Raw genomic sequence first — 54348 nt, 5'->3', positions numbered from 1 at the left:
ACATCCGTTCCGGCGACCCGTCTTGCTTGGGTCCTCCACTCCTGCCGATCCACTCCGTCGACCGGTCATCCGGGCGGCGGCAGGATTCGGCGTCCGCCCGGATCGCCCCGCCGCGGTGGCGGGGGCTTGTCGTCAGACACGGATCTTGGCTCACGACTGTCCGAAAATCCCAACGGAATCGGGGATTTGTGGCGTTACTCACCACTCACCCGTTCGGGTGGACACTGCTCTGTTCGAGCGTCCGTCAGAACCCGGACGTAGCCCCCGACCTGGGGCGAAGCGGCTCCCGGCGGCCACCGCGGTGGCGCCTGGCGCAACTCGGGAGGCCCGGAAAAGGATCTGGAAGTACACCGGTCGGCGGTACGTCGTTCGGGCCGTTTCAAGTCCCGTCCGAACGACGCGTGTCGACGCGCCGGGCCGGCCGGACCGGCGGGGCGTCCGCGTCAGCCGACGCCGTCCGGCGGGAGCGCGACGCGAGCGGCCCGGCGCTCACCGTCCAGCACCCGCAACGCCCGTGCCAGCGTGTCCCCGTGCAGCTCCGTCTCGCCCCGCTGGTGCATCAGCGCGAGCGCGTCCCGCAGCTCTGCCGCCTTGCGCACCAGCGCCTGGGCCGCACGCAGCCCGCGGTAGGTGTCCCCGGGCCGGGCCGGGTTGATGCGGCCCAGCAGGTCGACCGCCTCCAGGTAACGGTCGATCAAGTCGCCCTCGGCGCGGGTCAGTGCGGGCAGGGGCGGCAGGTCCGGCTGCATGGGCGGCTCACCTCGCGTCCGGTGCGCCGGGCGTGTCCCGGCGGCTCGGCACGATGCCGTCCACCAGGCCGTAGGCGACCGCCCCGGCGGCGTCCAGGATCAGGTCGCGCTCCAGGTCCTCGTGGACCTGCCCGGCCGTGCGCCCCGTGTGCCGCGCGAGCATCTCCGCGAGCGTCGCCCGGATCCGGGTCAGCTCCTCCGCCTGGATGAGCAGGTCGCTGGGCTGTCCGCGCACCGGCTCGGGCAGCGCGGGCTGCTCCAGCACCATGCGGGCGCCGGGCAGCGTGAACCTCTTGCCCGGGGTGCCGGCCGCGAGCAGCACCGCGGCCGAGGCGGAGGCCTGGCCCAGGCAGTAGGTCGCCACGTCGCAGCCGACGTAGCGCATCACGTCGTAGATCGCCGTCATGGCGTCGAACGAGCCGCCCGGGGAGTTGACGTACAGCGTGATGTCCCGGTCCGGCGCCGCGTGCTCCAGGTACATCAGCTGCGCGGTCACGTCGTTGGCCGCCGCGGTGTCGACCTGCGTGCCGAGGAAGACGATCCGGTCCTCGAAGAGCTTCGCGTACGGATCGAGGGTGCGCACGGCGCTCCCGGTGCGTTCGGTGAACTCGGGCAGGACATGGCGGGCGGACGGTCGGGACATGGACGTACCCCTCCTCGTGACGAGGCCTCGATGGGCTCGACTTCTGTAAAAAATGTACAGGACGTACGTGACGTTATGATGGGGGTATGGCCTACGAGATTCCGGTGACGCAAGCCAGGGCTGAACTCGCCGACCTGATCAACCGCGTGGTGTACGGCGGTGAGCGCGTCGTCGTGACCCGGCACGGCAAGCCGCTGGTCGCGCTGGTCTCGGCCGCCGACCTGGAACGGCTGGACGCCCTGGACGAGCCGGCCGAGGAGCAGATCATCAGCTCCGTCTCCGGGGTCCACGAGGCCGGTTCCGCCCCCCGCGAACAGCGGCGCTTCGGGATCGCGGCGGAGCACCGCCGGCCGGGCGCTCCCTGAGCCCCGCGTCCCCGCGGGAGCCCATCGGCCGGTCATGGGCCGGCCAAGGTCTGGTTAACGTCGTTGAAACTCCGGCGTTCTACCCTGCCCATCCACGCCACCAGGGGTTTTTCTGCCCCGGATTGACGAAACTCCGGCAATTTGTCTGTGTGTTACATCTGTCCCCGTCGTGGTGGCCGCGGCGACCGGACCCCGCACGGTCCGGAGCAAGGACTGTGAGGTGGGACGTGCAACTGACCCCGCACGAGCAAGAGAGGCTGCTGATCCATGTGGCGGCCGACGTGGCCGAGAAGCGCCGGGCCCGGGGGCTCAGGCTCAACCACCCGGAAGCGGTCGCCCTCATCACGTCGCACGTCCTGGAGGGCGCGCGGGACGGCCGCACCGTCGCCGAGCTGATGTCCTCCGGCCGCAAGATCCTGACCAGGGACGACGTGATGGACGGGGTCGCCGAGATGATCCACGACGTCCAGGTGGAGGCCACCTTCCCGGACGGCACCAAGCTCGTCACCGTCCACGAGCCGATCGTCTGAGGAGCCGCGATGATTCCCGGAGAGATCCTGTTCGCGGACGACCCCGTCGTGTGCAACGCGGGCCGCGAGGTCACCCGGCTGACCGTCCTCAACGCCGCCGACCGGCCGGTCCAGGTCGGCTCCCACTACCACTTCGCCGAGGCCAACCCCGGTCTGGAGTTCGACCGCGCCGCCGCCCGCGGCAAGCGGCTCAACGTCGCCGCCGGAACCGCCGTCCGCTTCGAGCCCGGCATCCCCGTGGCGGTCGAGCTCGTGCCCCTGGCCGGCGCCCGGATCGTGCCGGGGCTGCGCGGGGAGACCGGAGGCGCCCTCGATGCCTGAGATCTCCCGCGCCGCCTACGCCGACCTGTTCGGCCCCACGACCGGCGACCGCATCCGGCTCGCCGACACCGACCTGCTCATCGAGATCGAGGAGGACCGCTGCGGCGGCCCCGGCGGCTCCGGGGACGAGGCGGTCTTCGGCGGCGGCAAGGTCATCCGCGAGTCCATGGGCCAGTCCCGCGCCACCCGCGCCGAGGGCACCCCCGACACCGTGATCACCGGCGCCGTCGTCGTCGACCACTGGGGCGTCGTCAAGGCCGACGTCGGCATCCGCGACGGCCGGATCACCGCCCTCGGCAAGGCCGGCAACCCGGACACCATGGACGGCGTCCACCCGGACCTCGTCATCGGCCCCGAGACCGAGATCATCGCCGGCAACGGGCGCATCCTGACCGCCGGCGCCATCGACGCGCACGTCCACTTCATCTGCCCGCAGGTGGCCGACGAGGCGCTGGCCTCCGGCGTCACCACCCTGGTCGGCGGCGGCACCGGACCCGCCGAGGGCTCCAAGGCCACCACGGTCACCCCCGGCCCCTGGCACCTGGCCCGGATGCTGGAGGCGATGGAGGCCTACCCCGTCAACGTCGGCTTCCTCGGCAAGGGCAACACCGTCAGCCACGAGGCGATGCTCTCCCAGATCCGCGGCGGCGCCGTCGGTCTCAAGCTGCACGAGGACTGGGGCTCCACGCCCGCCGTCATCGACGCGGCGCTCACGGTGGCCGACCGCACCGGCATCCAGGTCGCCATTCACACCGACACGCTGAACGAGGCCGGGTTCGTCGGCGACACCCTCGCCGCCATCGGGGGCCGGGGCATCCACTCGTACCACACCGAGGGCGCCGGCGGCGGCCACGCCCCGGACATCATGACGGTCGTCTCGCAGCCGAACGTCCTGCCCAGTTCCACCAACCCGACCCGGCCCTTCACCGTCAACACGACCGAGGAACACCTCGACATGCTGATGGTGTGCCACCACCTGAACCCGGCCGTCCCCGAGGACCTGGCGTTCGCCGAGTCCCGGATCCGGCCCTCCACCATCGGCGCGGAGGACATCCTCCACGACCTCGGCGCGATCTCGATCATCTCCTCCGACTCCCAGGCGATGGGGCGCGTGGGCGAGGTGATCCTGCGCACCTGGCAGACGGCCCACGTCATGAAGCGCCGGCGCGGCGCCCTGCCGGGCGACGGCCGCGCCGACAACCACCGGGTCCGGCGCTATGTGGCCAAGTACACGATCAACCCCGCGCTCGCCCAGGGCCTCGCCGCCGAGACCGGCTCCGTCGAGACCGGCAAACTCGCCGACCTGGTGCTGTGGGAACCCGCCTTCTTCGGGGTCAAGCCGCTCCTCGTCATCAAGGGCGGGCAGATCGCGTACGCGCAGATGGGCGACGCCAACGCCTCCATCCCCACCCCGCAGCCGATCCTGCCCCGCCCGATGTACGGCGCCATCGGCCGGGCGCCCGCCGCCAACTCCGTCAACTTCGTGTCGGACCTGGCGATCGAGGACGGGCTGCCGGAACGGCTGGGGCTCGGCAAGCGGTTCGCGGCGATCCGGTCCACGCGCGCGGTCACCAAGGCCGACATGCGGGAGAACGACGCCCGGCCGGACGTCCGGATCGACCCCGACAGCTTCGCCGTGCACATCGACGGCGAACTCGTCGAGGCCGCCCCGGCCGCCGAACTGCCCATGGCCCAGCGCTACTTCCTCTTCTGATGTCCAGGGCAGCACTGCTCGTCCTGGCCGACGGCCGCTTCCCCGCCGGAGGGCACGCGCACTCCGGCGGGGCGGAGGCCGCCGTCAGGGCGGGCCGCGTCACCGACGCGCCGAGCCTGGAGGAGTTCTGCCGGGGCCGGCTGCACACCGCCGGGCTGGTCGCGGCGGCACTGGCGGCGGCGGCCGTCCTCGGCACCGACCCGGGCGAGCTGGACGCGGCGGCCGACGCGCGTACGCCGTCCCCGGCCCTGCGGGCCGCCGCGCGACGCCTCGGCCGGCAGCTGCTGCGGGCCGCCAGGGCGACCTGGCCGTCCGCCGAACTGGACGCCGTGGCCCGCCGGTTCCCCAAGGGCGCCCACCAGCCCGTCGTACTCGGCCTCGCCGCCCGGGCGGCCGGGCTCGCTCCCGGGGACGCGGCCCACTGCGCGGTGTACGAGAGCGTGAGCGGACCGGCGACGGCCACCGTGCGGCTGCTCAGCCTCGACCCGTTCGACGCGACCGGCGTCCTCGCCCGGCTGGCCCCCGAGCTGGACCGCGTTGCGGACTGTGCCGTGGAGGCGGCGCGGAGGGCGGCCGACGAGGGGGCCGACACGCTGCCCGCGGCCTCCGCACCCCTGCTGGAGGTGGACGCGCAGTGGCACGCGGGCTGGCCCGTGCGGCTGTTCGCGTCATGAGTCCGCCCACCCGCACGCGCGACGCGCCCGGCCGAGAACCCACCGATCACAGGAGCCGTACATGCACCTCGACCACGCCCACCCCGCCCCCGCCGCCCTCAGCGCGGACGCGCGCCGCCCCGACGGGACCCGCCGCGCCCTGCGGATCGGCCTCGGCGGCCCGGTCGGCTCGGGCAAGACCGCCACCGTCGCCGCCCTCTGCCGGGCGCTGCGCGACGAATTGTCGCTCGCCGTCGTCACCAACGACATCTACACCCGCGAGGACGCCGAGTTCCTGCTCCGGGAGGCCGTGCTGCCGCCCGAGCGGATCACCGCCGTCGAGACGGGCGCCTGCCCGCACACCGCGATCCGCGACGACATCTCCGCCAACCTCGAAGCGGTGGAGGACCTGGAGGACGCGGTCGGCCCCCTGGACCTGATCCTCGTCGAGTCCGGCGGCGACAACCTCACCGCCACGTTCTCCAAGGGGCTCGTGGACGCCCAGGTCTTCGTGATCGACGTGGCCGGCGGCGACGACATCCCGCGCAAGGGCGGACCCGGCGTCACCACCGCCGACCTCCTCGTCGTCAACAAGACCGACCTCGCCCCGCACGTCGGCTCCGACCTCGCCCGGATGGCCGCCGACGCCAAGGCACAGCGGGGCGAACTCCCCGTCGTCTTCCAGTCGTTGCGCGGCGAGACGGGTGTCGCCGACGTGGCCGCCTGGGTCCGTGAGCGGCTCGCCGCGTGGGCGGCGTGACCGTCACCGGGGTCCGGGGACGCGTCCGGATCGTCGCCCGTGCCGACGGCCGCGGCGGGACGGCCCTGCCCGTCCTGGACGGCGAGGGCCCCCTGGCGCCGCGCCGCACCCGGTCGGCCGGAGCCGAGGCGAGGGTCATGGTCGTCGGCGCCATGAGCGGGCCGCTCGGCGGTGACCGCTTCACCCTGGACGCACGGGTGGAGGAGGGCGCCCGGCTGTACGTCGGGTCGTCCGCCGCCACCCTCGCCCTGCCGGGCCAGGCCAAGGACGAGGCCCGCTACGACGTCCGGCTGGAGGTGGCCGCCGGTGCCGAACTGCACTGGCTGCCCGAGCAGTTGATCTCCGCGGGCGGCAGCGACCTGCGCGTCACCACCCGGGCCGACCTCGCCGCCGGCGCCCGGTTCGTGCTGCGCGAGGAGCAGGTGCTGGGGCGGGCCGGGGAGGCGCCCGGACGCCTCACCAGCCGGCTCACCGTACGGGTCGCGGAGCGGACCGTACTGGACCAGGAACTGGCCTGCGGACCCGGCGCACCGGGCGGCTGGGACGGGCCGGCCGTGCTGTCGGGGCGCCGTGCCGTGGGGCAGCTCGTCGTCGTCCGACCCGAGTTCGCCGAAGCCCCGGTGGCCGCGCGGATGCTGGGGGAGCACGCCTCGCTGGTACCCCTGGCCGGGCCCGCCGCCCTTGTCACCGCCGTCGCGCCGGACGCGCTGCGACTGCGCGGGCTCCTGGACGAGGCACTGGCCGAGCTCGGCTGAGGCATCCGGGCCGTCCGGTGAAGCCGTCGGGCCGCCCGAGGGACCGAACATGATCGTCCGGTTATCGGATTGGTAAAGATAGGTGACGACCCCTGTTCTCAGCCGACTCACAGCCGAGAGGATCCCCGCCTGACAACTCGCAGCGAGGTACGGGGAGGGGCCCCACTTGAGGGAGAACAGACCGAAGAGCCGCCTGCTGGCACTCGGTTCCGCTGGAGCACTCGTCACCGCCACCCTGATCGCCGGCGTGGTCTCGGCTCCCACGGCCGGCGCCACCGGCAGGCCCGCGCAGGACCGGGAGGCCAAGGGCGCCGAGATCGCCGCCGCCCGGGCCGCCAAGACGGGCATCGACTGGCAGGACTGTCCGGCCGACTGGGGGCTGGAGAAGCCCATCCAGTGCGGCTGGGTCAGCGTGCCGCTCGACTACGCCCACCCCTACGGCAAGCAGATCAAGCTCGCCGTGGACCGCATCGGCAACACCGGCACCAAGAAGGAGCGCCAGGGCGCGCTGGTCTACAACCCGGGCGGCCCCGGCGGCTCCGGTCTGCGCTTCCCGCGCCGGGTCACCACCAAGGCCCCGGTGTGGGCGAACGTGGCCAAGGCCTACGACTTCGTCGGGTTCGACCCGCGCGGCGTCGGCCACTCCGCGCCCATCTCCTGTATCGACCCGCAGGAGTCCGTCAAGGCACCCAAGATGGACCCGGTGCCCGACACCGAGGCCGACAAGACCGCGCAGCGCAAGCTGGCCCGCGAGTACGCGGAGGGCTGCGCAGAGCGCAGCGGCGCGATGCTGCCGCACATGACCACGCCGAACACCGCCCGCGACCTCGACGTCATCCGGGCCGCGCTGGGCGAGAAGAAGCTCAACTACCTCGGCGTCTCCTACGGCACCTACCTGGGCGCCGTCTACGGCACGCTCTTCCCGGGCCACGTCCGCCGCATGATCGTCGACAGCGTGGTCAACCCCTCCCGCGAGAAGATCTGGTACGAGGCCAACCTCGACCAGGACGTCGCCTTCGAGGGCCGCTGGAAGGACTGGCAGGACTGGGTCGCCGCCAACGACGCCGCCTTCCACCTCGGCACCACCCGCGCCGCCGTCCAGGACAAGTGGCTCCAGCTGCGCGCCACCGCCAAGAAGAGCCCGATCGGCGGGGTCGTCGGCCCGGCCGAGCTGATCTCCTTCTTCCAGGGCGCGCCGTACTACGACTCCTCCTGGGTGCCGGTCGCCACCGTGTTCAGCAAGTACTTCGCCGGTGACACCCAGGCGCTGGTCGACGCCGCCGCCCCCGACCTGTCGGACACGGCCGGCAACATCAGCGCGGAGAACGGCAACGCCGTCTACACCGCCGTCGAGTGCGCCGACGCCAAGTGGCCCACCAGCTGGCAGAAGTGGAACCGGGACAACACCCGGCTCAACAAGGACTACCCGTTCCTGACCTGGGCCAACGCCTGGATGAACCTGCCCTGTGCCACATGGCCGGCCAAGCAGCACACCCCGGTCGAGGTCAGGACGCACCAGGGACTGCCGAAGGTCCTGATCGTGCAGTCCACGCGGGACGCCGCCACTCCGTACGCGGGCGCCGTCGAACTGCACAAGCGCTTCAAGGGCTCCCGCCTGATCACCGAGAAGAACGCGGGCTCCCACGGCGTGACCAGCCTGGTCAACCCGTGCATCAACCAGCGCGTCGACGCCTACCTGCTCGACGGCACGCTGGACGGCAAGGACGTGACCTGCGCGCCGCACGCCACGCCCAAGCCGTGACCGCACCGGCACGGTGACGAGGGGCGGCCGGACCTTCCCGGCCGCCCCTCTCCCACGCGGCCCTCCCGCCCGGCCGCCCTCCCGTACGGTGGCTAAGCCGTGCGCCAGGCGTCCTCCGCCGCGTAGTCGAACAGGTCCGGGTACGCCTGGGCGAGCACCGGGAAGGCCTCCCGCCAGTCCCGGCCGCGCAGCGCCCCGGTCAGCCACTCCACCGTCTCCGGCAGGCTCTCGGCGTACGACACCACCGGCTTGTAGCCCACCTCCCGCTCGGCGGCGGACATGTCGAACACCAGCGGTCCCGGCACCGACCACGGGGTCGCGCCCACCGAGCCCTCGGGCGGCCCGTCGAGGTAGGTGGTCCGGGTCTCCACCCCCATCACGGCGTCGATCGCGGCACCGATCCCGGCGACCGTCGGCGCCTGGCCGTCACAGGCGTTGAGCACCCGGGAGCCCGGCCGGGCCGCCGCCAGCCGCACCAGTTCGGCGATGTTCCGGACACTCGCCGGATGGAACCGGCTCTCGCCCCGGTACGCCAGCACCCGCTCGCGCCGCCCGTCCAGGTTCCGCCGCACGAAGTACAACTCGCGCGGCAGCGCGCTGTACGGCCCGTGCACCGCGCCCGCCCGCAGCACGGTGACCGGCAGCCCGGCGCCGGGAGCGAGGAGTTCCCGTTCCAGCGCGGCCTTGCGGGTGCTGTAGGTGGCCTCGCCCGGAGCGACCGTCGGCTGGGTCTCGGGAACCGGCACCGGGTAGCCGGGGAAGCCGTCCGGCTCGCCCATCGTGTCGAAGCCCCGTCCCGCGCCGTCCTCGTACACGGACACGCTGGAGATCACCACCGCCGATCCGATCCGGCCCGCGAGCCCCGTCACCTGCCGTGCGTGCCCGGCGCCGTAGGCGACCACGTCGACCAGCAGGTCGCAGCCGTCGCCCACCACCGCGGCCAGGGCCGTGCCGTCGGCGCGGTCCAGCCGTACCGTCCGCACCCCCTCGTCCCACGCCGCGTCCCGGCCGCCGCCGCGTGAGGCGGCCGTCACCGCCCAGCCGTCCCGCGCCAGCGCCTCCACCACCGGACGCCCGATCTGCCCGCTCGCCCCGATCACTACAGCTGTCTTCATACGCCGAGCCTAGGCATCCGGACCCGGCCCGCCACCGTCCTTCTGCCGACAGCAGAGGTCAACTGAGCGGCGCCCGCGGGAACCTGCGCCGCGCGCTCTGCTCCGCCGCCTGCCGCTCCTTGACGACGGCCGCGTACTCGTCGACGTACTCCTGCCCGGACAGCGCCAGGATGGCGTAGACGATCTCGTCGGTGACCGCCCGCAGCACGGTCTTCTGGTGCTCCATGCCGGCGTAGCGCGAGAAGTCCAGGGGCTCGCCGAAGCGGATGGTCACCGGGTGGAGCCTGGGGACGACCTTCCCGGGCGGCTGTGCCTCGAACGTGCCGATCATCGCGCACGGCACCACCGGGACGCCTGCCGTGAGGGCCATCACGGCGACCCCGACCTTGCCCTTGTAGAGCCTGCCGTCGTGCGACCGGGTGCCCTCCGGGTAGATGCCGAGCAGTTCCCCCCTGCGCAGCACCCCGAGCCCCTCACGGATCGCGGCCTGCCCCGCCTCCTTGCCGGAGCGGTCCACCGGGATCTGCCCGGCGCTGCGGAAGAAGAACGCGGTGAGCCGGCCCTTCACGCCGGGACCCGTGAAGTACTCCGCCTTGGCGAGGAAGGTGATGCGGCGCTTCAGTATCGCCGGCATCAGGAAGTGGTCGGAGAACGACAGGTGGTTCCCGGCGATGATCGCCGGACCCGAGGCGGGCACGTGCTCCAGACCCTCGATCCGGGGCCGGAAGACCACCCGGAGCAGCGGGCCGAGGACCACGTACTTGAGCAGGTAGTAGAACACGGCTCGCTCCTCACTCTGCCGGTTCCCCTTCGAACCGGCGTTTCCCCAGGTCGACCCGGGATCGGCGGGCATGGGCCGACGTGCGCCTGCCGTCATCTGTAGCCATGTTCAGGGGGTCTTATGCTGGCCCGTTGCCGAATCGGCTGATGGCCGGTCAGAACCGGGGACTCCATGGACCGGCGGCCCCGGACGGCGGCTGCCGTCGACGGGAGGCAGGGTGGTCCCGAGGCCGCGGCGGCCGACGCCGGATCGTCCGTTCCGGGCGGCCCTGCAAAGGTGCGTGTGCGCGCCGGGTCAGCCGATGCTCACGCTGGCCGGGGAGGAGGAGCTGACGGCACGGGCGCACCCGCGCGACGCGGCCCTTCCGAAGGCTGACCTGACGGCCCGGCGCGCCCGCTGCCTCTCGGGCGGCCGCCCGCACCGCTCGCCCGAGCCGCCCCGCACCACGGGAACCCGGCGTGCCCCCGCACGCCGGCCGCATCCGGCCCTCGTACGATGTCCCCGATGACCGGCACCCGAGCACACGCCCCGCGACCGCCCCAGCGGCGGCACCGCGGGCTGCTCGTGCTCGCCCTGCTGGCAGGGCTGTTCGGGATGCACGCGCTGGCGCCCGGCGGGGGCATGGCTCACGCCGGACACCCCGGGCACGCCCGGGCCGGGTACGGCGCGGTCGCCGTGAGCGCGCCGGACGACTGCCCGGACGCCGCCGGGCACTGCGGCGGCGAGCGGCTGCACCACGCCGACCCGAGCTGTGCCTCGGGCGCCCTCGACGGCGGGCCCCGGCTGCCCGTGCCGGCCGCCGGCCCGGTGGCCGTCGTCGCACCGGCCGCCTGTCCGCGCCCCGGTCCGGCCACCGCGCCGGACGGCGCCCGTGCCCCGCCCGATCTGGCGGAACTCCAACTCCTGCGGATCTAGAGCCGCCCCGGCCGCCGCCTGCCCCGGCGCAGGCGCCGCGGTCGTGTCCACGCGTGCCCGACATCCCTTCAGAAACAGCAGGAGTTACCCGCATGACCATCCCTACCCTGACGCGCCGCGCCGCCCTGGCCGCGGTCGCCGTGACCGGCGTCCTCGTCCTGGCCGCCTGCGGCGGCGACAATGACGGCGCGGGTGGCGGCCACACCGGCCACGGCCCCTCCGCCACCGCGAGCGCGCCGGCCGCTCCCGGCGCGTCGGCCACCGCGCACAACGCCCAGGACGTCTCCTTCGCGCAGGGCATGATCCCGCACCACCGGCAGGCCCTGGAGATGGCGAAGCTCGCCGGCGGCCGGGCCTCCTCGGCGCGGGTGAAGGACCTGGCCTCGCGCATCGAGAAGGCGCAGGACCCGGAGATCCGCACCATGACCGGCTGGCTGACGTCCTGGGGCGAGCAGGTCCCCATGGCCGGCATGGACCACCCCGGCCACTCCGGGATGTCCGGCATGTCCGGCATGATGAGCGAGGCCGACATGACGGCCCTGGAGAAGGCCACCGGCAAGGACTTCGACACCAAGTTCCTGTCGATGATGGTCGACCACCACACGGGCGCCGTCGAGATGGCCACCGCCGAGAAGGAGAAGGGCCGGTACGGCCCCGCCAAGACCATGGCGGACGCCATCGTCACCGCGCAGAGCGCCGAGATCAAGGAGATGAGGCAGCTCCTCGGCACGGAGTGACGGCACGGCGGGCGGGGAGCGGTTCCGGCACCGGTCCCCGCCCGCCGCTCAGGCCAGCACCTTCTCCAGGGCCGCCAGCGCCGACCGCAGCTCCTCCGCGGTGATCGTCAGCGGCGGCGCCAGCCGGATCGTGGACCCGTGGGTGTCCTTGACCAGGACCCCCTCGCGCATCAGGCGCTCGCTGATCTCCCGGCCGGTGCCGAGGGAGGGGTCGACGTCCACGCCGGCCCACAGCCCGCGCGAGCGGAAACCGGTCACGCCCTTGCCGGTCAGCTCGGTCAGCCCGTCCCGCAGGACCACACCCAGCTCGGCCGCCCGGCGCTGGAACTCACCGGTCTCCAGCAGCTCGACCACGGCCGTGCCGACCGCCGCGGCGAGCGGATTGCCGCCGAACGTCGAACCGTGCTCGCCCGGGTGCAGCACCCCCAGCACCTCGCGCCGGGCCACCACCGCCGACACCGGCACGATGCCGCCGCCGAGCGCCTTGCCGAGCAGCAGCACGTCCGGCACGACGTCCTCGTGCTCGACGGCGAGGGTGCGGCCCGTCCGGCCGAGGCCCGACTGGATCTCGTCCGCGATGAACAGACAGCCCGCGCGGCGGGTCAGCTCCCGCACCCCGGCGAGGTAGCCGTCGTCCGGGACGATCACCCCGGCCTCGCCCTGGATCGGCTCGATCAGCACCGCGGCCGTCGTGTCGTCGACGGCCGCCTCCAGCGCGGCCAGGTCGTTGTACGGCACGATCCGGAAACCGGGCGTGAACGGTCCGAAACCGGCCCGGGCCGTCTCGTCCGTGGAGAAGCTGACGATGGTCGTCGTACGGCCGTGGAAGTTCTCCGCCGCGACCACGATCGTCGCCTGTCCGGCCGGGACGCCCTTCACGTCGTACGCCCACTTGCGGGCCACCTTGATCCCGCTCTCCACCGCCTCCGCGCCGGTGTTCATCGGCAGCACCATGTCCAGGCCGGTCAGCCCCGCGAGCCGCTCGGCGAAGGAGGCCAGCCGGTCGTTGTGGAAGGCGCGGGAGGTGAGGGTCAGCCGGTCGAGCTGGCGGTGCGCCGCCTCGATCAGGGCCGGGTGGCGGTGGCCGAAATTGAGGGCCGAGTAGCCGGCCAGCATGTCGAGGTAGCGGTTGCCCTCGACGTCCTCCACCCAGGTGCCCTCGGCACGGGCCACCACCACGGGCAGCGGATGGTAGTTGTGCGCGAGAACCGGCTCCTCCGCGCGGATCAGGTCGTCGGACGTGCGGGTGCGCGCGGGTGCGGTCATCAGCGGATCTCCTGGGTGCAGCACTTGATGCCGCCGCCGGCCTTGTGGAACTCGGACAGGTCGACGGGGACGGGGACGTAGCCGTGGCCGGCCAGACGCTCGGCGAGCGCCTCGGCCCGGGGTGCGATGAAGACGTTACGGCCGTCGGAGACGGAATTCAGGCCGAAGGCCATCGCGTCCTCGCGGGTGGCGAGCACCGCGTTCGGGTACAGGCGCTTGAGGACCTCCCGGCTGCCCGGCGAGAAGGCCTCCGGGTAGTAGCAGACGTTGTCGTCGTCGAGGACGAACAGCGCCGTGTCCAGGTGGTAGAAGTACGGGTCGACCAGGGTCAGGCCGATCACCGGGTGGCCGAGGAACTCCTGCGCCTCCCGGTGCGCCTCGCGCGTCGTGCGGAACCCGGTGCCGGCGAGCACGTACCGGCCCGTCCACACCAGGTCGCCCTCGCCCTCGGTCACCGACTCGGGCCGGTGGACGTCGTAGCCGGCCGCCTTGAACCAGGTGTCGTAGTGCACCGACTCGGGGCGGCGCTCCGGGGCGTGGAACAGGGAGCCGAAGACCCGGCCGCCGACGACGAAGGCCGCGTTGGCGGCGAACACCATGTCCGGCAGGCCGGGGACCGGCTCGACGGAGTCCACGGTGTGGCCGTGGTCGCGGTAGGCGCGGATCAGGTGCTGCCACTGCTCCTGGGCCAGGTCGACGTCGACGGGCTTGTCGGGATGCATCCAGGGGTTGATCGCGTACTGGACGGCGAAGTGCCTGGGTTCACAGACCAGGAACCGCCGGGAACGCGGCACACGAGTTGCGGTCACAGAGGGTTTCCTCCGCTTTCCTGTGTGTCACTGAGGGGTGACACCACGGTAGGAAGAGAGGAAGACGGACGACAAGCGCGAAAAGCTGCGCGGACAGGCAGGATCGCTGCGTTGTTGCCGGGGCGCACGCACGACTCATGCGCGCCGGTCCGGTCACTCGGGCGCCGCGTAGGTGGCGCCCGCTTCCGGGCTTTCCGGGAGCAGGTGGGACAGCACCATCACGCTGATCGTCTTCCGGATGAACGGCTCGGCGCGGATCCGCTCCAGCACCTCCTCGAAGTGCTCCACGTCCCGGGCGCGCACGTGCAGCAGCGCGTCGGCGCCACCGGTCACCGTCATGGCCGCCGCGATCTCCGGGTGGTTGCGGACGACCTCCGCCAGCCGCCGGGGCGGGGCCGCGCCCTCGCAGTACACCTCGACGTACGCCTCCGTCCGCCAGCCCAGCGCGGACGGCTTGACCGTCGCCGTGAAGCCGGTGATCACCCCGGTCTCCCGCAGCCGGTCCACCCGCCGCTTGACCGCGGTGGCGGACAGCCCGATCGCGGCTCCGATCTCGGCGAAGCTGGTGCGCGCGTTCGTCATGAGCGCGATGATGATCCGGCGGTCCAGCTCGTCGAACGAGGGCGTCCTGCTGTTCATGCGGGCACTGTAGCCAGCCCCGCCCGCCCCGCGCGGCTCACGGCTGGGTGACCACCAGGGCGAGCGTCAGCAGCCCCAGCACCACCCATCCGAACCACAGCCAGCCGTTGCTGCCGAGCGCGACCGTGTAGGCGGTCACGACGACCAGCCCGCCGACCGTGAGCGCCCCCATCGTCCTGGTGGAACCGTTCGTGGAACCGGGCATCGCGACACCCTCCTCATGGTCCGTCCACGACCATGGTGCCCCGGTTCGGGCCGGGAGGGGATAGGTGCGGCCGGCTCCGGCGAGCGGTGCGGCCCTCCCTCGTGCGCGGTGTGGCTAGCTTTCGCGCGCGTTCAGGGAGGCCAGATAGGCGTTGTACGCCGCCAGCTCCTTGTCGCCGTCCCGGTCGGCGGCCCGGTCCTCGCGCTTGGCCTGCCGCTGCTCGGAGCGGTACCACTGGAACAGCAGCGCGATCAGCACCAGCACCGACGGGATCTCGCTGAACGCCCAGGCGATGCCGCCCGCCGCGCTCTGGTCGGACAGCGCGTCGATGCCCAGCGACGCGGGCGGGTGCTGGAAGGTCTCCACCATCGGCGTCGACGCCATCATCAGCGCGATGCCGAAGAACGCGTGGAACGGCATGCCCGCGAACAGCTCCAGCATCCGCATCAGGTGGCCCGGCCGGTGCGGGCCCGGGTCGACACCGATGATCGGCCAGAAGAACACGACACCGACCGCGAGGAAGTGCACCATCATCGCGACGTGCCCGGTCTTGGAGCCCATCAGGAAGTCGAACAGCGGGCTGAAGTAGAGGGCGTACAGGCTCGCGATGAACAGCGGGATGGTGAACGCCGGGTGGGTGATGACCCGCATGTACCGGCTGTGCAGCAGCATCAGCAGCAGCTCACGAGGGCCCTTGCGGCCCCTGCCTGCGGTCGGCAGCGCGCGCAGCGCCAGGGTGACCGGGGCGCCGAGCAGGATGAGGATCGGCGACAGCATGCTGATCACCATGTGCTGCACCATGTGCACGCTGAACATGACCATGCCGTAGTCGTTCAGCCTGGTGCACATCACCAGCGCGATGGTGAGCACGCCGACGACGTACGAGACGGTACGGCTCACCGGCCAGGCGTCCCCGCGCCGCCGCAGCCGCACGACACCCCAGCCGTAGAGAGCCAGACCGGCGAGGCAGGCGATGAGGAAGAAGGGGTCCGCCGACCATCCGAGCCCGCGCCCCAGCGTGAACGGCGGCAGATCCATGGTCATGCCGTGTCCGCTGTGATCCATCCGGCGGCTCCTGGTTCGTGGGGGTTGAGCGGTGTCTGTCCACAGCTGTCTGTGTCCGCACCAAGAGTAGGACCGGCCCCGGTCACCGCTGTGACCGGGGCCGGTTTGTCCTCACCCGGGCCACTGGATCAGAGAACGCACTCCGCCTCGTCGTACCGCTCCGCCGGCACGGTCTTCAGCGTCTCCACCGCCTCCGCCAGCGACACCATGACGATGTCGGTCCCGCGCAGCGCCGTCATCCTGCCGAACTCACCCCGGTGCACGGCCTCGACCGCGTGCCAGCCGAAGCGGGTCGCCAGCACCCGGTCGTACGGCGTCGGCGTGCCGCCCCGCTGCACGTGCCCGAGGATCACCGGCCGGGCCTCCTTGCCGAGCCGCTGCTCCAGCTCGACCGACAGCTGCCGCGCGATGCCCGCGAAGCGCTCGTGGCCGTAGACGTCCTTGCCGCCCTCGTCGAACTCCATGGAGCCGGGGCGCGGCTTGGCCCCCTCAGCGGCGACCACTATGGCGAAGCGCTTGCCCGCCTCGAACCGCTCGCCGACCTTCCGCGTCAACTCGTCGATGTCGAAGGGCCGCTCCGGCACGACCACGGCGTGGGCGCCGGCCGCCATGCCGGAGTGCAGCGCGATCCAGCCGGTGTGCCGGCCCATGACCTCCACGATCAGCACGCGCTGATGGGACTCGGCGGTGGTCTTCAGCCGGTCCAGGGCCTCGGTCGCCACGGTCACCGCCGTGTCGAAACCGAAGGTGACGTCGGTGACCGCGATGTCGTTGTCGATGGTCTTGGGCACGCCCACGATCGGCAGCCCGGCGTCCGACAGCAGCCGGGCCGCCTTCAGCGTGCCCTCGCCGCCGATCGGGATGATCGCGTCAAGGCCGAGTTCCGCGACATGGCCCTTGGCGCGCTCCACGCCGTCCCGCAGGTGCTCCGGGCGGACCCGGGAGGAGCCGAGGATGGTGCCGCCGCGCGCGAGGATGCCGCCCACGGCGTCCAGGTCGAGCTTCAGGTAGTCGCACTCCAGGAGGCCCTTCCAGCCGTCGCGGAAACCGATGACCTCGTCGCCGTGGTCGGCGACGGCGCGGTGCACGACGGACCGGATGACGGCGTTCAGGCCGGGGCAGTCGCCGCCGGACGTGAGGACACCAATGCGCATAGCCCGAAATACCTTCTCAACGTGGGCCGGGTAACCGGACCACGTTGTCCGGCGGATTCCCGGTCACCCTACCGGCGTGAGGGGGTGGCTCCGTAGCGGGCGTCCGCCTGCTGGACGCGCCCGCACATGTGAGCGGACGGACCGTCAGGCGGGCCCGCCACGAGCCTGCCGGACCGCACTGGCATCCGGCTGCAGAACGGGTTACGCAGGCTGCTGCGCAACTGTGCCTACGCAGGCTGCCTGCGCAACTGTGCCTACGCAGGCTGCTGCGCAGCCGCGATGCGCTCGTTGCGGAGCGCCTCGTACCAGCGGTCGTCGATCGGCGGCAGCGCGTTGACGTCGAGCGCCAGCTTCAGCAGCAGGTCGGCGATCTGCGGGTTGCGGGCGAGGACCGGCCCGTGCATGTACGTACCGAACACGGTCCCGTTGTACGCGCCCTCCGTGCCGTCCCCGGTGCCGTTGCCCTTGCCGATCTGCACCCGGGCGAAGGGGCGGGCCGTGGCGCCCAGGTGGGTGACGCCCTGGTGGTTCTCGAAGCCGGTCAGCGGGGGCAGGCCCAGCTGCGGGTCGATGTCGGCCAGCACGTCACCGACGCACCGCTCGCCCTCGCCGCGCACGGACACCACGTCGAGCAGGCCGAGGCCCGGCTCGCGCTGACCGAGATCGTTGATGAACTCGTGGCCGAGGATCTGGTAGCCCGCGCAGACCGAGAAGACGATCGCGCCGTTCTCCACCGCCCGGTGCAGGTGCCCGTCCCGGCGCAGCCGCTCGGCCGCGAGCCGCTGCGGACGGTCCTCGCCGCCGCCGATGAGGTAGATGTCGCCGGAGGTCGGGATCGGCTGGTCGCTGCGCACGTCGAGGCGGGCCACGTCCAGGCCGCGCTGCCGGGCCCGGCGCTCCACGACGAGCGCGTTGCCCTGGTCGCCGTAGGTGCTCAGCAGGTCCGGGTAGATCCACACCAGCCGCAGTTGGTTGTCGCTCATGAGGTGATCGCCCTTCGAGGATCAGAAGATCAGTTGCCGACGCGGCGGCGCAGGTCCTGGAACGCGGTGTAGTTCGCGATGACCTCGATCCGGCCCGGCGGGCACATCTGCACGGCCTGGTCGAGGTTGTCGCAGACCTGGAAGTGCTGGTTGGCGACCTCCAGGCGGACGGCGAGGTCCAGCTTCCGGTCACCGATCACGAAGATCGGGTGTCCGGTCAGCCGGGTGTAGTCGACGTCCCACAGCCAGGAGGTGTCGGTGCCGTCGGCACCGCGCGCGTTCACGGACAGGATCACCGGGGCGGGCGGCGGGTCGATCAGGGAGAACGTCTCCAGCCAGCCGGCCGGGTTCTTGGCCAGCAGCAGCCTGAGGTCGCGGTTCTGGAACTGGACGACGTCGTACCGGCCGGCCACCGCCTGCACCTGGTACATCCGCTCCAGGGCGACCTGCGGCGGCACCCCGAAGACGGCGGCGACGGCCGCGGAGGAGGCCGCGTTCGCCTTGTTGGCACGGCCCGGCAGCTGGAGGTGGATCGGCCAGGCGGACCCGTGCGGGTCCAGCACGTGGTCCCCGGACAGCGCCCAGGTCGGCGTAGGCCGCCGGAACCCGCACTCACCGCAGAACCAGTCGTCGCCCGGGCGCTGCATCACGCCACCGCACGACGGGCAGGACCAGGCGTCGTCCTTCCACATCTGGCCGGCCGCGACCCAGATCACGTTCGGGGACGAGGACGCGGCCCACACCACCAGCGGGTCGTCGCAGTTGGCGACGATGACGGCCTTGGAGCCGGCCAGGCCCTCCCGCCAGTTCTCGGCGAGCATCCGGGTCTCGGCGGCGCGGTCGAGCTGGTCACGGGAGAGGTTGAGCAGGGCGATGCACTTCGGGCTGGTGTCCCGGGCCACACCGGCCAGGTACTTCTCGTCGACCTCGATGACACCGAACTTGGCGTCCGAACCGCCCGCCAGCGCGGAGGTGATGCCGGCCGGCATGTTGGCGCCCAGCGCGTTCGACACGACCGGACCCGCGGCACGCAGCGCCTCGGCGATGAGCCGGGTGGTCGTGGTCTTGCCGTTGGTCGCCGACACCAGGACGACGTCCAGGTTCTGGGCGAGCCGGGCGAGCAGGTCGGGGTCGAGCCTCAGTGCGACCCGGCCGCCGATCACCGATCCGCTGCCGCGCCCCGCGGCGCGGGACGCCGCAGCTACCGCCTTGCCCGCGGTCACGGCCAGCTTGGCCCGCGGCGTGAGCGGGTCCGAGTTGCCTGCCATCAGTTCTCGATCCTCCTTGCGTACGCGCCGCGCCTGGGGCCATCCGGCAACGTGGTGTGAACCTCAGCCTATCGAGATCCATTCCCACACCCGAATCCCGGCCCGGACCTCGGGCGGCGGGCATGAGCGATACGAACCGTACCCTTGCCGCCATGCGACACGGTTCCATTCCGGGCGTCCACGGGCGCGTCCGGCCCCTCACCCTGCTCGGCGACGCCGTCCTGCGCGAGCCCTGCCGGGACGTCACCGACTTCGGTCCCGGCCTCGCCGCCCTCGTGGAGGACCTGTTCGCCACGATGTACGCGGCGCAGGGAGTGGGCCTGGCCGCGAATCAGATCGGGGCCGGCTTGCGGGTGTTCGTCTATGACTGTCCGGATGACGAGGACGTGCGTCACCTGGGGCACGTGGTGAACCCCCGGCTGGTGGAGGCCGACGGTGTGGTGGTCCGGGGTCCCGAGGGCTGCCTGTCCCTGCCGGGTCTGGAGGCGGGAACCGAGCGCTACGACCACGCGGTGGTCGAGGGCTTCACGCTGACCGGCGATCCGGTCACCGTCCACGGCACCGGCTTCTTTGCCAGATGCTTGCAACACGAGTGCGACCACCTGGAGGGCCGTGTGTACGCGGACCACGTCACGGGGTGGCGCAAGCGGAGGCTGCTGAGGCAGGTCTCCAGAGCCTCCTGGAACCGGGCGGGCGCACGGGCCTGAGGGGTGCGGGGGCCGTTCAGAACCCCGGGCCCCCCACCCTGTCGCCGGCCGCCGCCAGGCGTCCCCACAGCAGGTCGGCGAGTGACCGCACCAACTCGGCGCGGGAGCAGGGCCGTTCCCCCAGCCACCAGTCGCCGGCGGCGTGCATCATCCCGACGATCCCGTGCCCCCACACCCGCGCCAGCCGCTGGCTCTCCGGTCCGAGGTCCACCCGCTCCTCGATGACCTGGGCCAGTTCCTCGCCCATCCGCCGCAGCAGCGGAGCCGAGTGCTTGCCGACGTCGAAGCCCTGGTCGCCGCCGGTGCTGCCCTCCGCCGGGTGCATGAGGAACCGGTACACCTGGGGCCGCGCCTCGATCGCGGCGAGATAGGTGTCCAGGGTGGACTCGACCCGCTCGCGCCGGTCGACCGGCGCGTCCAGCGCCGCCCGCAGCGATGCCAGCAACGCGTCGGTGTGCCGCTTGGCCAAGGCCGCGTAAAGACCGCCCTTGTCGCCGAAGTGCCGGTAAAGGATCGGCTTCGTGATACCCGCTTCCGCCGCGATCGCGTTCATCGACGCCTGCGGGCCGTCGCGCAGCACCACCCGGTCGGCGGCCTCCAGCAGCTCGCGCCGTCGGCGGTCGGCGGTCCGCTGCTGATCGGTCCGCTGCGTGGTGTCCATGTGCTCTCCCCACCCGTGCTGAATTCGGTGACGCCTGCGCAAACTAACACTGACCGGGTCCCCGGCATTGAACGGGCAGCCGAGGCGTCATCGGCGGTTGACTTTTCCTACCGATCAGTAACACACTCGTGTTACCGTAAGTAACATCGCACCGCCGCTGGAGGGGACATGGCCGAGTTCACCATGGAGCTGAACGAGGAGCAGAAGGAAGTACGCGACTGGCTCCATGGCTTCGCCGCGGACGTGATCCGTCCCGCGGCGGCGGAGTGGGACGAGCGCGAGGAGACTCCCTGGCCGGTCATCCAGGAGGCCGCGAAGGTCGGCATCTACTCCCTCGACTTCTACGCGCAGCAGTACTTCGACTCCACCGGTCTCGGCATCCCGATGGCCATGGAGGAGCTGTTCTGGGGCGACGCGGGCATCGCCCTGTCCATTGTGGGCACCGGCCTGGCCGCCGTGGGCGTACTCGCCAACGGGACCGAGGAGCAGATCGGCACCTGGATACCCCAGATGTACGGCGACCAGAACGACGTCAAACTCGCGGCGTTCTGCTCCTCCGAGCCCGACGCCGGCTCCGACGTCGCCTCCATGCGCACGCGCGCCGTGTACGACGAGACCAAGGACGAGTGGGTGATCAACGGCACGAAGACCTGGGCGACCAACGGCGGCATCGCCAACGTCCACGTCGTCGTCGCCGTCGTCGACCCGGAGCTGGGCTCCAAGGGCCACGCCTCCTTCATCGTCCCGCCGGGCACGCCCGGACTCTCCCAGGGGCAGAAGTTCAAGAAGCACGGCATCCGCGCCTCCCACACCGCCGAGGTCATCCTCGACAACGTCCGGGTGCCCGGGTCCTGCCTGCTCGGCGGCAAGGAGAAGCTGGACGAGCGCCTCGCCCGCGCCCGGGAGAAGGCGAAGAAGGGGGGCGAGCGCTTGAAAAACGCCGCCATGGCCACGTTCGAGGCGTCCCGCCCGGCGGTCGGCGCCATGGCGGTGGGCACCGCCCGGGCCGCCTACGAGGTCGCCCTCGACTACGCCACGACCCGTGAGCAGTTCGGCCGCCCGATCATCGACAACCAGGGCGTGGCCTTCCAGCTGGCGGACATGCGCACCCAGATCGACGCCGCCCGCCTGCTGGTGTGGCGCGCCTCCTGGATGGCGGTCAACGGCAAGCCGTTCACCGCCGCCGAGGGCTCCATGTCGAAACTGTTCGCCAGCGAGACCGCCAAGAAGGTGACGGCCCAGGCGATCCAGATCCTCGGCGGCAACGGCTACACCCGCGAGTACCCGGTCGAGCGGATGCACCGGGACGCGGCCATCTACACCATCTTCGAGGGCACGAGCGAGATCCAGCGGCTGGTCATCGCGCGAACCCTGTCGGGGATGCCCATCCGCTAGCGTTCACCGGCGCCTCACCGGTGCCTGAGTGGTGTGAGCTGCTCGATGTCGTACTTGGCACGCAACGCCTCGATGGCCTCCTGGTCCGGAGGACCGCCGTTGCCGAGGATGTCCAGCAGCTCCTCGAAATAGCGCTCGTGGTCCGGCGGGGGAGCGGCCTGGAAGAACATCTTCGCCGGCGTCTCCGTCGGATTCGCGAACGCATGCGGGCAGCCGGGCGGTACGACGATGACCGTGCCCGGTGTCGCCCGGACCACCCGGCTGCCCGAGGACGACTCCCACTTCCGCCAGTTGTCGGGGGTGCGCACGCGCGGCTCGAAGGCGAGCACGTCCAGTTCCCCTTCGAGGATGTAGAACAACTCCTCGCTGCGCGTGTGCACATGGGCGCCCACGTCGAAGCCGGGCGGGACCTCCACCTCGAAGGTGGAGGCCATGCGCGAGTGCAGGCCGGTGACCTTGAAGGTCACCCGCTGGGCCGGTGTCTCGACGACCCGGCCGTGGCCCGGTGGCACGTACAGTCCCTCGGTCTCTGTCATGGCGACCTCACCAGGTCACCGGCAGGCACTCGGGCCCCCGGATCAGGGCCCCCTTCAGGAAGGGGACCTGATTCGGCGCCACGGCCAGTCTGAGGCCCGGTACCCGGTCCAGCAGGGCGTTCATCAGCAGTTCCTCCTCCAGCCGGGCGAGCATGCCGCCCGGGCAGTAGTGCGGGCCGAAACCGAACGCCACATGCGGGTTCGGACGGCGGGAGAAGTCGACGGTGTCCGGCGCGGGAAAGACGTCCGGGTCCCGGTTGGCGGCCAGGTAGGAGACGTACACCGGATCGCCCGCGCGGATGCGGACGCCCGCGATCTCCACGTCCTCCAGGGCGATCCGGGACAGGCCGACCGCGTTGCGGTGCGGGATGTAGCGCAGGAGTTCGTCGATCGCCCGGGGGCGGATCGCCGGGTCCGCGCGCAGTCGCGCCGCCAGACCGGGGCGGGTCAGCAGCAGGTGGAACATCTGCCCGCTGTTGGCGGTGACCGCCTCGCCGCCGATCTGGAGGAGCACGGCGAGGCCCACGGCCTGGTCCAGGGTGATCTCGCGGCGGCCCACGGCGGCACCGAGCAGCGAGGCGACGTCCTCGCCCGCGCTGTTCTCGCGCAGCCCGATCAGGTCGGCGAAGTAGTCGCTCATCTCCCGCTTGGCCCGCTCGCTGACCTCCTTGCCGTGCGCGGCGGACAGGATCAGCTGCGTCCAGGTGTGCATGTCGTGCCGGTCGCCGGCCGGCACGCCCATCAGCTCGCAGATCACCGCGATCGGGAACGGGCCGAGGACCGCCGCCGTGAGGTCCGCGGGCGGGCCGGCCGCGAGCAGGTCGTCGACCAGCTCGTCCAGCATGCCGCGCGCCCGCTCGCGGACCCGCTCCACGCCCCTGGCCGTGAAGGCGGCGGCGACCGAGCGGCGCAGCCGGGTGTGGTCCGGCGGGTCGAGGAAGCCGACCGCGCCCGGTTCGGGGATGAAGTGCGGGGCGAGCCGGGTGACCGGCTTGTCGACGACGGCCTCCCGGCTGAAGCGGGGGTCGTTGGCCACCATCCGTACGTCGTCGTACCGGGTGACCAGCCAGGCCCAGCCCTCGCCGTTGGGCAGCTGGACGCGGGTGACCGGGCCCTCCGCCATCAGCTCGGCCAGCACCGGGTCGAAGTCCGTGCCCGTGAGGTCGAGCGCCGGCCAGTGCCGGACCGGGGGCATGGCCTCGACGCCGGTGCGCGTCGCCTCCTCGATCATCACGCGTCGCCGTCCCCGGTGACCCAGCGGCCCACGGACATCTCGGCGGTGATACCGGGACCGAAGCCGGCGAGCAGGCCGCGTGCCCGGTCCTGGGCGCCGCCCTCGTCGAAGAGCCTGCGCAGCGCGTCCAGGACGACGGCGCTGGCGATGTTGCCGTACTCGGTGAGCGTGGACCGGCTGAACCGGAAGGCGTGCGGCTCGACCTCCAGGAACTTGCTCAGGTCGTCGAGTATTCGGGGACCGCCCGCGTGGATGATGTAGAAGTCCAGGTCGGACGCGTTCCAGCCGTGGTCGCCTGCCAGGTCCTTGAGCGCCGGGGCGAGCGGCTCCATGGTCGCCGGCACCCGCTTGTCCAGCAGGAAGTGGAAGCCGGTGGCCCGGACGTCGTAGGCGATCCAGTCCTCGGTCTTCGGGATCAGGTAGGAGCCGTTGCGCTCCAGACGGACGCCCGTGCCGCCCTGCCCACGCACCACGGCGGCGGCGATGCCGTCGCCGAACAGCCCGTTGGAGAGCAGCGAGCCGACGCCGAGGTCGGTGGGCTGGTAGCACAGCGAGCAGAACTCGCAGGCCACGATGAGCGCGTTGGCGTTCGGATAGGCCGAGCAGAAGTCGTGCGCCCGGTTGATGGCCGCTCCGCCGGCCGCGCAGCCCAGCTGGGCGATGGGGAGCTGACGGGTGGTGCTGTCGAAGTCCATCTCGTTGATCAGCCAGGCCGTGAGCGAGGGCATCATGAAGCCCGTGCACGACACGTAGATGATCACGTCGATGTCGCTGGTGAGCACCTCCGCGTCGTCCAGCGCCTGCTGGATCACGGCGGGGACGCGGGCCTTGGCCTCGGCCTCGTAGAGCTTGTTGCGCTCCTCGAAGCCCGGGTGCTTCAGGGTCTCCTCGATGGGCTGCACGATGTGCCGTGTCTTGACGCCGGTGTTCTCGATCAGCCTCAGGGCCAGTGGCAGTTGGGGGTGGTCCGCGTGGCGCGAACGCGCCAGCTCGAGCGTCTCCTCCATCGTGATCACGTGCTCCGGGACCGACACCGAGGGCTTGCACAAAGTCGCCATGAACCGTCCCTGCTTTCCGCTCTCCGGGGGCCTTCGCCCACCGGCCAGAAGGTGGGTTCACCTCTGTGGGTGCTTCACCCACCGTCACCCGGGAGGACGACGATCTCGCGCTGGGTTACTCCGAATCGGGGACCCGGGGTCAGGCGCGCAGGGCCATTCATGCCGCCGGACGAGGGAAAACGCCGTTACGGCCGTTACGGCCGGAGGGCGGCTCCGGACGGCCGCCGGGGCTGCCGGCGCCCCGGTGCCCGGGGCACGGCCGCGGGAGTGCGCTCGGCCGGGACGACGGGCGCGGCCGAGGTCACCGGCGTGGCTGTGGCGACCGGTGCGGCCGCGGCGGTGACGACGGCGCGTGCGGGTGCGTACGAGCGTGTGTACGGCTGTCAGGGCGCCCCGCTGCTGTGGGCGATGCACGCCACGTCGATGCGGTCCGCCAGCTTGGCCAGCTCGATGGTCAGCGCGGCGACCGTGTCCTCGTCCAGCCCCTGCTCCCCGGCCTCGACAAGATGCAGCCACCGCGCGCCGACGGTCCGCAACAACTTACTCACGTCCACCGCGGCCACCTGCAAGGTCCCGCGGTCGTCGACGATCAGAGGCAGGGTCACTTCGCGGTTCACAATCGGGATGGTAGCCGCGCGGCGCTCACGCACCCTGCCAAACCGTGGTGATGTTGCAGAACTCCCGGATTCCGTGCCCGGACAGCTCACGCCCGTACCCCGACCGCTTCACTCCGCCGAACGGGAACGCCGGGTGCGAGGCGGTCATCCCGTTGACGTACACGGAGCCGGCCTCCAGGTCGCGCGCGAACCGCTCCACCTCCGTCTCGTCCCGCGTCCACACGTTCGAACTCAGGCCGAACGCCGAGTCGTTGGCGATCAGCACCGCCTCGTCCAGGTCGTCCGCCCGGTACAGCGTGGCCACCGGCCCGAACGCCTCCTCGCGGTGGATGCGCATCTCCCGGGTGATGCCGGTGAGGACGGTCGGCGGGTAGTACCAGCCGGGCCCGTCCGGCCGCTGCCCGCCGCACAGCACCTCGGCCCCGCTGCGCCTCGCGTCGTCGACGAGCTCCTCCAGGTCGTTCCTGCCCTGCTCGCTGGCGAGCGGCCCGATCTCGGTGTCCTCCGCCAGCGGGTCGCCGATCGTGAGGGCCTCCATGCCCGCGACGAACTTCTCGGCGAACGCGTCGTAGACGTCGCTGTGCACGATGAACCGCTTGGCGGCGATGCAGGACTGCCCGTTGTTCTGCACGCGCGCGGTCACCGCGACCGCGGCCGCGCGGTCCAGGTCGGCGGAGGGCATCACGATGTAGGGATCGCTGCCGCCGAGCTCCAGCACCGTCTTCTTGATCATCTCCCCGGCGGTGGAGGCGACCGCCCGGCCGGCGGGTTCGCTGCCGGTCAGGGTGGCCGCCTTCACGCGCTCGTCGCGCAGGATGTCGTCCACCGCCGCCGAGCCGATCAGCAGCGTCTGGAAGCAGCCCGCGGGGAAGCCCGCCCGGTGGAACAGGTCCTCCAGGTACAGCGCCGTCTGCGGGACGTTGGAGGCGTGCTTGAGCAGGCCCACGTTGCCCGCCATGAGGGCGGGCGCCGCGAACCGGACGACCTGCCACAGGGGGAAGTTCCAGGGCATCACCGCGAGGACCGGGCCGAGCGGCCGGTAGCGGACCCGGACCCGGGAGGCGCCGGAGTCCGTCACGTCCGACTCGGCCGGTTCCTCGTCCGCCAGCAGCCCCTCGGCGCGCTCCGCGTACCAGCGCATCGCCTTGGCGCACTTCGCGGCCTCCGCGCGGGCCTGCTTGACCGGCTTGCCCATCTCGGTGGTCATGATCCGGCCGATCTCCCGCTGGTCCTCCTCCAGCAGGTCGGCGGCCTTGTTCAGCAGTCGGGCGCGATCGGCGAAGGAGGTCGTCCGGTACGTGCGGAAGGTGGCCTCGGCGAGTTCGAGCCGGCGCTCCAGCTCGTCCTCGTCCATGGGCTCGTACGTCTTGAGCGTCTCGCCGTTCGCCGGGTTCACCGTCGCGATGGGCATGGCTGACCTCCCTGGGAGCGGGCTTGTCTCGACCTTCGCGCGCGGCCCCGCAAGCCGCAACGCGACAGGCCCCCCGGGCGCTCTTCCCCGTCGCCGCGAGGGGTTCCCGCTAGCCCGAGTGCTCCGCCAGCCGGTCGAGAAACGCGGCCTGCGCCGTGACGATCACCTCACGCGCCCGGTCCACACGGAACCACGCCACCCGGTCCAGCTCCGGGAACTCCTGCCTCCGCCCCGACCGCGGCGGCCACTCCATCGTGAAGGTCCCCGGGGTGACCGTCTCCGGGTCCAGGTCCGCCGCCACCGCCCAGGCCGTGACGATCTTGCCGTTGCGCTGCACCACCTCGCCCAGCGGTACGGCCTCCCCGTCGGGCGGCGCCACCCCCAGCTCCTCCCGGAACTCGCGCCGGGCCGCCTCCCAGGCCGGCTCCGCCGGGTCGTACTCGCCCTTCGGCACGGTCCAGGCGCCCGCGTCCTTCTTCGCCCAGAGCGGTCCGCCCATATGGCCGAGCAATACCTCCAGCCCCTGGTCTGTGTGCCGGAACAACAGCAGTCCCGCGCTGCGCTTCGTCGTCCGTACCGTCACGGCGAGACCTCCGGGTGGGCTGCCAGCAGGGCCTCCACGGTATCGGCCTCCTCGGGGCGCTTGTCCTCGCGGTAGCGGATCACGCGGGCGAAGCGCAGGGTGACGCCGGCCGGGTAGCGGGTGGAGCGCTGGAGGCCGTCGTAGGCGATCTCCACGACGAGTTCGGGGCGGACCCGGACCACCCAGCCGTCGTCCTCGACCGCCAGTTCCCGCAGCCGCTCGGTCTGCCAGGCGAGCATGGCGTCGGTCATGCCCTTGAAGGTCTTGCCGAGCATGGCGAAGCCGCCGTCCGGGGTGCGGGCGCCGAGGTGGAGGTTGGAGAGCTTGCCGGTGCGCCGGCCGTGACCCCACTCGGCGGCCAGCACCACCAGGTCGAGGGTGTGCACGGGCTTGACCTTCAGCCAGGCGGCGCCGCGCCGGCCCGCGCTGTAGGGCGCGTCGAGCGCCTTGACCACCACGCCCTCGTGGCCGCGGGCCAGGGTGTCGGCGAGGAACCGTTCCGCCTCCGGGATGTCCCGGGGGCCCGACGCCACCGTGCGCCGGACCCGCATCGGCTCCGGCACCAGCCGGGCCAGCTCCGCGTGCCGCTCGGTGAAGGGCAGGTCGAGCAGGTCCCGGCCGTCGACCGAGAGGGCGTCGAAGAAGACGGGGGAGACCGGGGTCTCCTCGGCCGCCGTCGCCACGTCCGTGCGCGAGCCGACCCGGCCCGCCGTCTCCTGGAAGGACCGCGGCCGCCCCGCCGCGTCGAAGGAGATCACCTCGCCGTCCAGGATGAACCGCTCGCCCGGCAACTCCATCGCGGCGGCCGTCACTTCGGGCAGCCGGCCGGTGATGTCGTCCAGGGTGCGGGTGTGGATCCGGACCGTGTCGCCCTCCCGGTGGACCTGGACCCGGATGCCGTCCAGTTTCTCCTCCACCGCGCACGCGCCCAGCTTCTCCACCGCCTCCGCGACCGAGGACGCGCTGTGCGCCAGCATCGGCAGCACGGGCCGGCCGACCGTGAGCCGGAAGCGGTCGAGCGATCCGGGTCCCTCGCCGAGCAGGGCCTGCGCCACCGTCTGCAACGACCCCGCCAGCATCACGGCCCGCCGCACGTCCGCCGGGTCCGCGCCGGTCGCCCGGGCCAGCCCCTCCACCGCGACCGCGTCCAGCGCGCCCTGGCGCACCTCGCCGGTGAGCAGACCGCGCAGGAAGCGCTGCTCCTCCTCGGTGGCCGCCCCCATCAGCTCCCCGACGATCCGCGTCCGCTCGGCCTGGGAGCCGGGCCCGGACACCTTGCCCAGTGCGGTGAGCCGGGCGTCGACCTCCCGGACGGTGAGGGAGGGCTCGGCGGCGGGCGGGACGGGGCGGCCCAGCACCTTCCAGCCGACCCCGAGGCGCCCCTGCGGCAGGCGTCCCGCGAGGTACGGGATGACGACCGGCACGTCGTCCGCCTCCGCGTCCCGGAACAGCTCCGCGAGCAGCGCGATCTTCCGGGACCGCGCCGCTGTCGCGGCGACCTCCCGGGACACCTGGGCCAACCGGGTCAGCAGCATGCAGTCATCGTGCCTCAGCGCATCGCCGGGTGCGCGGTCGCGTTCCGTGCGGGCGCGTGCGGGACCGACCGGCCCCGCACGGCGGTGGCCGCACGCCCGGCCCCGGCGCCCCTTCAGACGGCTGCGTCCAGGCCGGCCGTCAGGAGCTCCCCGTTGATCGCCGCCCCCGCCCGGTAACCCCTGCTCGCCGCGTTGATCACCTGCTCCGCGAAGCCGCTCGCGTTGCCCGCCGCCCACAGGCCGGGCACGGTCGTCAGGCCCCGCTCGTCGGTCACCGGATAGCTGCCGAACGGGGTCTCGCGCAGCTCGGCGCCCAGCCTGATCAGCAGGTCGTTGTGGGGCACGGCGCGCGGGGCTGCGTACAGGACCTCCCGGTCGTGGACCGTCCCGTCCACCAGGCGGACGCCGGTGAGGCGGTCCCCGGTGACCACCACTTCGGCCACCTCGCCGGGTACGACCGTGACCCCGGCGGTGGCCAGCCGGCGCAGGTCCTGGTCCGTCAGCTCCGCCTCGTCCACCTCGTGCAGGAAGAGCCGTACGTCCTTGGACCACTGGGTGACCATGAGCGCCTGGTGCACGCTGAGCGGTGAGGTGGCGAGGACGCCGGTCGGCAGGTCGCGCACCTCCCAGCCGTGGCAGTACGGGCAGTGGACCACGTCCCGGCCGAACCGCTCGGCGAGCCCCGGGACCGGCGGCAGCTCGTCCGTCAGGCCGGTCGCGATCACCAGGTGCCGGGCCCGCACGGTCCGGCCGCCGGCGAGGACGGCGGCGAAGTCCCCCTCCCGGGTCACGTCCACCACCCGGTCCCGCACCAGCTCCACCCCGTACCGGGCGATCTCCTCGCGCCCGACGGCCAGGAACTCCGCCGGGGACATGCCGTCCCGGGACAGATACCCCTGCATGTGCGCGGACGGCGCGTTGCGCGGCTCGCCCGCGTCGACGACCAGCGTGCGGCGCCGGGACCGGCCCAGCACCAGCGCGGCGGACAGGCCGGCGGCCCCGCCGCCGACGATGACGACTTCGTACGCGTTGTTCTCGGTCATGGGGCGACGGTCGCCCGACGGCCGCGGGATTGACAAACAGGTTTGCCGTTTCTGCAATAGGGGTCATGAGTACAGACGACGTACTGGCGGGAGTGGGTCCCCGGCTGCGCCGCATCCGCAAGGAGCGCGAGGTGACCCTGGCCGCGCTGTCCGAGGCCACCGGCATCTGCGTGAGCACCCTCTCCCGGCTGGAGTCGGGCCTGCGCAAGCCCAGCCTCGAACTGCTGCTGCCGATCGCCCAGGCCCACCAGGTGCCGCTGGACGAACTGGTCGGGGCGCCGCCGGTGGGGGACCCGCGGGTGCGGTCCAAGCCGATCGTCCGGGGCGGGCGCACGCACTGGCCGCTGACCCGCCAGCCCGGCGGCCTCCAGGCGTTCAAGGTCCTCGAACCCCGCCGCCGCCAGGAGCCCGACCCGCGGACCCACGAGGGCTACGAGTGGCTCTACGTCCTGTCGGGCCGGCTCCGCCTGGTCCTCGGCGAGCACGACGTCGTGCTGTCCGCGGGCGAAGCGGCCGAGTTCGACACACGGGTGCCGCACTGGTTCGGGTCGACGGGGGAGGGGCCCGTGGAGTTCCTGAGTCTGTTCGGGCCGCAGGGGGAGCGGATGCACGTACGGGCGCGGCCCGCCCGCACGTGACCCACGCGACTGTTCCCTGATCGGCAAGCGACCGCTTAGTATGCCGTCGGACCCGGTCAGACGAAGCAGTCCCGTGGAGGCCCCGCATGCAGGCATGGCAAGTGCACGAGAACGGCGAGCCGAGCGAGGTGATGCACCTCCACGACGTCGAGCGGCCCACGCCCGGCGACGGCCAGGTGCTGCTGCGGGTGCGCGCCGCCAACGTCAACTTCCCGGACGCGCTGCTGTGCCGCGGCCAGTACCAGGTGCGTCCGCCGCTGCCCTTCACGCCCGGTGTGGAGATCTGCGGCGAGACCGAGGACGGCCGCCGGGTGATCGCCAACCCCGCGCTGCCCCACGGCGGCTTCGCCGAGTACGCCCTCGCCGACGCCCGCGCCCTGCTCCCCGCGCCCGGGTCGCTCGACGACGCCGAGGCGGCCGCCCTGCACATCGGCTACCAGACCGGCTGGTTCGGCCTGCACCGCCGCGCCCGCCTGGAAGCCGGGGAGACCCTGCTGGTGCACGCCGCCGCCGGGGGCGTGGGCAGCGCCGCCGTCCAGCTGGGCAAGGCGGCCGGCGCCACGGTGATCGGTGTCGTGGGCGGCGCGGACAAGGCCGCCGTCGCCCGGCGGCTCGGCTGCGACGTGGTGGTCGACCGGCGTTCCGAGGACGTCGTCGCCGCCGTGAAGGAGGCCACCGGCGGCCGGGGCGCCGACGTGGTCTACGACCCCGTCGGCGGCGAGGCCTACACCCAGTCCGCCAAGCTGGTCGCCTTCGAGGGCCGGATCGTCGTCGTCGGCTTCGCGAGCGGCACCATCCCGAGCCCCGCCCTCAACCACGCCCTGGTGAAGAACTACTCGATCGTCGGCCTGCACTGGGGCCTGTACAACACCAAGGACCCGAAGCTGGTCCGGCGCTGCCACGAGGAACTGACCGAGCTGGCCGCCCGGGGTGCGATCAAGCCGCTGGTCAGCGAGCGCGTGCCGCTCGCCGAGGCGGCCGGTGCCGTGCAGCGCGTCGCCGACGGGGTGACCACGGGCCGGATCGCCGTCGTGCTGGAGAACGGAGCCGTCGCATGACCGACGCCGATGAACTGCGCCGCCGTACCCGGGAACTGCTCGCGCAGCACCCGCCCGCGACCACCGGCCGCCTGGACTTCCTCCGGGCCCGCTTCGACGCCGGCCTCGCCTGGGTGCACTACCCCCAGGGCCTCGGCGGACTGGGCGCCCCGCGCACCCTCCAGGGCGTCGTGGACGCCGAACTCGCGGCGGCCGGCGCCCCCGACAACGACCCGCGGCGCATCGGCATCGGCCTCGGCATGGCCGCGCCGACGATCCTGAAGTACGGCACGGAGGAGCAGAAGCGGCGCTACCTGCGCCCCCTGTGGACCGGCGAGGAGGTCTGGTGCCAGCTGTTCAGCGAGCCCGGCGCCGGCTCGGACCTCGCCGCGCTCGGCACCCGGGCGGTCCGTGAGGACGATGGCTGGGTGGTCAACGGGCAGAAGGTGTGGACGTCCAGCGCGCACCTCGCCCGCTGGGCCATCCTCATCGCCCGCACCGACCCGGACGTGCCCAAGCACCAGGGCATCACCTACTTCGTCTGCGACATGACCGACCCGGGCGTCGAGGTCCGGCCGCTGCGCCAGATCACCGGCGAGGCCGAGTTCAACGAGGTCTTCCTCACCGGCGTCCGCATCCCCGACGACCGCCGCCTGGGCGAGGCCGGCGACGGCTGGCGGGTCGCCCAGACCACGCTGAACAACGAACGCGTCGCCATCGGCGGCATGGCGCTGCCCCGCGAGGGCGGCATGATCGGCCCGGTCGCGAAGACCTGGCGCGAACGCCCCGAACTGCGCACCCACGACCTGCACCAGCGCCTGCTGAGGCTGTGGGTCGAGGCCGAGGTGGCCCGGTTCACCGGCGAACGCCTGCGCCAGCAGCTCGTCGCCGGCCAGCCCGGCCCCGAGGGCGCCGGCATGAAGCTCGCCTTCGCCCGCCTCAACCAGGAGATCAGCGGCCTGGAGGTCGAACTGCGCGGCGAGGAGGGCCTGCTGTACGACGACTGGACCATGCGCCGCCCCGAGCTGGTCGACTTCACCGGCCGGGACGCCGGCTACCGCTACCTGCGCTCCAAGGGCAACAGCATCGAGGGCGGGACCAGCGAGGTCCTGCTGAACATCGTCGCCGAGCGCGTCCTGGGCCTGCCCGCCGAGCCGCGCACCGACAAGGACGTCGCCTGGAAGGACCTCGCCCGATGACCGACCTGCTGTACTCCGAGGAGGAAGAGGCGCTGCGGGCCGCCGTCCGCGACCTGCTCACGGACCACTGCGCACCGGCCGACGTGATCAGCCGCACCGAGTCGGACGCCCCGCACGACCGCGCCCTGTGGAAGCTGCTCGCCGACGGCATGGGCCTGGCCGGCCTCCTGGTGCCCGAGGAGCGGGGCGGCCAGGGCGCCTCCGCGCGCGAGGCCGCCGTCGTGCTGGAGGAGCTGGGGCGGGCGGTGGCCCCCGTGCCGTACCTCACCAGCGCGGTCGTGGCCACCGAGACCCTGCTCGCCTGCGACGACGCCGAGCTGCTGGGACAGCTGGCCTCGGGGCGCACCATCGGCGCCCTCGCGGTCGGCCTGCACACGGCCCCGGGCGCCGGCGTCACCGCCGTACGCGCGCAGGACGGCATCCTGCACGGCGAGCTGACGGGGATCGCGGACGCGGCCGTCGCCGACGTCCTGCTCGTCCCGGCCGACGACGGCGGCCTGTACGCGGTCGCCGCCGACGCCGTCACCATCACCCCGCAGGTCTCCCTGGACCTGACCCGCCCCCTCGCGAGCGTACGGCTGGAGGGTGCTCCCGGCCGCCGGATCGGCGCCGCCGAGCCCGCCGTACGCCGTGCCCTGCGGGCCGCCGCCGGACTGCTCGCCTCCGAGCAACTCGGAGTCACCGACTGGGCGTTGACACAGACCGTCCGGTACCTGAAGGAGCGCAAGCAGTTCAACCGGCCGGTCGGCGGGTTCCAGGCGCTCAAGCACCGGCTCGCCCAGCTGTGGCTCGAGGTCGTGCACCTGCGGGCCGCCGCCCGCGCCGCCGCCGACGCGCTCGCCACCGGCGAGGACGTGGAGGTCAGGGCCGCCGTCGCGCAGGCGTACGCGGCGACCGCCGCCGTCCGCGTCACCGAGGAGGCGTTGCAGCTCCACGGCGGGATCGGGATGACCTGGGAGCACCCGGTCCACCTGTATCTCAAGCGGGCCAAGGCGGACTCGATCGCCTACGGCACGGCGGGCGCCCACCGGGAGGCGCTGGCCGCGCTGGTCGACCTCCAGGCGCCCTGACGCACCCCTGGTGAAGCCCGCCCCACCCGGGGCGGGCTTTTCCGCGCACGCCCACCGGCGAAGTGAACAGAGCGCCAACTCCCCGTGCGAGGGGGCCCCTTCGGCGACAGGCGCACGCATACTCTCCCCGGTCCCCATCACCCCCAGGGAGGCAGTGCATGGCCCTCACCACCCGTCGCAGAGCCCTCACCACCCTCGGCGCCGCCCTCGCGGGCACCCTCGCCCTGCCCGCCGGCCACGCGCTGGCCGGTGACCGCAGGCGCCACCCGCGCCCGCTGTGGCACGCCCACGCCCACAACGACTACGAGCACCCCCGGCCCCTGTCCGACGCCCTCGACCACCGCTTCGGCAGCGTCGAAGCCGACATCTTCCTCGTCGGCGACCAGCTCCTCGTCGGCCACGAGGCATCCGACCTCGACCCGTCCCGCACCCTCGAATCCCTCTACCTGGAACCGCTCGCCGCCCGGGTCGAGGCCAACCACGGCCACGTCTACCGGGGTGCGCGCCGGCCGCTCCAGCTCCTCGTCGACATCAAGACCGAGGGCTCCGCCACCTACCTCGAACTCGACCGCCACCTGCGCCGCTACCCGCACCTGTTCACCCGCTACGCGCACGGCCGCGTCCACCCCGGCCCGGTCACCGCGGTCGTCTCCGGCGACCGGGCGGCCCGTACCCCGATGGAGGCGCAGACCGAGCGCCGCGCCTTCTACGACGGCCGCCTCGCCGACCTCGGCGGCCCCGCCCCGGCCTCCTTCGTCTCCCTGGTCAGCGACAACTGGACGCAGAACTTCACCTGGACGGGCGCCGGGACGTTCCCGGACGCCGAGCGGCACAAGCTGCGGAGCATCACCGGCGCCGCCCACGCGCGCGGGCAGCGGGTCCGGTTCTGGGCCACCCCGGACACCGCGGGCCCCGCCCGGGACGCGCTGTGGACGGAACTGCTCGCGGCCGGGGTCGACTACCTCAACACCGACGACCTCGCCGGCCTGGAGACCTTCCTCGACGCCCACCCCTCCGCGTAAGACCACACGATCGGAGGACACGTCAGCAGCCCGGACGAACCCTCCGCTACGCCACACTTGCGGCCGAACGCCGCACATGGGGCGTGGCGGAGGAGGGTTCCCGGTGGTCATTTCCATCTCTGTGGTGCTGCTGCTTCTGTTCCTGGCCGTGATCTTCATCCGGAATTGCTCGCTGAAGATCTCCCACGCCCTGGTCTGCCTGCTGCTCGGCTTCTACCTGGCCTGCACCAGCATGGCGCCCACCATCCAGAGCGGGCTCACCGCGACCGCCGAGCTGGTGGGCAGCCTGCGGCCCTGAGCCGCGGCGGCCGCGGCCGGTGGTGCACCGGGCTCAGTCGGAGAAGACGCCGATGCCGTTGGGCACCGGGCGTTCGGCGCCGCCGCTCGGGTGGTTGCGCACCGTCACGGCGGTGCCGCCCGTGTCGCGGGCGACCAGCTCCGTCGAGCCGCCGCCGTCGAGGTTGAACGCGGCGGTGGCCCCGAGCGAACGCATGGTCTCCGCCTCCTCGGCGACGGTCAGCCCGCTGCGGTAGCCCGCCGAGCCGTCCAGCGCCAGCAGCAGCATCTGCCGTCCGCCGCCCTTGTACCCGACGGCCGTCCGCACCGCCGAGGTGCCGTCGTCCAGGCCGGACAGCGGGACGCCGTCGCGCAGGACCGGGAAGCCGCCGATCGCGAACGCGTACGGCACCCCGGACGAGGACGCCACCAGCGTGTGCGTCACGTCCACCGGGTCACCGACCGACAGCTTGCGCAGCCGCCGCGCGCCCTCCTCGCGCCCGAGCAGGACCGTGGTGTCCGCCGGGATCGCGCCGCTTCCCGGGGCGCCGGTGGCGGAGACCACCCGGCCCCCGCGCACCTTCACCTCGTACGTGTCGTCGCTGCACGGTGCCGCACGCCGGGTGTCCGTGCCGCACACGGCCCGCAGCCGGGAGGCGCTGCCCCAGCGCGCGGTGAAGGCGCCGACCGAATCCACCGGCAGCGCGTACTGGTTGAGGCCCTTCAGCGGCACCTGCCCGTCCGGTGTGCCGACCGAACCGGCAAGGGAGAGGCGGTCCAGGCGGGCCCGCCGGTCGGTGCCCACGCCGAACACGTCCCGGGTGGTCGTGCCCGGGGGCAGCGCGGGTCCGAACCGCTGGCCCTTGGGCACCGCCGCCTTGAGCGCCTGTCCGCCGGCCACGGCCGGCCCGACGGCCGCGCCCGTGGCCGGCACGCCCGGGTGCTGCGTCTCGGTGATGTCGAAGAAGTCGCCGTTCACGCCGGCGACCGCGCCCGCCGAGTCCGCCATCCGGGACACGGTGGCCCGCGCCGCCACCGCGCCCGGGTACAGCAGGCCGACGTGGACGTGCGGATCGGCCAGGTCCACCGTGAGCAGGTGCGCGCGGGCCTTCCCCGCCGCCCCGTCGATGTCGAACTGCCGGTAGGTGACGCCCGGCGCGAGCCGCCTGCCCGCCGGCGCGGCACCGGCCGGCGCCGCCCCCGCCAGGGCGGCGCCGGCGAGCACACCGAACGCCGTGACAACCGTGAGAACCGCTCTGCCCGCCGCCGAACGCCTGCGAGGTCCCGTCACCGTGCCCCCTGATGTCTCGTCAACTGTCCTCAGTGCAGGGGCAGTGGACCAGACGCGGGCGGACCGGCGGGCCGACTAGGCGTCGACGACGCGAGAACGGGTGAGAAAACGCACCCCCTCGGGTGCTTCCAGGGAGAAGCCGCTGCCTCGTCCCGGCACGACGTCCACGATCAGCCGGGTGTGGCTCCACGCCTGGTACTGGCTGCGCGACATCCAGAACGTGACGGGTTCCGGCACGCCGTCCACCGCCAGCTCGGCCAGCAGCACGTCCGAGCCGCCGGTACGGAACTCACCGTCCGGGTAGCACATGGGGGCGCTGCCGTCACAGCAGCCGCCGGACTGGTGGAACATCAACGGACCGTGCTCGGCGCGCAGACGACGCACCAGCTCCGCGGCCTGCGGGGTCAGCGCGACGCGCGGGATCTCCTCTTCCATGTCACCGTCCTGGACAGCGGGGGCGTCGGATCGTCGGCTCCAGTCTCACGGACGGCCACGAACCCGTCCAGAACGCCTCCTGGCCCCGCCGCGTCCGCGCAAGGGGCCGACCGGGACCATGGGCGCATGCGCCCTTCCTTCCCGAGCCCGCCCGAGCCGCGCTTCGTCCCCGCCGGTGAACACCCGCTGTGGGACGAGACACTGGCGACGGTCAACCGGGACCTCGCGGCCACCCTGCCCGGGCAGCGCCCGCTGTGCCTCATCGCGTACGCGGCGGACGCGGGCGAGGACGAACAGGTCTACGTCGCACTGGCCGACGGCAACGCGCACGGCAACTCCCTGCGGCCGGCCGGCTCCACGGACCGGGCGCTGTGGGACATCGCCGAGGCCGCCCAGGACACGATCACGGGGTGCCTGTGGCAGGTGTGGCCGGTCTGCACGCTCCACGGCCTCGGGATGCACCTGGCGAAGGAGTCCGGCCGCCCGGCCTGGAGCTGCGCGGGCGGCGGCCTGCCGGGCGATCCCGCGCATGTACGGGCGGCGGTGGGGGAGCTGGAGACGGTGCACCGACCGCACCGGCCGAACCGGAAGCGCCGCGAGAACGGCAAGGGGCGTCAGAGCGGCAAGGGGTAAGCGGCGAGCGGCAGGGGCGTGAGGGCGGCGGAGCGACACGGCGCGCGGGGAGGGCCGAGGGCGGCCGGACGCTGCTGCGCTCATCCGCGGATGCGAGAGATCGACGAGCTGTCCGACGTGGCCGAAGCTTGAGCAGGCGTTCGCCGGCAGTGCCGTACCCGTCCGCGTGCTGCCCGCCGATCCCGCCGAGGGCCGCCGCTGCCTCCTCCGGACGCAGAGGACGACGAGGCCGGTGCTCGGCGCGCTGACCCTGCACTGCGGCGGGCTCGTCCTGGACGACGGCTGGCTGCGGGTGTACGGCGCGGGCCGCGCCGGCGGTGGGCTGCCGAGCCTCGGCCGGGTCAACGGCTTCCCCGGGGAGCCGGACCCCCACCGGCACCCGGCGGCCGGGCTCGTCGTCGGCCATGAAGTGCTCGGCGGTGTCTTCCGCCTCAATGGACACTTGTAAGGCAGCGGCCGCCCCGGCGCTTCGGGGCGGATGACCTGCTTCGCGCCCGGCACCCTGGAGTGGGAGGCGCTCGGCAGGGCCACTCGGCGTGGCTCGGCCGGCGGCTGGGCGGCGGGCCGGAGAGGTTCTACGCGGGGCCGCGCCGGCCGGCCCGGCGGGAGGAGCCGGCGGCCCGGAACTGTCCCAGGGCGTCAGTGTCGTCCCGTCCCTGTGGTCCAAGGAGGCGCACGAGGATCTCGCCGCCACCAGCCGACGGGCCGTGGCGCTCCGCGAAGTCGTGGGCGTGTCAGCCGGCTTCGCCCGGCAGCTCGGCCCCGCTGACCCGGGGCTCCTGGGCGGGCTGTGACCCCGCCGCGTGCCCGGCGGGCCCCTCGGAAGGGCACGCCCGTGCCGTCCGGGACGGCGTCCGGGGACGGGTGCACGGCGGGTGAGCCGCGGCGCGTTCAGCGTGCGGAGTCGCGCCGGTCCCGGCGGGCGCGGAGGGCCGCCGGCAGCAGCGGGAGCAGCGACAGGACGACGACCACGGCGACCAGCGGCAGCAGATAGTCGTCGATGTGCGGGACGGACGCGCCCAGGGTGTACCCGGCGAGCACCAGCGCCTGCGACCACAGCACACCGCCCAGCGTCTGCCAGAGGGCGAAGGTCCGCGCCGGCACGCCCAGGGCCCCGGCCACCGGGTGCAGGACCGTCCGCAGCAGCGGCACAAACCGGCCGATCACCAGCGCCTTGCCGTAGCCGTAGCGCGCCAGCAGCCGTTCCGCCCGCGCCGCCGCGCCCTTCACCCGCCCGTTGCTCGTGCGCGCGAGCAGCGCCCGGCCGCCGTGCCGTCCGATCAGGTAGCCGACCTGGCCGCCCGCCACCGCTCCGATCGCCGCGCACGCCAGCACCTGCCACAGCGCCAGCCGCGGCGGCTGCTGCGCGCTGCCCGCGCACAGCACGCCGGCCGGGAACAGCAGCGTGTCCCCGGGCAGGAAGAAGCCGACGACCAGCAGACCCGACTCGGCGAAGACCACGGCCAGGACACCCAGCGCGCCGAAGGCGGCCAGCACCGAGGCGCTGTCCATCGGGTTGACGGCGATCAAAGGCCACGCCTCCCGGCCTCCTCGGGGACCCTGTCCGCTCCCCAGCATGGCGCGACCGGCGCACCTGTGCGCGCCGGTCGCGCAGAGCGGCCGGACGCACCGGCACCGGTGTGCGAGGATCACCGGCCGGGTGACCCGGAGCATCAGCATCGGCGCTGCGGCGCCGGGCCTCGGCTCACCGGTCCTGCCGTGTGTTCACCAGCTGATCCTGGCGGCCACCGGCAGGTGGTCGCTGCCGGTGGCCGGCAGCACCCAGGCACTGTCCGGCCGCACGCCGCGGACCAGGACCTGGTCGATCCGCGCCACGGGGAACCTCGCCGGCCAGGTGAAACCGAAGCCGTTCCCGGCCTCCGCCTGGGCCGACCGCATCCGCGAGGTGACGCCGGCGAGCGCGCGGTCGTCCACGGTGCCGTTCAGGTCGCCGAGCAGCACCACCCGCTCGTTCCGCTCGGCGGCGAGGGCCTCGGCGAGCGCCTTCGCGCCGCGGTCCCGGCTGTCCGTCCAGAAGCCCCTCCTGGGCAGCACGCGTACGGAGCCCAGATGGGCCACGTACACCGCCAGCGGACCCCGGTCCGTGGCCACCGTGGTGCGCAGCGCCCGGTTGTAGGTCATCTTGACGGCGGCCGGTTTGGTGTCCCCCAGCGGCCCGTAGTCCATCTTGACGTCGACCGGCCGGGTGTCCGACAGCGGCAGCTTGCTCCACAGCCCGACCGTGCCCCGCACCGTGTGGTACGGGTACGCCCGCGCCAGTTCCTTCTCGTAGGTGCCCCGGGCCCGCTCGGTGAGTTCCACCAGGGCCAGCACGTCCGCACCGGAGGCGGCCAGGTGGCGGGCGGTGCCGGCCGGGTCGGGGTTGGCGTCGCCGACGTTGTGCTCGGCCACGGTGAGCTCGCCGCCCGGGCGGGACCTGTCGCCGAGCAGCCCGCCGAAGAGGTGCAGCCACACCACGACCGGAAGCAGCAGCGCGACCACCGCGGAGGGGGACCGACGCCACAGCGCGCCGGTGAGCAAGACGGGGACGGGCAGGCCGAACCACGGCAGGAAGGTCTCCACCAGGCTGCCGAGGCCGCCGCGGTCCGTGATCCGCGCGTGCAGCAGCAGGACCAGGCCGAGCAGCACCGCCGCCCCCGCGAGCACCGGCCCGCGCTTCCAGGGCCCCGGCCGGGAGGCGGCACGCACCGCCCGGCGGATGCGTGCCCGCCGGGGCCCGGCGCCGGGATCCCGGCGGCCGGCGCCGCCCTGCCCGGCCTCGTGTTCCGTCGTTCCTGCTGATGGTGCGGTTCGGCGCATGCCACCAGTCAAGGGAACGCGGTGTTGCCTGCTCGTATGCGTTTTTCCATACGCCGACGATAGGGGCCGGGTCATAGCATCACGTGCATGCGCGTGCTGATCGTCGAGGACGAACCGTACATGGCGGAAGCCATCCGCGACGGCCTGCGTCTGGAGGCGATCGCGGCCGACCTCGCGGGCGACGGCGACACCGCGCTGGGCATGCTGGGCACCCACACCTACGACATCGCCGTACTCGACCGCGACATCCCCGGGCCTTCCGGTGACGAGATCGCCCGGCGCGTCGTCGCCTCCGGCAGCGGCATGCCGATCCTCATGCTCACCGCCGCCGACCGCCTGGACGACAAGGCCTCGGGGTTCGGACTCGGCGCCGACGACTACCTCACCAAACCCTTCGACCTCCGCGAACTCGTGCTCAGGCTCAGGGCACTCGACCGCAGGCGCGCCCACAACAGGCCGCCCGTGCGGGAGATCGCGGGGCTGCGGCTGGACCCGTTCCGCCGCGAGGTGCACCGGGACGGCCGCTACGTCGCGCTGACCCGGAAGCAGTTCGCGGTGCTCGAAGTCCTCGTCGCGGCCGAAGGCGGTGTCGTCAGCGCCGAGGAACTCCTGGAACGCGCGTGGGACGAGAACGCCGACCCCTTCACCAACGCCGTGCGCATCACCGTGTCGGCCCTGCGCAAGCGTCTCGGCGAACCGTGGGCCATCGCCACCGTGCCGGGCGCCGGCTACCGCATCGACACGCCACCGGGGGCCGTGTCCGAAGGGCCGGACCGTGGATAGAGCGCCCGGGACGAGCGTCCGCCTCAGACTCGCCCTCAGCTACGCCGGATTCCTCATGGTCGCGGGTGCCTTGCTGCTCGCCGCCGTGTGGCTGTTCCTGCTGCGGTACGTCCCCGAGCGCGCGCTCCTCGTCAGCAGCGACACCCCCACGCACGGTGTCTTCCCCGTCCGGTCCGGCCTCCTGCGCGCCTTCGCGCCGTCGGCCGCCGCGGTACTGGTCTTCCTGCTGGTCTTCGGACTCGTGGGGGGATGGATCCTCGCCGGGCGCATGCTCGCCCCCCTGAGCCGGATCACCGACGCCACACGCAGGGCCACGCACGGATCGCTCTCCCACCGCATCCGGCTGCCGGGCCGCGAGGACGAGTTCCGCGAACTCGCCGACGCCTTCGACACGATGCTCGCCCGGATCGAGACGCACGTCGCCGAACAGCAGAGGTTCGTGGCCAACGCCTCTCACGAGTTGCGCACCCCGCTGGCCATCTCGAAGGCGCTTCTCGACGTGGCCCGCACCGATCCGGGCCGAGACACCGGCGAACTCGTCGACCGCCTCCACGCCGTCAACACCCGGGCGATCGACCTCACCGAGGCACTGCTCCTGCTCAGCCGCGCCGAACAGCGGTCCTTCACCCGGGAACCCGTCGACCTGTCCCTGGTGGCGGAAGAAGCCACCGAGACACTTCTCCCCCTCGCCGAGAAGCACGGCGTCACCATCGAGACCGGCGGCGACATCACCCCCACGAGCGGGTCGCGGGCGCTCCTGCTCCAGCTGACCGTGAACCTGGTGCACAACGCGATCGTCCACAACCTGCCGGACCAGGGCGCCGTCCGGGTCAGCACCGGCGTCGGCCCCCGGACCGTGGTGCTCACCGTGGAGAACACGGGCGAGAAGCTCGACCCGCAGCTGATCCCGACGCTCACCGAACCGTTCCAGCGGGGCACCGAACGCGTCCGCACCGACCACGCGGGCGTCGGCCTCGGCCTGGCGATCGCCCGGACCATCACGCACGCGCACGACGGGACACTCACCCTCACCCCGCGCGCCGTCGGCGGTCTCCTCGTCACCGCCGAACTACCCGCGGCAGGCCCCGCACACCGGCGCTGAGAGCGACGACGTGGTCGCGGGGCTCAGCGGGCCAGCGGCACCCACGTGCCGTGGGGTGCGACCCGCAGCAGGGAGGAGAGGCCGGCCTCGTGGAAGGCCAGTTCGATCTCGGACAGCCCTTCGGAGAAGTGGGCCCAGCCGTCGTAGTGGGCCGGTACGACCGTCCGCACCCCCAGGACGGCGGCAGCGGCGGCGGCCCGGCGGCTGTCCAGGGACAGGGGACGCCCGTCGAACTTCGCCGGCACGCGTGCCGCTCCCGCGTGCAGGACGGCCGCGTCGATGCCGGGCACCCGGCGGGAGATCTCCGCGACCGTGCGCATCGAGGCGTTGTCGCCGCTGACGTACACGGTCGGGAGCCCCTGCCCGGACAGCACGAACCCGATGACCTCGCAGTTGACGTTGCCGTCCGCGTCGCGTTCGCCGTCCTCGGGTCCGTGCACGGCGGGGACGGCCAGTACGGTCAGATCGCCGCCGCCGTCCGGCCGGGGCAGGCGGTGGCCGGTCCACGGGGAGAGGCCGACGGCGGGTGAGCCGAGCCGCTCCGCCGCGAGCGGCCCGGTGAGCACCAGCGGGGCGCTCTGCGCGAACGCGCGGCCCCGCCCGTCGAGGTTGTCCGGGTGGGCTTCGTGGCTGACCAGGACGGCGTCGACCGGTCCCACCGCGTCCTCGCCTGCGGCGGGCCCGGCGGTCTTGGTGAGGTACCCGTGGGGACCCGCGTCGTCGAAGGTCGGATCGCTGACGATCCGCAGGCCGCCGATGTCGATGACGGCAGTCGGACCGCCCAGCACGGTGACCGCGCATTCCTGCCGGGACAGCCCTGTGCTCATCTTCGTCCTCGCAGCGTGTTCGGGATGGTTCACACCGTCGAGGCTAACGATGCCCCGGCGGCCCGCGAAATGCCCGCGCGGACGCGTCCATGCGTCACCGGCATGGACGCCGCCTCACCTGGTCGCAGCGGGTGTCACCCCGCCGCGGCCCGGCAGGGGGCGTCCGTTCGCCCGGTACCGGTGTCGGGCCCCCGGAAAATGCAGGGCTCCGGTAGGACGATCGCCGTACCGTGGCGGCATGCTCGATGAAGACGGTTACTTCGGGGAGTCCGTCGCCGCGTCGTACGACGAGTCGTCGGCGGAGATGTTCGACCAGCGGGTCGTGGGGCCCGCCGTGGATCTGCTGGCGGAGCTGGCCGGGGACGGAGGGCGGGCGCTGGAGTTCGGGATCGGGACCGGGCGGGTCGCCCTGCCGCTCGCGGCGCGTGGCGTCCAGGTGCACGGCATCGACATGTCCCGGGCGATGGTCGAGCGGCTGCGGGCCAAGCCCGGCGGGGACGGGATCGGTGTCACGATCGGGGACTTCGCGACCGCCGAGGTCGGCGGGACGTTCTCGGTCGCCTACCTCGTCTACAACACGATCATGAATCTGACCTCGCAGGACGCCCAGGTGGACTGCTTCCGCAACGCCGCCGCCCACCTGGAGCCCGGCGGCTGTTTCGTCATCGAGGTCGCCGTGCCCGATCTGCGGCGGCTGCCGCCGGGGCAGAACGCCGTGCCGTTCCGGGTGGGTGAAGGGCGGCTCGGCTTCGACCTGTACGACGTGGCCAGCCAGTCCGTCAGCTCGCACCACGTCTCCGTCCAGGACGGCCGCGGCAGCCACCTGGCCGTCCCGTTCCGCTACGTCTGGCCCGCCGAGCTGGACCTCATGGCCCGGCTGGCCGGGATGCGGCTGCGGGAGCGGTGGGACGGGTGGACGCGCGAGCCGTTCACCAGCGAGAGCCGGCAGCACGTGTCCGTGTGGGAGAAGGCCGCGGGCTGAGGCGGTCGGAGTCCCGTCCGCCTCCTCGATGCGGGCCCCCTGCCGGCGGCGCGGCCGGGAGCACGGCCGTCCGCTCCGGCACGGCGGCGCCCAGGGCACGCCCGGCAGGGGCGCCCGACGGATGTCTTCCCGGGGCAGGCGCCCCCGTTCCCCGTGTCTAGAAGAAGCCCAGCTTCTTCGGCGAGTACGACACCAGGAGGTTCTTCGTCTGCTGGTGGTACAGGCTTGATCAACGCTCCTGACCTGCGACAACTTTCTGGAAGGAGACACGAGCGGCCTTCTGGTCCGCGCATGGTCCGGATCTCGCTGCTGGGCCGCTCTCCAGGCTCTCGTGTGAAGGGAGCGCCGACAATCTTGATGCCTCGTTGCTCATACCGCCCGAGCCGGCGGCGGATGAAGGGGCCTGGGTGGACGGCGGCTGAGGGCTGTCCCGTCACTGTGGTTGCGGAACAGCCCTAAGGCGCTCGGGCTCCTCCACAGATGTCGCTCGTCCAGGGTCCCGAAGCGCACGTCTCCGCGTTCAAGGTCGACGAGGATGGGCCAGCAGTCCAACAGCTGCTCTCTCACATCACGCGAAGTGAGGTACTGCACAGAGTCGTAAGGCACGATGAGGAGCCCGTTGCTTCCACGGGCCCGCCTGGGTCGATGGCGAGAGGCGGCTCGTCATCGCGTTGGCTGTGCGCGAGAAACGTCACCGCGATTCACAGGACCTCGTCTTGCTCCATCATCCCTCTTCAGTTCGTCGACTCGGAGAAGGCACCCTGACCGGCCTGGGATGATCTTGGCGTGGCTGGTGTGATCACGGCGTCGGTGCTCCCTGGCTAGCTCCGTTCACCGGGCTCAGCTCGCGGCAGTTCGGGAAGCCGGTGACGGTGCTGCGACGCGAGGGTGCGGGCGCGGTCCGCAGGGGCCGGCCGTGGAGTCTTCCGCTGGAGGGCCGAGCCCTGCCGCTTGCGGCGGACTGGCGAACGAACCTCACGACGCGGCAGCTCGCCCCGCTGTTCGGGGTGTCGAAGTCGGCGGCAGACCCGATCACCGACCACCTCGGGCCCATGTTCGCCCTCCAGCCCCGCAAACGGTTCGCCAAGGACACCGTGCTCATCGTGGACGGCACCCTGGTCCCCACCCGGGACCACGCTGTGGCCAAGCGGTCGAAGAACTATCGGGCGCTACCCGCAGCAAGAGGTCGATCTCCTTCCCGGGGCGCGGCTGCTGCTGTACACCGACGGTCTCGTCGAACGCCGGGGGCGCTCCACATACGACGGTCTGCGGCCGCTGGGCGAACTGCTGGCCGGCCCGGTCGGCGAGATCGAGGCCGACTGCGATTCCCGGCTTGCCACCCTGCCCGACGGACAGCACGACGACGACATCGCCCTGCTATGCCCGCACCAGCTCGAGGATGCCTCGCACCAAGCGGTGACGGTGACCCGTGAATATCCTTCAGTATCCGCGGCGGTGTCGACGCCCGTGATTCCGTGTCCCGAACGATGCGGGTATGGGGTCACCCGCATGTGGCGAACGACCTCATGCTCCTGGCGACGAGTTGGCCAACACCGTGCGGCACAGGAACTCCCTTACGCGTCGAACTGCGACGAAGCGGTGAGCGCGTCGTCCTGGAGGTCACCGACAGCCTGGCGCCCACAGGCCCCACGCTCACTCTCGTCTCACGCCGCGGCGCAGGTCACACAGTCGTCCGGTGAGTGGCCCCATCGACCACCACACCACTGCCCAACTGCTCGGGCACTTCGCGGCCGAAGAAGTGCAGGCGGTGCCCCTGTTGATCCTGGAGCTGAGCGAGGCCGACTTCTGCGACGAGTGCACTGGGCGCCTTCGTCCCCTCCGCCGACGCCGCTCGGACTCCGGACACCGCTTCGGACCGACCGGCCTGCAACCAAGGGTCCGGCGCATCCCGGACGTCACCCATCCGACATCCGTCCTGCCGCTGTACGCCTCAGTCGAAGAAGCGCCGCCCCCGGCCTGAGGCGCGCGAGAAGGTGTCCCGTCGTCCGACAGCTACTCGGTGGTGATCACCCAGATGAGATCGCACACCCTGATCTGGAGTTCGTCCGGATAAATGCTGTAGTTGAAAAACACGGGATCGTTGAACACGGCCATGCTGTACCAAGTGACACCGCGAATGGTCATGGGCAGCCCTGGTGGCGGATTGCCGGATTCGACTGCACTGCCGACTTCCAGCGCCAGGGCATTCAAGAACCGCACGATATTGTCGTGTAGATCCACGAAGCCTGAGGCGCGCATCTGACTGAGCACTTTCGACGCAGTGATCTGCGCGACTGCGGTCCACCCCTTTGACCCCGGATTCATCGCTCTTCCGTCTCCGGCTCGAGCTCGACGAGTCCTACGCCCGCGACTGTGTCATCCAGACGCTGGTCCCGGCCCGGCACCGTTTCAAACATCGCTTCGAGCCACCACGTCATCAGCGCAGCATCCAGTTCGGCTCCCTGTCGAGCATGGCGCACGACAGCGTGAAACTCATCGCGCCGGGCAGGGGGGAGCGCGTCGGTGATAGCGGCGATGCTGCGTGGGATCGCCGCTGTCCGGGTGCTGCTCTGCTGTGGATACTCGTCCTTCGCGCTCACTCGCGTCCCCTCGCGGAATAGGTCCCTGCAGACGTGCCGCTCACTGTACGTCTGCGGTACGTCACGCGGGTCGAGTACGCGGAATTCCCGATATCGGCTGATCCCGCAATCGCCGGACGGATCCTGTCGCCGACCGGAGCAAGACGACAGCCGCACCGCGTGGGGCCTCCGACTGGCATGCGGGCCGCAGGCAGATGAAGGCCCAGGCCGTCGCTGCCACGGGCGCAGCGCACGGCGGGCGGCGTCCTGGTTCGGGTGCTCAGGGGTACCCGCGGTGAAGCGCTGATTGCCGGCAACCAGCAGCTCGAAGGCTTCGCGGGGAGTCAGAGGCTGGGTCTGGGGCGTCATGGATCGCAGCTCAAGAGCAGGCTTCACCCCTCGCACCGCCTGGTCCGCCTCTACGCGTGGCGGGCACGCGGCTCAACGTCTTCCGCTCGGGGAAGTCAAGGGTCAGCCGATACGCGGAAACGACCCGCACGTGCCTGTTGGCGTTTGATCCGGACAGGCTGACCGGCGGGGACCGTTCGTCGTGAGGTGCGGCGCGTCTGTGTGTGTTCGGCAATCCGGGGAAGATGAGTGCTGCCGACCAGGAGCTGTCGCTCACGGTCGAAAAGGAGAAGCCGGTGGATAGCATCCCCGGCCTGCTGGTGCGGAGACTGGCCGTGTCCGCTTCCGCCCCTACTGCTACAAGTGGATCGGCGAGGGGAGGGACGTGTGAGCGGGCGGACCCCCGGTGCCGTGAAGAAGCGTTTCGCGCTCTGCCCGGCCGCACTCGAGCGTAATGATCGCTCCACACAGCAGTGCGCAGCCGTCCGCGCTGCGCGCCGTGGTCAAGGAGTCAGGCGTGGCCACGGGCACGGTGAAGTGGTTCAACGCGGAAAAGGGCTTCGCCTTCGTTGCCCAGGACGATGGTGGCCCCGATGTGTTCGTCCACTGTTCGGCCATCGTCGCCACCGGCTACCGGGAGCTGCAGGAAGGCGAGAAGGTCCGCTTCGACATCTCACAAGGACCCGAAGGCCCCCAGGCCGAGAACGTCACTCCCGTGTGACGACACGGCACGACCCGCAGGCCGGTGCACGCATTGAACCGTCGTGCCGCCTCTCCTGCGTCCTGCCCCAGTGGCGCCAGCGATAGGGGCGTGGGGAGGCTTCTTCCGGGCGGTGGCCAGACGGCGACCTGCCCAGCGGCCGGTGGGCGACTCTTGGCCGGGTGGTGATATCGGCGAGACGCGCCGGCGTCGCACGTATGCGACCAATCCTCAGCTCGCCTGGCCTCGGATTACCCAGGGCTGTTCCGCCCCACCGTGCCGATGGGAGAGCCATTGTGAAGGAACCGGTTTATATCGGCAGTAATCCGACCGCCAAACCTGATCTGCAACAGCTGGTCCAGGAGGTGGCGCTGGGTGATCAGGAGGCTTTCGCCGCGGTCTATGACGTCGTGGCCGGCTCCGTCCTCGGGGTCGCCCGTGCGGTTCTGCGTGATCAGGCGCAGTCGGAGGAGGTGGCGCAGGAGGTGCTGGTGGAGGTGTGGCGCACCGCTCCCCGCTACCGGCCCGAACGTGGCACGGCCATGAACTGGATCCTCACCCTCGCCCACCGGCGGGCGGTGGACCGGGTCCGCTCGGTGGAGGCCGCGGCGGCCCGTGACACCAAGGCTGCGTTGCTTGAGCATCAGCCGGCATACGACGAGGTGACCGAGCAGGTGGAAACGCGGCTGGAGCAGGAGCAGGTGAGGCGCTGCATGCGCACCCTGACCGAGCTGCAGCGCCAGTCGGTCACGCTCGCCTACTACCGGGGGCTGACCTACCGGGAGGTCGCCGAAGCACTCGCCCTGCCGCTCGGGACCGTGAAGACCCGGCTGCGCGACGGGCTCATCCGGCTCCGCGACTGCCTGGGGGTGACCGCATGACCACGACCGATCTGCACGCGCTGACCGGCGCCTACGCCGTGCACGCGCTGGACGGTGAGGAACGGGCCGCCTTCGAGTGTCACCTGGCCGGCTGTGACGCCTGCCAGCAGGAGGTCGCCGAATTCACCGCCACTGCCGGACGTCTGGCCCTGGCTTCCACGGTGCGCGCGCGCCCCGTGATGCGAGAGCAGGTACTGCAGCACATCACGACCGTGCGGCAGGTGCCGCCTGGGGCCGCCCCGCTGGAGCGGGTGCGCCGTGGCGCACGCCGGGGGCGTGGCCTGGCCCGGTGGGCGCTGGCCGCGAGTGTGGCCGCCGCTGCCGCGTTCGGTGGAATCGCCGTGTGGCAGTACGAACGTGCCCAGGACGCATCACGCGCGGCCGCCCAGGCGCAGCGGCACGTCACGGACCTGGCGGAGGTGCTGGCCGCGCCTGATGCCAAGTCTCGTTCGGTGAGGGTGGCGGGCGGTGCGGGCACCCTGGTGGTTTCCGCCGGCCGGGACCGGGCCGTGTTCGTCGCCTCGGGGATGTCGGCGCCGCCGCGGGGCAAGGTGTACCAGCTGTGGTTCGCCGACGGTGGGAAGATGCGCTCCGCCGGCCTGATGGACCCCGACCGCAGTAGCCAGGCCGTGCTGATGCAGGGTGCGGTCGACGGTGCCTCCGGAGTCGGCATCACGGTGGAGCCGACCGGTGGATCGAAGCAGCCGACCTCGACGCCGGTCGCCCTGCTCGGCGTGCCGGCGTGAGGGTCCGCGTGGGAAGCCCACCCGCCTGTGGCCCGGGCTTCCCACGCGGTTCTCAGCCTCGACGCGGCGGCCGAGGGAAGAAGCCGCTGGTGCGGGCCACCTACGCGTCCCACCCAGGACGGCCGGCCATGTGCCGCTACAGCAGCCGTTTCCCGCTTCCGCTGATCAGCAGTCCACTCATCACCAGCGGTGAGACGACGGACACGACAGCGGCCTGCCATGCGCCGTCGCACCCCACGAGGAACAGGCCCCACCAGACGCAGAAGTCCCCGAAGTAGTTCGGGTGCCGGGTCCACCGCCACAGACCCTGGTCCATGATCCGGCCACGGTTGGCCGGGTTCGCCTTGAAACGGGCCAGCTGGGCGTCGCCCACGGTCTCGAAGAACAGCCCGACAACCCAGACGGCCGAGCCGGCGAAGGCCAGGGCGGACAGCGGCCGGGGCGCATACTGGGCCGCTTGCACCGGCAGGGACACCAGCCACACCAGGGCCCCCTGCAACAGGTAGATTATCCGCAGGGCGTACAGATTCCGGTTGCCTCGCGCGCGGGCCAGCATCGCCTCATACCGCGGGTCCTCGCCGTGGCCGCTGCCCCGGCGCGCGATGTGCGCCGCGAGCCTCAGCCCCCATACGACGGTCAGGACGGTCACCAGCACGCGCCGGCCCGGATCACCCTGGCCCCCGGAGAGGCCGAAGGTCACCACGCCCACGGCTGCGAAGGCCACCCCCCAGGCGATGCCGACGACACGGTGCACGCCCAGGTTCCAGGCGATGGCGAAGGTGCCGAGCATGACCGCCAGGGACGTTGCCGCGGCCCATCCGAGGTTGGCAGTGAACGCGTCCCAGGTGAACGCAGTCACTGCTCCTCCCGAAGCTGGTACCAGGCGGCCGCTTCCGCCCCGGTCAGACCGCTGCCGCCCGTGGCTCCAGGGCGTACGGCGAGGAACTGGTCCACCCCCATGCGCCGCTCCTCGAAAGCCAGGGCCCCGCCGACCAGGTACAGCCGCCACACCCGGGCCGTCTCCTCACCCACCAGCCGCACGAAGTCCGCCCACCGTTCCTCCAGCGTGCGGTGCCAGGCGTTGATGGTGCGCACGTAGTGCTCGCGCAGCGACTCCACCGACCGGACCTCGAGGCCCGCCGCCTCCAGCAAGCCGACGGTCTCGCCCATGGGCCGCATGTGCATGTCCGGGGCGATGTACGCCTCGATGAACGCACCCCCACCTGGGGCGCTCGCGCCGCGGGACATCTGCTGGACCAGCACGCGCCCCTGGGGGCGGACCAGCCGGTGCAGGGAGGCGGCGAAGGCGGGGTATTCGTCGTCTCCGACGTGCTCGCCCATCTCGATGGTGGCGACGGCGTCGTAGGTGGAGCCGGTGATGTCCCGGTAGTCCTGGCACACCACCTCCACCCGGTGCTCCAGCCCCCGGACACGGACCTGCTCGCGCACGTACGCGGCCTGCTGCCGGGCCAGGGTGACGGCGGTGACCTGCGTCTTGTGCTGCTCGGCCGCGTACAGGGTCAGTGACCCCCAGCCGCAGCCGATGTCCAGCAGCCGGGCTCCGGGCACGAGGCCGAGCTTGCGGCAGATCAGCCCCAGCTTCGCGCGCTGCGCCTTGGCCGGGTCGGCCTCGGGCTTTTCGTTCGTCCAGTAGCCGCAGGAGTAGGCCATCGTCTCGTCGAGCAGCAGACGGTAGAAGTCGTTGGACAGGTCGTAGTGGTGGCTGATCGCTGCTCGGTCGCGGGCCTTGCTGTGCAGGCCGCCGCGCAGTCGTGCCTGAGTGGCGGGGGCGGGCGGGCGCGGGCCGACGGCGCCGAGCCGCACCGCCTCAGCAACGGCGCGCGTCCAGTCGGTCGGGGAAAGCCGGGGCGCGTGCAGGCCCCGCTCCCGCACGGCGGCCCACATAGCGTGCAGCCCCTGGGCCAGATCGCCCTCCACCTCGAGTTCGCCGGTGACGTATGCCTGGGCGAGGCCGAGTTCACCGGGCTGCCACAGCAGGCGGCGCAGCGCGCGCCGGGAGCGCACGACGACCACGGGAGCGTCGGCGGGTCCGGTCTCGCTGCCGTCCCAGGTACGCAGCCGCACCGGCAGTGGACCGCCGAGCGCGTCCTCGGCAAGGGCGGCCAGCCGGTGTGCAGCGCCGGTACGAGCGGGGGTGCGGGTGGTCGTCATCGCGCCGACTTCTCCTTGGTGAACAGGTAGTGCTGGACGTCCAGGTAGCCGGATCGGAAGCCGGCCTCGGAGTAGGCCAGGTAGAAGGTCCACAGCCGGCGGAACGTCTCGTCGAAGCCGAGGGCGGCGACCTCGTCGGCGCGGTCGGTGAACCGCTCTCGCCACAGGCGCAGCGTTTCGGCGTAGTGCGCGCCGAAGCCGTCCCGGGCGGCCACGTCCAGGCCCGTGTGTGCTCACGAACCGCTTGTTCGATGGCCTGGGGGGAGGGGATCAGGCCGCCGGGGAAGATGTACTTCTGGATCCACGTGTGGGTGTCACGGCTGGCCAGCATCCGTTCATGCGGCATGGTGATGGCCTGAAGCGCCACCCGGCCGCCCGGTGCCAGGCGCTCGTCGAGGATGCGGAAGTAGACGGGCCAGAACTCGGCGCCGACGGCCTCGATCATCTCCACACTGACGATCGCGTCGTACGTGCCGCGTGCCTCCCGGTAGTCGCACAGTTCGATCGAGACCCGGTCGGCGAGTCCCGCCTCGCACATGCGGTTCAGGGCCAGTGCGCGTTGTTCCGTGGACAAGGTGAGCGAGGTGACGTGCGCGCCACGGGCGGCGGCCCGCAGGGCGAGTTCACCCCAGCCCGTGCCGGTCTCCAGCACACGGCTGCCCTCGCGGACACCGGCCAGGTCGAGCAGCCGGTCGATCTTGCGGTGCTGGGCGGCGGCCAGCAGCGACCAGTCGGCGGGAAAGCCACGGAACACGGCCGAGGAGTAGCTGAGCGTCTCGTCCAGGAATAGTGCGAAGAGGTCATTTGACAGGTCGTAGTGACGGCTGATGTTGCTGCGCGACCCGTGCGGCGTGTTGCGCTGCGCGGGGGGCTGCCGCTGCGCCCACAGGCCGCGCAGCCGCTGCAACGGGGCCGGAATCAAGTCGGCGACATGGGCGGCGAGCACAGTGAGCGCACCGACCGGATCGGGTGCATCCCACTCGCCGGCCATGTACGACTCACCGAACCCGATGAGCCCGCAGGTCCCGATGCGGGAGAAGAACGCCTTCGCATCGTGCACCTCTATCAGCGGGCCGCTCAGGCCGAGGGTGGCTCCTTCGGCGAACCGCACGCGCAGGGGCAGTCGCCGCAGGGCGCGTTCCAGTACGGACGCGGTGACGGCCCGTACCGGCCAGGACGCCCGGGGTACGGCGGCCACATCGGGCCAGCGGTCGGCGTCGACGGGCGCGGTCCGCTGGCTGCCGGGGCGGTGGCGGGCGGTGGGACGGGGTTCGACTTGGGTCATGACGCACTCTCCGGGGCGCGGTGGCCCGGGCGCGGCTGCACCGGCAGGCCCCGCAGAAACAGGCGGATGCCGTGGAAGCGGATGGCGGCCGACACCCTCAGGGTCGACCAGGGATGGCGCAGGGCCAGGCCCAGCAAGACCGGGGCCGTCGCCTCGCGGCGCCTGCCGTGGACAGCTGCCGTGAAGGGGGGCTGCCGGGCCGCTGCAGCCGTATGGACAGGCGCAAGTGCTCACCGGGGGGCGGAAGCCGCATCTCGTAGTGGCCGTCCACCGGGTTGAACGGCGATACGAAGAAGGCTTTGGCGGCGGTTGCGGTGCCGGCCGTGTCGGGGCGCAGCAGGTAGGCGTGACGCTCGCCGTAGGTGTTGTGGACCTCCGCCACCACACAGCGCAGGCCGCCGTCGGGGCGGTAGCACCAGTACAGGGTCAGCGGGTTGAAGATGTGTCCGAGGATCCGCGCGTGGGCGAGCATCAGCACCCGGCCGCCGCGCAGATCGATGCCATGCTCGTCCAGGAAGCCGTCGAGGGCGGCCCTGATCGACGGGGCACGGCCCGTGAAGTGGTCGCGGGCGCTGATACGGGCGAGCGGACGCGGCAGCACGGGCAGGTCGTCGATATCGACAAGCCACAGGTAGGTGCGGTGCCGCAACGTGTATCGCTGGGGTGCCCGGCGTACGTGCATGATCGTGCACGGGTACAGGGCCGGTGGTCCCGGCCGTGCCGGTCGCCTGCCGGGGGAAACGGTCACCAGCTCACTCCCAGGGCGGCGGCGGCCTGGACGCCGCTGCGGCAGCCGTCTTCGTGGAACCCCCAGCCGTGATAGGCACCCGCGAAGGCGGTGACGACGGTGTTCAGTTCGGGCAGGCGCCACTGGGCGGCGACCGGCTCGGGCGTGTAGACGGGATGTTCGTAGGTCATGCGGGCCAGCACCAGGTCCGGATCGACGCGGTCCTGGCCGCCGAGGGTGACGAGGTAGGTCTGGGCGGCATCCAGGCGTTGCAGCCGGTTCATGTCGTAGCTCACCCGCACCCGGTCGGCACCGGCCAGGCAGCCTGGCATCAGGTAGTTCCAGGAGGCGCGGGCCCCGCTCGCCCGCGGCAGCAGGGACGTGTCGGTGTGCAGCAGGGTGGCGTTGCGGGAGTAGCGGAAGGCGCCGAGGATCTCCTTCTCGTCCGGGGCGGCGTCGGCGAGCAGGTGCAGCGCCTGGTCGGGGTGGGTGGCGATGACGATGTGGTCGTAGGAGGCGGTGGTGCCGTCGGAGGTGGTCACGTCCACGCCGTCCGTGTGCCGGAGCACTGACCGTACGGGGGTGCCGACGCGTACCTCGTGCAGGCCGGCGACGATCCGGTCGACGTACGTTTTCGAGCCGCCTGTGACGGTCCGCCACACCGGTGACCCGGTGACCGAGAGCATGCCGTGGTGGGCCAGGAACCGGAACAGATACGCCGACGGGTACTTAGACGGTGTCCTATGTGGTGATCGCTCGTTGGGCTGCGTATGGGGCGGGGTACGTGGAGTTGGATTGTTCCGGACGGGCTGTGGGAGATCGCGAA

General features: G+C 72.3%; 56 protein-coding genes and 7 pseudogenes. 29 read left to right on the top strand and 34 right to left on the bottom strand.

Annotated elements, in window-relative coordinates:
* Nucleotides 1-443 precede the first annotated feature (443 nt).
* Nucleotides 444-749: a hypothetical protein gene (locus tag ACZ5DC_RS35940; protein WP_468659907.1), complete on the bottom strand. Its 306-nt coding sequence runs from the start codon at nucleotides 747-749 to the stop codon at nucleotides 444-446.
* A 7-nt stretch (nucleotides 750-756) separates the two neighbouring features.
* Nucleotides 757-1392, bottom strand: a complete 636-nt coding sequence (locus ACZ5DC_RS35935) for an ATP-dependent Clp protease proteolytic subunit (RefSeq protein WP_468659905.1) — start codon at nucleotides 1390-1392, stop codon at nucleotides 757-759.
* 86 nt (nucleotides 1393-1478) lie between these two features.
* On the opposite strand from ACZ5DC_RS35935, the gene ACZ5DC_RS35930 reads away from it, so the two are divergent.
* The 8 genes from ACZ5DC_RS35930 (at nucleotide 1479) to ACZ5DC_RS35895 (ending at nucleotide 8252) form a co-directional block, all read left to right on the top strand.
* Nucleotides 1479-1757, top strand: a complete 279-nt coding sequence (locus ACZ5DC_RS35930; protein WP_468659903.1) for a type II toxin-antitoxin system Phd/YefM family antitoxin — start codon at nucleotides 1479-1481, stop codon at nucleotides 1755-1757.
* A gap of 227 nt (nucleotides 1758-1984) precedes the next feature.
* A complete protein-coding gene (locus ACZ5DC_RS35925; RefSeq protein WP_366751689.1) occupies nucleotides 1985-2287 on the top strand; it encodes an urease subunit gamma in 303 nt (100 codons plus the stop codon).
* 9 nt (nucleotides 2288-2296) lie between these two features.
* Nucleotides 2297-2608, top strand: coding sequence for an urease subunit beta (locus ACZ5DC_RS35920; RefSeq protein WP_468659901.1), 312 nt, complete (start codon nucleotides 2297-2299; stop codon nucleotides 2606-2608).
* Complete coding sequence (locus tag ACZ5DC_RS35915) at nucleotides 2601-4322, top strand: urease subunit alpha (protein ID WP_468659899.1); 1722 nt, start codon at nucleotides 2601-2603, stop codon at nucleotides 4320-4322. Before ACZ5DC_RS35920 ends, ACZ5DC_RS35915 begins: the two co-directional genes overlap by 8 nt.
* On the top strand, nucleotides 4322-4996 hold the full coding sequence (locus tag ACZ5DC_RS35910) for an urease accessory protein UreF (RefSeq protein WP_468659897.1): 675 nt from the start codon (nucleotides 4322-4324) through the stop codon (nucleotides 4994-4996). The genes ACZ5DC_RS35915 and ACZ5DC_RS35910 overlap by 1 nt, the downstream gene beginning before the upstream one ends.
* Nucleotides 4997-5057: 61 nt before the next feature.
* Nucleotides 5058-5735: an urease accessory protein UreG gene (gene ureG / locus ACZ5DC_RS35905; RefSeq protein WP_468659895.1), complete on the top strand. Its 678-nt coding sequence runs from the start codon at nucleotides 5058-5060 to the stop codon at nucleotides 5733-5735.
* Nucleotides 5723-6490, top strand: a complete 768-nt coding sequence (locus ACZ5DC_RS35900; protein ID WP_468659893.1) for an urease accessory protein UreD — start codon at nucleotides 5723-5725, stop codon at nucleotides 6488-6490. The genes ureG and ACZ5DC_RS35900 overlap by 13 nt, the downstream gene beginning before the upstream one ends.
* A gap of 166 nt (nucleotides 6491-6656) precedes the next feature.
* Nucleotides 6657-8252 (top strand): alpha/beta hydrolase, encoded by a 1596-nt coding sequence (locus ACZ5DC_RS35895; protein WP_468659891.1) that lies wholly within the window; start codon nucleotides 6657-6659, stop codon nucleotides 8250-8252.
* A gap of 92 nt (nucleotides 8253-8344) precedes the next feature.
* Here ACZ5DC_RS35895 and ACZ5DC_RS35890 read toward each other — a convergent pair whose 3' ends face one another.
* Nucleotides 8345-9367 carry an NAD-dependent epimerase/dehydratase family protein gene (locus ACZ5DC_RS35890; protein ID WP_468659889.1) on the bottom strand — a complete coding sequence of 341 codons (1023 nt, stop codon included), beginning with the start codon at nucleotides 9365-9367 and terminating at the stop codon, nucleotides 8345-8347.
* Between the two features lie 58 nt (nucleotides 9368-9425).
* A complete protein-coding gene (locus tag ACZ5DC_RS35885) occupies nucleotides 9426-10148 on the bottom strand; it encodes a lysophospholipid acyltransferase family protein (protein WP_468659887.1) in 723 nt (240 codons plus the stop codon).
* A gap of 504 nt (nucleotides 10149-10652) precedes the next feature.
* On the opposite strand from ACZ5DC_RS35885, the gene ACZ5DC_RS35880 reads away from it, so the two are divergent.
* Together ACZ5DC_RS35880 and ACZ5DC_RS35875 are read left to right on the top strand one after the other, a co-directional pair.
* Complete coding sequence (locus tag ACZ5DC_RS35880) at nucleotides 10653-11063, top strand: DUF6153 family protein (protein ID WP_468659885.1); 411 nt, start codon at nucleotides 10653-10655, stop codon at nucleotides 11061-11063.
* Nucleotides 11064-11155: 92 nt separating this feature from the next.
* Entirely contained in the window at nucleotides 11156-11800 is a 645-nt protein-coding gene (locus ACZ5DC_RS35875) for a DUF305 domain-containing protein (protein WP_468659883.1), read from the top strand.
* Between the two features lie 48 nt (nucleotides 11801-11848).
* Here ACZ5DC_RS35875 and rocD read toward each other — a convergent pair whose 3' ends face one another.
* The 8 genes from rocD to ACZ5DC_RS35835 form a co-directional block, all read right to left on the bottom strand.
* On the bottom strand, nucleotides 11849-13066 hold the full coding sequence (gene rocD / locus ACZ5DC_RS35870) for an ornithine--oxo-acid transaminase (protein WP_468659881.1): 1218 nt from the start codon (nucleotides 13064-13066) through the stop codon (nucleotides 11849-11851).
* A complete protein-coding gene (ddaH, locus tag ACZ5DC_RS35865) occupies nucleotides 13066-13875 on the bottom strand; it encodes a dimethylargininase (protein ID WP_468659879.1) in 810 nt (269 codons plus the stop codon). Before ddaH ends, rocD begins: the two co-directional genes overlap by 1 nt.
* 153 nt (nucleotides 13876-14028) lie before the next feature.
* Nucleotides 14029-14514, bottom strand: coding sequence for an Lrp/AsnC family transcriptional regulator (locus ACZ5DC_RS35860; protein WP_468659877.1), 486 nt, complete (start codon nucleotides 14512-14514; stop codon nucleotides 14029-14031).
* Nucleotides 14515-14551: 37 nt separating this feature from the next.
* Nucleotides 14552-14719, bottom strand: a complete 168-nt coding sequence (locus tag ACZ5DC_RS35855; protein ID WP_366751675.1) for a hypothetical protein — start codon at nucleotides 14717-14719, stop codon at nucleotides 14552-14554.
* A gap of 114 nt (nucleotides 14720-14833) precedes the next feature.
* The gene (locus ACZ5DC_RS35850) at nucleotides 14834-15784 is read right to left on the bottom strand and encodes a cytochrome c oxidase assembly protein (protein WP_468659875.1); all 951 of its coding nucleotides are present in this window, start codon (nucleotides 15782-15784) and stop codon (nucleotides 14834-14836) included.
* Nucleotides 15785-15912: 128 nt separating this feature from the next.
* Nucleotides 15913-16938, bottom strand: coding sequence for a 6-phosphofructokinase (locus ACZ5DC_RS35845; RefSeq protein WP_366751673.1), 1026 nt, complete (start codon nucleotides 16936-16938; stop codon nucleotides 15913-15915).
* 254 nt (nucleotides 16939-17192) lie between these two features.
* Nucleotides 17193-17921, bottom strand: a complete 729-nt coding sequence (locus ACZ5DC_RS35840) for a type 1 glutamine amidotransferase (RefSeq protein ID WP_366751672.1) — start codon at nucleotides 17919-17921, stop codon at nucleotides 17193-17195.
* Between the two features lie 29 nt (nucleotides 17922-17950).
* Nucleotides 17951-19189 carry a MurT ligase domain-containing protein gene (locus ACZ5DC_RS35835; RefSeq protein WP_366751671.1) on the bottom strand — a complete coding sequence of 413 codons (1239 nt, stop codon included), beginning with the start codon at nucleotides 19187-19189 and terminating at the stop codon, nucleotides 17951-17953.
* 152 nt (nucleotides 19190-19341) lie between these two features.
* On the opposite strand from ACZ5DC_RS35835, the gene def reads away from it, so the two are divergent.
* On the top strand, nucleotides 19342-19896 hold the full coding sequence (gene def / locus ACZ5DC_RS35830; protein ID WP_468659872.1) for a peptide deformylase: 555 nt from the start codon (nucleotides 19342-19344) through the stop codon (nucleotides 19894-19896).
* Nucleotides 19897-19912: 16 nt separating this feature from the next.
* Here the strand turns inward: def and ACZ5DC_RS35825 are convergent, their stop codons facing one another.
* Complete coding sequence (locus ACZ5DC_RS35825) at nucleotides 19913-20557, bottom strand: TetR/AcrR family transcriptional regulator (protein WP_468659870.1); 645 nt, start codon at nucleotides 20555-20557, stop codon at nucleotides 19913-19915.
* Between the two features lie 168 nt (nucleotides 20558-20725).
* Between ACZ5DC_RS35825 and ACZ5DC_RS35820 the strand changes: the two genes are divergently transcribed.
* Complete coding sequence (locus ACZ5DC_RS35820; protein WP_468659868.1) at nucleotides 20726-21952, top strand: acyl-CoA dehydrogenase family protein; 1227 nt, start codon at nucleotides 20726-20728, stop codon at nucleotides 21950-21952.
* A 14-nt stretch (nucleotides 21953-21966) separates the two neighbouring features.
* Here the strand turns inward: ACZ5DC_RS35820 and ACZ5DC_RS35815 are convergent, their stop codons facing one another.
* The 8 genes from ACZ5DC_RS35815 to ACZ5DC_RS35780 all read right to left on the bottom strand — a co-directional run bounded on the left by ACZ5DC_RS35815 (nucleotide 21967) and on the right by ACZ5DC_RS35780 (nucleotide 29969).
* Entirely contained in the window at nucleotides 21967-22488 is a 522-nt protein-coding gene (locus tag ACZ5DC_RS35815; protein WP_014671261.1) for a cupin domain-containing protein, read from the bottom strand.
* A 7-nt stretch (nucleotides 22489-22495) separates the two neighbouring features.
* Nucleotides 22496-23719: a cytochrome P450 gene (locus ACZ5DC_RS35810; protein ID WP_468660038.1), complete on the bottom strand. Its 1224-nt coding sequence runs from the start codon at nucleotides 23717-23719 to the stop codon at nucleotides 22496-22498.
* Nucleotides 23719-24780, bottom strand: coding sequence for a type III polyketide synthase (locus tag ACZ5DC_RS35805; protein ID WP_468659866.1), 1062 nt, complete (start codon nucleotides 24778-24780; stop codon nucleotides 23719-23721). Before ACZ5DC_RS35805 ends, ACZ5DC_RS35810 begins: the two co-directional genes overlap by 1 nt.
* A 383-nt stretch (nucleotides 24781-25163) precedes the next feature.
* Nucleotides 25164-25397, bottom strand: coding sequence for a DUF6213 family protein (locus ACZ5DC_RS35800; RefSeq protein ID WP_030655224.1), 234 nt, complete (start codon nucleotides 25395-25397; stop codon nucleotides 25164-25166).
* A 25-nt stretch (nucleotides 25398-25422) separates the two neighbouring features.
* Nucleotides 25423-26808, bottom strand: a complete 1386-nt coding sequence (locus tag ACZ5DC_RS35795; RefSeq protein WP_366751665.1) for an NADP-dependent succinic semialdehyde dehydrogenase — start codon at nucleotides 26806-26808, stop codon at nucleotides 25423-25425.
* Between the two features lie 109 nt (nucleotides 26809-26917).
* Nucleotides 26918-27391, bottom strand: a complete 474-nt coding sequence (locus ACZ5DC_RS35790; protein ID WP_468659863.1) for an NUDIX hydrolase — start codon at nucleotides 27389-27391, stop codon at nucleotides 26918-26920.
* Nucleotides 27388-28926 carry an ATP-dependent DNA ligase gene (locus ACZ5DC_RS35785; protein ID WP_468659861.1) on the bottom strand — a complete coding sequence of 513 codons (1539 nt, stop codon included), beginning with the start codon at nucleotides 28924-28926 and terminating at the stop codon, nucleotides 27388-27390. Before ACZ5DC_RS35785 ends, ACZ5DC_RS35790 begins: the two co-directional genes overlap by 4 nt.
* A 113-nt stretch (nucleotides 28927-29039) precedes the next feature.
* Nucleotides 29040-29969, bottom strand: coding sequence for an NAD(P)/FAD-dependent oxidoreductase (locus tag ACZ5DC_RS35780; RefSeq protein WP_468659859.1), 930 nt, complete (start codon nucleotides 29967-29969; stop codon nucleotides 29040-29042).
* A gap of 65 nt (nucleotides 29970-30034) precedes the next feature.
* On the opposite strand from ACZ5DC_RS35780, the gene ACZ5DC_RS35775 reads away from it, so the two are divergent.
* The 6 genes from ACZ5DC_RS35775 to ACZ5DC_RS35750 all read left to right on the top strand — a co-directional run bounded on the left by ACZ5DC_RS35775 (nucleotide 30035) and on the right by ACZ5DC_RS35750 (nucleotide 35233).
* Nucleotides 30035-30607, top strand: a complete 573-nt coding sequence (locus ACZ5DC_RS35775; RefSeq protein WP_468659857.1) for a helix-turn-helix domain-containing protein — start codon at nucleotides 30035-30037, stop codon at nucleotides 30605-30607.
* An 86-nt stretch (nucleotides 30608-30693) separates the two neighbouring features.
* Nucleotides 30694-31665 carry an NADPH:quinone oxidoreductase family protein gene (locus tag ACZ5DC_RS35770; protein WP_468659855.1) on the top strand — a complete coding sequence of 324 codons (972 nt, stop codon included), beginning with the start codon at nucleotides 30694-30696 and terminating at the stop codon, nucleotides 31663-31665.
* The gene (locus ACZ5DC_RS35765) at nucleotides 31662-32843 is read left to right on the top strand and encodes an acyl-CoA dehydrogenase family protein (protein WP_468659853.1); all 1182 of its coding nucleotides are present in this window, start codon (nucleotides 31662-31664) and stop codon (nucleotides 32841-32843) included. Before ACZ5DC_RS35770 ends, ACZ5DC_RS35765 begins: the two co-directional genes overlap by 4 nt.
* The gene (locus ACZ5DC_RS35760; protein WP_468659851.1) at nucleotides 32840-33913 is read left to right on the top strand and encodes an acyl-CoA dehydrogenase family protein; all 1074 of its coding nucleotides are present in this window, start codon (nucleotides 32840-32842) and stop codon (nucleotides 33911-33913) included. The genes ACZ5DC_RS35765 and ACZ5DC_RS35760 overlap by 4 nt, the downstream gene beginning before the upstream one ends.
* Before the next feature lie 158 nt (nucleotides 33914-34071).
* Complete coding sequence (locus ACZ5DC_RS35755; RefSeq protein WP_468659849.1) at nucleotides 34072-34935, top strand: phosphatidylinositol-specific phospholipase C/glycerophosphodiester phosphodiesterase family protein; 864 nt, start codon at nucleotides 34072-34074, stop codon at nucleotides 34933-34935.
* Between the two features lie 103 nt (nucleotides 34936-35038).
* The gene (locus ACZ5DC_RS35750; protein ID WP_366751656.1) at nucleotides 35039-35233 is read left to right on the top strand and encodes a hypothetical protein; all 195 of its coding nucleotides are present in this window, start codon (nucleotides 35039-35041) and stop codon (nucleotides 35231-35233) included.
* Between the two features lie 33 nt (nucleotides 35234-35266).
* On the opposite strand, the gene ACZ5DC_RS35745 is transcribed toward ACZ5DC_RS35750, so the two are convergent.
* Together ACZ5DC_RS35745 and ACZ5DC_RS35740 are read right to left on the bottom strand one after the other, a co-directional pair.
* Nucleotides 35267-36436: a phosphodiester glycosidase family protein gene (locus ACZ5DC_RS35745; protein ID WP_468659847.1), complete on the bottom strand. Its 1170-nt coding sequence runs from the start codon at nucleotides 36434-36436 to the stop codon at nucleotides 35267-35269.
* Nucleotides 36437-36577: 141 nt separating this feature from the next.
* Complete coding sequence (locus tag ACZ5DC_RS35740; RefSeq protein ID WP_189889987.1) at nucleotides 36578-36937, bottom strand: DUF779 domain-containing protein; 360 nt, start codon at nucleotides 36935-36937, stop codon at nucleotides 36578-36580.
* 126 nt (nucleotides 36938-37063) lie between these two features.
* On the opposite strand from ACZ5DC_RS35740, the gene ACZ5DC_RS35735 reads away from it, so the two are divergent.
* Nucleotides 37064-37570, top strand: a complete 507-nt coding sequence (locus ACZ5DC_RS35735; protein WP_468659845.1) for a hypothetical protein — start codon at nucleotides 37064-37066, stop codon at nucleotides 37568-37570.
* Between the two features lie 166 nt (nucleotides 37571-37736).
* Nucleotides 37737-38018: a DUF2625 family protein gene (locus ACZ5DC_RS35730; RefSeq protein ID WP_468659843.1), complete on the top strand. Its 282-nt coding sequence runs from the start codon at nucleotides 37737-37739 to the stop codon at nucleotides 38016-38018.
* A gap of 443 nt (nucleotides 38019-38461) precedes the next feature.
* Here ACZ5DC_RS35730 and ACZ5DC_RS35725 read toward each other — a convergent pair whose 3' ends face one another.
* Nucleotides 38462-39100 carry a DedA family protein gene (locus ACZ5DC_RS35725; protein WP_468659841.1) on the bottom strand — a complete coding sequence of 213 codons (639 nt, stop codon included), beginning with the start codon at nucleotides 39098-39100 and terminating at the stop codon, nucleotides 38462-38464.
* Nucleotides 39101-39295: 195 nt separating this feature from the next.
* Nucleotides 39296-40390 (bottom strand): endonuclease/exonuclease/phosphatase family protein, encoded by a 1095-nt coding sequence (locus ACZ5DC_RS35720; protein WP_468659839.1) that lies wholly within the window; start codon nucleotides 40388-40390, stop codon nucleotides 39296-39298.
* Nucleotides 40391-40477: 87 nt separating this feature from the next.
* Here ACZ5DC_RS35720 and ACZ5DC_RS35715 point away from each other — a divergent pair, with 87 nt between their 5' ends.
* A complete protein-coding gene (locus ACZ5DC_RS35715) occupies nucleotides 40478-41173 on the top strand; it encodes a response regulator transcription factor (protein WP_468659837.1) in 696 nt (231 codons plus the stop codon).
* On the top strand, nucleotides 41166-42275 hold the full coding sequence (locus ACZ5DC_RS35710) for a sensor histidine kinase (RefSeq protein WP_468659835.1): 1110 nt from the start codon (nucleotides 41166-41168) through the stop codon (nucleotides 42273-42275). The genes ACZ5DC_RS35715 and ACZ5DC_RS35710 overlap by 8 nt, the downstream gene beginning before the upstream one ends.
* Nucleotides 42276-42298: 23 nt before the next feature.
* Here the strand turns inward: ACZ5DC_RS35710 and ACZ5DC_RS35705 are convergent, their stop codons facing one another.
* Nucleotides 42299-43102, bottom strand: coding sequence for an MBL fold metallo-hydrolase (locus ACZ5DC_RS35705; RefSeq protein WP_468659833.1), 804 nt, complete (start codon nucleotides 43100-43102; stop codon nucleotides 42299-42301).
* A gap of 238 nt (nucleotides 43103-43340) precedes the next feature.
* Between ACZ5DC_RS35705 and ACZ5DC_RS35700 the strand changes: the two genes are divergently transcribed.
* From ACZ5DC_RS35700 to ACZ5DC_RS35685, 4 genes and pseudogenes are all read left to right on the top strand, one after another.
* Nucleotides 43341-44084 (top strand): class I SAM-dependent methyltransferase, encoded by a 744-nt coding sequence (locus ACZ5DC_RS35700; protein WP_468659831.1) that lies wholly within the window; start codon nucleotides 43341-43343, stop codon nucleotides 44082-44084.
* A 786-nt stretch (nucleotides 44085-44870) separates the two neighbouring features.
* Nucleotides 44871-45250: pseudogene (locus tag ACZ5DC_RS35695) on the top strand (transposase family protein); the annotation flags it as partial.
* Nucleotides 45222-45407 (top strand): annotated as a pseudogene (locus ACZ5DC_RS35690) (SpoIIE family protein phosphatase); the annotation flags it as partial. The pseudogenes ACZ5DC_RS35695 and ACZ5DC_RS35690, both read left to right, overlap by 29 nt.
* A 373-nt stretch (nucleotides 45408-45780) precedes the next feature.
* On the top strand, nucleotides 45781-46065 hold the full coding sequence (locus ACZ5DC_RS35685; RefSeq protein ID WP_468659829.1) for an STAS domain-containing protein: 285 nt from the start codon (nucleotides 45781-45783) through the stop codon (nucleotides 46063-46065).
* Nucleotides 46066-46097: 32 nt separating this feature from the next.
* Here ACZ5DC_RS35685 and ACZ5DC_RS35680 read toward each other — a convergent pair whose 3' ends face one another.
* The 3 genes and pseudogenes from ACZ5DC_RS35680 to ACZ5DC_RS35670 form a co-directional block, all read right to left on the bottom strand.
* The gene (locus ACZ5DC_RS35680; RefSeq protein WP_468659827.1) at nucleotides 46098-46355 is read right to left on the bottom strand and encodes a hypothetical protein; all 258 of its coding nucleotides are present in this window, start codon (nucleotides 46353-46355) and stop codon (nucleotides 46098-46100) included.
* Between the two features lie 50 nt (nucleotides 46356-46405).
* Nucleotides 46406-46684 carry a hypothetical protein gene (locus tag ACZ5DC_RS35675; RefSeq protein ID WP_468660046.1) on the bottom strand — a complete coding sequence of 93 codons (279 nt, stop codon included), beginning with the start codon at nucleotides 46682-46684 and terminating at the stop codon, nucleotides 46406-46408.
* Between the two features lie 228 nt (nucleotides 46685-46912).
* Nucleotides 46913-47032, bottom strand: a pseudogene (locus ACZ5DC_RS35670) (carbonic anhydrase); the annotation flags it as partial.
* Nucleotides 47033-47528: 496 nt separating this feature from the next.
* Between ACZ5DC_RS35670 and ACZ5DC_RS35665 the strand changes: the two are divergent.
* From ACZ5DC_RS35665 to ACZ5DC_RS35655, 3 genes are all read left to right on the top strand, one after another.
* A complete protein-coding gene (locus tag ACZ5DC_RS35665) occupies nucleotides 47529-47732 on the top strand; it encodes a cold-shock protein (protein ID WP_468659825.1) in 204 nt (67 codons plus the stop codon).
* Nucleotides 47733-48007: 275 nt separating this feature from the next.
* Nucleotides 48008-48592: a sigma-70 family RNA polymerase sigma factor gene (locus ACZ5DC_RS35660; protein WP_468659823.1), complete on the top strand. Its 585-nt coding sequence runs from the start codon at nucleotides 48008-48010 to the stop codon at nucleotides 48590-48592.
* Entirely contained in the window at nucleotides 48589-49338 is a 750-nt protein-coding gene (locus ACZ5DC_RS35655) for an anti-sigma factor (protein WP_468659821.1), read from the top strand. The genes ACZ5DC_RS35660 and ACZ5DC_RS35655 overlap by 4 nt, the downstream gene beginning before the upstream one ends.
* Before the next feature lie 100 nt (nucleotides 49339-49438).
* Here ACZ5DC_RS35655 and ACZ5DC_RS35650 read toward each other — a convergent pair.
* The 5 genes and pseudogenes from ACZ5DC_RS35650 to ACZ5DC_RS35630 form a co-directional block, all read right to left on the bottom strand.
* Nucleotides 49439-50197, bottom strand: a pseudogene (locus tag ACZ5DC_RS35650) (DUF1295 domain-containing protein).
* Nucleotides 50194-51510 (bottom strand): class I SAM-dependent methyltransferase, encoded by a 1317-nt coding sequence (locus tag ACZ5DC_RS35645; protein WP_468659819.1) that lies wholly within the window; start codon nucleotides 51508-51510, stop codon nucleotides 50194-50196. The pseudogene ACZ5DC_RS35650 and the gene ACZ5DC_RS35645 overlap by 4 nt, the downstream one beginning before the upstream one ends.
* Nucleotides 51507-52795: pseudogene (locus ACZ5DC_RS35640) on the bottom strand (class I SAM-dependent methyltransferase). The gene ACZ5DC_RS35645 and the pseudogene ACZ5DC_RS35640 overlap by 4 nt, the downstream one beginning before the upstream one ends.
* Nucleotides 52792-53477, bottom strand: a pseudogene (locus tag ACZ5DC_RS35635) (DUF1365 domain-containing protein). Before ACZ5DC_RS35635 ends, ACZ5DC_RS35640 begins: the two co-directional pseudogenes overlap by 4 nt.
* 62 nt (nucleotides 53478-53539) lie before the next feature.
* Nucleotides 53540-54262: pseudogene (locus tag ACZ5DC_RS35630) on the bottom strand (NAD(P)/FAD-dependent oxidoreductase); the annotation flags it as partial.
* Nucleotides 54263-54348 lie beyond the last annotated feature (86 nt).

It is taken from the genome of Streptomyces sp. NPDC031445, from assembly GCF_055581365.1.
Note: the sequence above shows the minus strand (reverse complement) of the source record. Positions and strands in the feature narration are given on the sequence as shown.

Coding starts and splice junctions, on each gene's coding strand:
- ACZ5DC_RS35940 (WP_468659907.1), bottom strand. CDS start 749: ATGCAGCCGGACCTGCCGCCCCTGCCCGCACTGACCCGCGCCGAGGGC.
- ACZ5DC_RS35935 (WP_468659905.1), bottom strand. CDS start 1,392: ATGTCCCGACCGTCCGCCCGCCATGTCCTGCCCGAGTTCACCGAACGC.
- ACZ5DC_RS35930 (WP_468659903.1), top strand. CDS start 1,479: ATGGCCTACGAGATTCCGGTGACGCAAGCCAGGGCTGAACTCGCCGAC.
- ACZ5DC_RS35920 (WP_468659901.1), top strand. CDS start 2,297: ATGATTCCCGGAGAGATCCTGTTCGCGGACGACCCCGTCGTGTGCAAC.
- ACZ5DC_RS35915 (WP_468659899.1), top strand. CDS start 2,601: ATGCCTGAGATCTCCCGCGCCGCCTACGCCGACCTGTTCGGCCCCACG.
- ACZ5DC_RS35910 (WP_468659897.1), top strand. CDS start 4,322: ATGTCCAGGGCAGCACTGCTCGTCCTGGCCGACGGCCGCTTCCCCGCC.
- ureG (WP_468659895.1), top strand. CDS start 5,058: ATGCACCTCGACCACGCCCACCCCGCCCCCGCCGCCCTCAGCGCGGAC.
- ACZ5DC_RS35890 (WP_468659889.1), bottom strand. CDS start 9,367: ATGAAGACAGCTGTAGTGATCGGGGCGAGCGGGCAGATCGGGCGTCCG.
- ACZ5DC_RS35880 (WP_468659885.1), top strand. CDS start 10,653: ATGACCGGCACCCGAGCACACGCCCCGCGACCGCCCCAGCGGCGGCAC.
- ACZ5DC_RS35875 (WP_468659883.1), top strand. CDS start 11,156: ATGACCATCCCTACCCTGACGCGCCGCGCCGCCCTGGCCGCGGTCGCC.
- rocD (WP_468659881.1), bottom strand. CDS start 13,066: ATGACCGCACCCGCGCGCACCCGCACGTCCGACGACCTGATCCGCGCG.
- ACZ5DC_RS35860 (WP_468659877.1), bottom strand. CDS start 14,514: ATGAACAGCAGGACGCCCTCGTTCGACGAGCTGGACCGCCGGATCATC.
- ACZ5DC_RS35855 (WP_366751675.1), bottom strand. CDS start 14,719: ATGCCCGGTTCCACGAACGGTTCCACCAGGACGATGGGGGCGCTCACG.
- ACZ5DC_RS35850 (WP_468659875.1), bottom strand. CDS start 15,784: ATGGATCACAGCGGACACGGCATGACCATGGATCTGCCGCCGTTCACG.
- ACZ5DC_RS35845 (WP_366751673.1), bottom strand. CDS start 16,938: ATGCGCATTGGTGTCCTCACGTCCGGCGGCGACTGCCCCGGCCTGAAC.
- ACZ5DC_RS35840 (WP_366751672.1), bottom strand. CDS start 17,921: ATGAGCGACAACCAACTGCGGCTGGTGTGGATCTACCCGGACCTGCTG.
- ACZ5DC_RS35835 (WP_366751671.1), bottom strand. CDS start 19,189: ATGGCAGGCAACTCGGACCCGCTCACGCCGCGGGCCAAGCTGGCCGTG.
- def (WP_468659872.1), top strand. CDS start 19,342: ATGCGACACGGTTCCATTCCGGGCGTCCACGGGCGCGTCCGGCCCCTC.
- ACZ5DC_RS35825 (WP_468659870.1), bottom strand. CDS start 20,557: ATGGACACCACGCAGCGGACCGATCAGCAGCGGACCGCCGACCGCCGA.
- ACZ5DC_RS35820 (WP_468659868.1), top strand. CDS start 20,726: ATGGCCGAGTTCACCATGGAGCTGAACGAGGAGCAGAAGGAAGTACGC.
- ACZ5DC_RS35815 (WP_014671261.1), bottom strand. CDS start 22,488: ATGACAGAGACCGAGGGACTGTACGTGCCACCGGGCCACGGCCGGGTC.
- ACZ5DC_RS35810 (WP_468660038.1), bottom strand. CDS start 23,719: ATGATCGAGGAGGCGACGCGCACCGGCGTCGAGGCCATGCCCCCGGTC.
- ACZ5DC_RS35805 (WP_468659866.1), bottom strand. CDS start 24,780: ATGGCGACTTTGTGCAAGCCCTCGGTGTCGGTCCCGGAGCACGTGATC.
- ACZ5DC_RS35795 (WP_366751665.1), bottom strand. CDS start 26,808: ATGCCCATCGCGACGGTGAACCCGGCGAACGGCGAGACGCTCAAGACG.
- ACZ5DC_RS35785 (WP_468659861.1), bottom strand. CDS start 28,926: ATGCTGCTGACCCGGTTGGCCCAGGTGTCCCGGGAGGTCGCCGCGACA.
- ACZ5DC_RS35780 (WP_468659859.1), bottom strand. CDS start 29,969: ATGACCGAGAACAACGCGTACGAAGTCGTCATCGTCGGCGGCGGGGCC.
- ACZ5DC_RS35775 (WP_468659857.1), top strand. CDS start 30,035: ATGAGTACAGACGACGTACTGGCGGGAGTGGGTCCCCGGCTGCGCCGC.
- ACZ5DC_RS35770 (WP_468659855.1), top strand. CDS start 30,694: ATGCAGGCATGGCAAGTGCACGAGAACGGCGAGCCGAGCGAGGTGATG.
- ACZ5DC_RS35765 (WP_468659853.1), top strand. CDS start 31,662: ATGACCGACGCCGATGAACTGCGCCGCCGTACCCGGGAACTGCTCGCG.
- ACZ5DC_RS35760 (WP_468659851.1), top strand. CDS start 32,840: ATGACCGACCTGCTGTACTCCGAGGAGGAAGAGGCGCTGCGGGCCGCC.
- ACZ5DC_RS35755 (WP_468659849.1), top strand. CDS start 34,072: ATGGCCCTCACCACCCGTCGCAGAGCCCTCACCACCCTCGGCGCCGCC.
- ACZ5DC_RS35740 (WP_189889987.1), bottom strand. CDS start 36,937: ATGGAAGAGGAGATCCCGCGCGTCGCGCTGACCCCGCAGGCCGCGGAG.
- ACZ5DC_RS35735 (WP_468659845.1), top strand. CDS start 37,064: ATGCGCCCTTCCTTCCCGAGCCCGCCCGAGCCGCGCTTCGTCCCCGCC.
- ACZ5DC_RS35720 (WP_468659839.1), bottom strand. CDS start 40,390: ATGCGCCGAACCGCACCATCAGCAGGAACGACGGAACACGAGGCCGGG.
- ACZ5DC_RS35715 (WP_468659837.1), top strand. CDS start 40,478: ATGCGCGTGCTGATCGTCGAGGACGAACCGTACATGGCGGAAGCCATC.
- ACZ5DC_RS35705 (WP_468659833.1), bottom strand. CDS start 43,102: ATGAGCACAGGGCTGTCCCGGCAGGAATGCGCGGTCACCGTGCTGGGC.
- ACZ5DC_RS35700 (WP_468659831.1), top strand. CDS start 43,341: ATGCTCGATGAAGACGGTTACTTCGGGGAGTCCGTCGCCGCGTCGTAC.
- ACZ5DC_RS35655 (WP_468659821.1), top strand. CDS start 48,589: ATGACCACGACCGATCTGCACGCGCTGACCGGCGCCTACGCCGTGCAC.
- ACZ5DC_RS35645 (WP_468659819.1), bottom strand. CDS start 51,510: ATGACGACCACCCGCACCCCCGCTCGTACCGGCGCTGCACACCGGCTG.